Genomic DNA, 54,766 nt, shown 5'->3' with positions numbered 1-54,766 from the left:
CTCGAAGCCGTCTGAACGTGAAATCGCCGACCAGCCCGCCTGCGAGCACCGCAACGCCGTGTGCGATCCAATTGTTCGGCAGGGTTGCGGCGAGCACTCCCCGTGTGACGACAGCCGAAGCCAACGTGATCAGACCGACCACCAGTCCGGCCAGCCTGCGGCGCCAGGGATAGGGGGTTGCGTCTTGGGGCCAGACCACTTGTGCCTCCCAGATGAAGACGAAGCCGATCGGCACCATGAGAAGGGTCAGCAAAGCCAGCCACGGGCTGGCGAGAGATTCGATCGAGCTGCCGACAATGAAGCCGACGAATCCCAGCACGACGAGCCCGACCCCGGTCACCCCTGTGATTCGGCGCATGCCAGAGAGAATGCCAGCCGGACGCTGTCTATGCGGCAACTTCGCGAGGGCCGCTAACGGCAGGCAGCAGGTGCGGATGACCAACATAGCCACTGGGCCAGACTTCTGGCGAACGGTGCTGATTCGTGCCTAATGAGTCTTGCCAAGGTCGTGATTTCGTGGCGGTGCTTGCTGTTTGTAGGTCCTGACGAGCCCTACGCGCGGGGTGCGGTGGGGTGCAAAGGCGCGACATCACCGGAGCGCGGGGTCCCGCGCTCTTTCGCGCCGGAGGCGCGCTTGAGCCAGTACGGAAATTGATCACCAATTGGCCTTGGGCGTGGCCCGGGCACTCTGGCGGCTCGTGCTACTTCGCGGAGTAGCTCAACGCATCCATGCGCCGCAGATGTGCCACAACGGGCCGGTCGGGCTCATGGAAGGGGCCAAGGCTGATGATTGACACCGCCTCTGACCTACGTAAAACGTGTGGTGCCCCCGGCAGGATTCGAACCTGCGACACCCGCTTTAGGAGAGCGGTGCTCTATCCCCTGAGCTACGAGGGCGGGGCATGGCTGAAACCCTCACTGGAAACCTCGCTGCAAGGATCGCTGTAACCCTCGCTGTAACGAGGCCCTGCTGGGCCGACCAACGGGGACAGGCTACTGGACTGCGGCGGGCCTCCCGCGCGTGGCTGCCGACGGCGCGGCGTAGCGCACCATCAGCGGCAGATCCGGTTACTCGACGGCGGATCCCGGCGGCCGGCCGGGAGCCATGCTCGATGCCCGCGTCGGCGTGGGGTTGCGCTGGCCGGTTCGGCTAACCGACGGTGTCGTCAAGGGCAGGGCCGAGCTGGGGCCAGCGGAACTCGAACCCGGCGGATGTGAGCCGTTCCGGCAGTACCCACCGGCTCTTCAGCAGTAGTTCGGATTCGTTGCGAAGGGCCCACATGGCGGGCTCCAGCAGCCACCGCGGCGCGGGCATGCCGATCGGCATGCCTACTGTGCGGCGTAACTCGGTCATCAAGGTGTGGTTGTCACTCGGATTCGGTGATGTGAGGTTCACCGGGCCGTCGAGGTCCTCGCGCTGCTCGAGGAAGCGGATCGAGCCCAGGACGTCGTCGATGTGGATCCACGAGAACTTCTGGCGCCCGTGCGAGTGGTGGATCGGTACTGGCCCGCCAGAGGGGTCCTCGCCGATGCCGCGGTAGCGCCGGTGCTGGAACCACCACCCGTCGTACTGCGCCCCGCCGACGCCCAGGCGGGCCACCCGGGCGAGCATGTCGGAGGCCGGCCCGCCGAGCACGATGGCCATGCGCAACGCTATGCGGCGGGTGCCGCGCAGGTCGCCGGCGAACAGCTCACGCTCCCAGCTGCGCGCCACATCGACCGAGAACCCCGTACCGAGCTCACCGCCGGACTCCGTCTGGGGGCGATCGAGGGCGTAGCGATAGATCGTCGCGGTGCTGGCGTTGAGCCACAGGCGCGGAGGTTGTGCAGCGGCGGCGACCGCCTCGCGCAGCAGTCGTGTGGTGGCCACACGCGAGCGCAGGATTTCCTCCCGATTCCTGTCGGTATAGCGGCAGCCCACGCTCTTGCCGGCCAGGTTCACCACCAGGGCTGAGCCGTCGACGAGGCGGGCGAGCGAGGTGGGATCGCTCCACCGACCATCCGGGCCGGTACGTCCGATGCGTGCGACGTCGTACCCGCGAGCCGCGAGATCGTCGACGAGACGGTGTCCGATGAACCCGTTCCAGCCAGCTACAACGGCCCGTGCGCCCCCGCTCATGGCGGCACGCTATCGGTGGCGCCGGACCATTCTGCTCGCGACACCCATCCGCAAGCCGGAAGACGAGGCGCCCGGGACACCTCGCCTCGCGGTGATCGCGGAGCACAGACGACACAACGTGGCCCCCCGATCAGCGGCAACTTGTTTCCTTGACGGCACGACCGGTGTCTGCGCAGGCGGCTACGGCCCAGCCAGCAGAGTCTCTGGCGCGACCATGATCTCGCGTTCGTCCGGCTTGCCCCTGCCCCGTCTAACAGGCCGAGTCCGTCAGGCGGCCGCTTAACTAACTGCCCGCACGGGAACCGCTCCTTCGAGAGGCGCGGTCAGAGATCACCCGTCTCGGGTGACGTCCGGCGTTGGGTCCGCATGGGAGCGTCGGGCTACGGTCGAGGAGAGGTGCACACCATGGGTTGCCTGTTCGTGCTGCTGGCCGGCGTGTTCCCACGACTGGCCCTCCTTATCGTCTGGATCGCCCGACCTGCCATGGTCAACGCAGCCTTCACCTCGTGGATCTGGCCGTTGCTCGGTCTGCTCTTCCTGCCGTTCGCGACCCTGATGTACGTCATCCTTTGGCGGGCCGGCGGCCTGAGTGGGTGGGACTGGTTCTGGGTGGCCGTCGCCGCACTGCTCGACATCAGCCACTGGGGCGCCGGTGCGGCCCAGCGCCGCGCGTCGTCGACCGCGACCACGTCGCCGACGGCGTAGCCCCGGGGGGTCCGGCTCCGACCTCACCGGGTGGGGTGAGGTCGGGGGAGCGGCTTCGTCCGAGCGTCAGGGGACGATTCCTCTGGGGTTGAACCCTCCCCGCCCCCGACGTTGGTCGTCGTACGACGTGGGCTGCGGGAAGCGGTGCACAGTGAGCGTCTCAAGACGCAGTCGCAGTGGCGGGAGGACCGGCGGGCGGCGCCCTCCTAAGGAGTCGGTGCGGTGTCCCGCGTGTCGCGGGCGGCGTACCAGTCGCGAAGTGCGGTGGCGTCTCGCCCGTTGCGCAGCAGCTCGGCCATGACCCTCATGGGCGCGTCGACGTGGTGGAAGAAGTCCTTGTACCCCGCGCAGAGGTGGTGCAGCCCGGGCTCTCCGTCGGGGGTCGTGTCGAAGCGGTCCTTGGGGCAGCCACCGTTGCACGCGAACCGCACGTCACAGTCCAGGCAGTACTGCGGCAGGTCGGCCTTGGCGTTGCCGAAGGCCTTCTGCTGGTCCGACACGACGAGGTCGAGCATGGGGCGGCCCTCGGCCAGGTTGCCCAGCTTGTAGGCCGGCTCGACGAAGTGGTCGCACGAGTACAGGTCGCCGTTGTGCTCCAGCGCGAGCGCAGTGCCGCAGGTGCGGGCATGCACACACATCCCGGCCTGGTCCATGCCGAGCCAGTGCGCGAGGGCCGTGTCGAACATCTGCACGAAGACATCGCCGACGTCGTTGCGCCCCCACTCGTCGAAGACCTCGATGAGGAAGCGGCCGTACTGCTCGCCGGTCACACTTCGGTGCGTCACCGCGGACCCCTCCTGCTTGTACAGGGGGCGGTCCTTGGCGCGTACGCCCCACCCGGCGTCTGCCATGGGCAGCAGCGCCGGGGTGACACGTTCGACGATCGGGATCAGCTGGATGAAGGTCGCGCCGAGGTCGTCGCGCAGGAACCGGTAGACCTCCAGGCCATGCTCGGCATTGGCCGCGTTGATCGTGGTCAGCGCGTTCCAGCTGACCGCGTTGCGCTTGAGCACGTCGATGCCGCGCAGCACCCGGTCGAAGGTGGGCTTGCCGCCCTTGTCCACCCGGAACGCGTCGTGCATCTCGCGGGGGCCGTCGATCGAGACCCCGACGAGAAAGCCGTGCTCGGCCAGGAACGCTCCCCAGTCGTCGTCGAGGAGCGTGGCGTTGGTCTGGATGGTGTGCTGGACGCGCTGGTGAGGGCCGGCGAACCGGTCGGCGATCTCGACGCTGTCTCTGAAGAACTGCAGTCCCATCAAGGTCGGTTCGCCGCCCTGATAGTTGACGGTGACCTCGCCGCCGGCCGGGTGGGTGGCGAAGAGCTGCCGGAGATAGGTCTCCTGCGTCTCAGGCGTCATCCGGAAGGTGCTGTCCGGATAGAGCTGTTCCTTGGACAGGAAGAAGCAGTACTCGCAATCGAGGTTGCACACCGCCCCGGTCGGCTTGGCCATGATGTGCACGGGCTGTCGCCCGGCGGGCGCGGTGGTCATGATGGTGCCTTTCGCGACGACCAATGGTGACCGACAGTGCCCGAGCCACTGCCTTGGGTTTCAGGATGTGCGCGATGGCGCCGGACGACCGGCGCCTGAGCAGTGTCACCACGGGAGACGTGCCCCAGCGTCCTCACCTGCACGCCAGCGTGGTGGTCGGGTTCGGTTGCATGCCTTTGATCGTGGGAATGCGCCTCTGAAGCCGCAAGGGTCCAAGGTCCTTGAGCTCTCCTCGTTCTGTACGCGCGAGGTCTGTCCGCAACCTGAACGGACCCGGGACTCTGGATCACAGTCGCCACGACGTCTGCTGAACGAGCAGGCCGCATCACGGCCATACGCATCTACCTACGGGGTGACATGGTCGGACCACGCCTGCCGCTGATCGACCGCCGACCGGTCGTCCTGCTGGAAGGTATGGCGGCCTATGGCAAGTCGACACGTGTCGGCGCGGCCGCCCGACGAGGGCAGCAGGGCCAGGGAGCGGTTCTGTGGCTGACTCTCGACGAGTCCGACGCGGACGCCGTGCGCCGGGTGTCCGACCTCCTCACTGCAGCCAGCCTCTCGGATCCGGAGGAGCTCAGCCCTGCCCTCGAACGGTCGCGGGCATCGGCGCTGCGCCCCAGAGCCGCGCGTCCTGGTCGACTCGCTCTGCTGTCGCTCGCGCATCCAGATACCAGGGGCGACACCCTCGCGCCCGGCCGGGTCAGACCAGGAGACAGAAGGGGTGTCCGGCTGGGTCGGCGAGCACGTAGAGCGGAGCGTCCCGCACATGCGTACGGTCGTACAACAGCCGCGCCCCCAGCTTCTCAGCACGTTCGCGGTGGCGCTCCAGATCCTCTAGCGTCGGAACCGCGAAGTCCATGTGCATCTGCATCGGGACCGCCTCCGACGGCCATGTTGGAGCCGTCGTTCCTTCCTTCTTCTGAACGGTCACCACTCGATTGCCGTTGTCGTCTAGCAGGACAATCCAGTCCGCTTCGTCAGGGCTGCCGTCGGTCGGCGGCTTGTCCCGATCCCGGTAATGCAGCCCGAGGAACTCGCGATAGAACTCGGCCAGACCTCGGCAGTCGTGCGCGTCGATTGCGGTATGAACCAAAACGGGATAGTCGGACACTGGCGCCTCCTGACTGGTTGGCCAACTCAACGTAGCCAACACAAAGTAGCGGCGTGGCACGGTCGCTCATTGTTAGGACCGATGCAGCGGCATGACCGGATAGTGCCTGTCGCGCGGTGGGTAGCGACCACGGGGTCAGAACCAGTGCAGGCAGTAGGGGGAAAGTTCGGCGTCTCGTCGACCGTCACGGTTCCGCTGTCGATTCAGTAGCCGGCATACCCGTCGGGACCGCCGTCCCCGTCACGGTGGACGGCCACGTAGCGCGGACTGGGAGTGACCGGAGGGCGCTCCCGCGCCCAAATGTCCACCAGTGGTGTGGGCGACCCAGTGCGCCCGGCGTCGCGCGACGGTACCGGTCGTCGACCTCTTCGAGGATCTGGCCGCACTGTTCGCGCCGCAGCACCTCGACGAGGCCAGTCCGGGACTCTGTCGTCGGAGCTCCGGTCGCCGCGCGGCAGTCACGGATGGATCACCCGGCAGATCGCCCATCTCCCTGTGGGTGGAGCCAGTGATGGCGTACGGCGTCGACTTGCTCTTCCAGCGTCAGGCGAGACACGTCCAGCTCCACGTCCGTGCCGAGCGGTTCGCTCTGTTGACGATGAAGCATCTCGAACTCCTCGGCAGTGAGGTAGACCCGGCGGGTGCTTGCCCGCGCCCGCGCTGTCGGGAGCTCGCAGGCGAGCCGGATCGCCAATAGCTCCGGCACCAGGTCTCGGTAGACGTTGAGAAGGTCTCGCGTCACGACATCGCTGAGGATCACGCTGATGCCGGCATCGGTGAAGTTGGCGACCAGAGCTGCCGCGTTGCGCACCCCCAAGAGGTGCTGGGCCCGGCCCTCCAGGCCTTTCCATGGCGCGATCCCGCCGCTCTTGATCATCTGGCGTACGTCGTCCACGTCGATGTACGCGCACTGATCAGTCACGCGGGCCAGGGCTCGCGCGGTCGTGGTCTTGCCGACCGCCGGACCGCCGGTCAGGAGAAGTGGACGGAGCGCGGTCACGGATCGAGGCTAAGGGAAGAGCAAGCACATGCCTGTGAGCGCCGAGCTGGCTCCTACTCAGCTTCGCGTGGGCTGGGACAGCTCTGCGGCAGGACATGACCTACCTCTCCATCTCCTTTGGCCCCGATGACACTGGCCCCGCGAGGTTGACGAGGCTCTGCGGGCGCCTCACCCTGCCGCTTGACCGGAAAGCCCCTACACATCAGAACCCCCGAGGTCCGGGAGTTGTGCGGTCGCGTCCGAGTCGTTCAGAGCTCCTTGCGCATGTGGACATCATCGCTGCCGGCAGTCGGCACCGACTCCCAGCGAAAGATCTCCCGGTACCCGAGCCGCTGATAGAAGCCGGGTGCCTGGAACGTGAACGATGTGACGAACACGTGCGTGCAACCTCGCAGCTTCGCCTCGGTCTCGAATGCTGCCATGGCACTGGCGCCAACGCCGGTTCCACGGTGGTCCTCATGGACCCACGTCATTCCGATGCCGGCCGCCTTCCCCCAAGTCCACCCGGAGACCCCCGCGACTACGTCTCCGCCTTGCTCCACTCGAACGGTCAGCTCCTCGGCTGGGGCGACGCCGGAGGTTGCGGCCGCATTGAACGCGTCGAGTTCGTCGTTGAGCAACTGGTCAAGTGCCGGATCGGCCTTGCCGACCGTCGTGACAGCGTCCGTCATGGGCGGATCGTGCCACACGCGCCCGTCCCGTGCCTTTCGTCATTCTGAGATGGTGCCCGCGGACGTGCTCCGGCTCGTCGCTACGCGCAGCCGTACCCGAGGCGGCGCGCTCGCCGTCGCAGCCGCACCCGGTTCAGCAGCAGCGACAGCGCGGCCAGCACCAAGCAGGCGATGCCGAGGACCGCCTCGCCTTCCGGCTCGTAGGCGCTGAGCTGGTACTCGTAGTCACGCTGCGTCATCGCGGTCGCGATGACGCCGTTCTCGTCGCGAAGGATGCGGATCGGCAGCGGTGGCCGGTATCCGGTCTGTGAGTCGGGGGTCTGCCAGCCCACCTTCATCGGATCGTAGATGTCCTGGGTGGCGCTCGAGTCTGCACCGACCGATTCCAGCTCGACCGGGTCCGTGGACCCCGGCACGGTGACGCGGACCCCGTCGACCGTGTTGTACCCGCCGCCCCGGCCGCTGACGTGGGACACGTGCACCTCGACCTCGTCGCAGACGAAGGACTTCCCGTGTGCTTGCAGGAGCCGGGCGTCGTCGCGGGCCAGGATGGACCCCGGGATGTTGCCCAGGGCGATGACGGAGAACACCAGCAGCGTGAGGACCCATCCGGCGCTCAGACGCCCGGAGATGCCGAACGCGGCCCACCTGCGCCGCGCCCGGCCAGCCGGGGGAGGTGCCCACGCCCGCCGGAACTCCCGGGTCGCGGCTTCCTCGTCGTGGGACGCTGCCGCGCGTTCGGCGGATTCGGCGGCACTGGCCGCGTCGCGGGTCATACCGGACATCGTGCACCGGGGCGGTCGGGCAGCGGCATGGGGGCGTTGCCGCGGCCTTCGCGCGCTCACCGACGGCCGAACACCTGCCTCGCTCGATCGGGCGGGTCGAGGAGCAGGTCGACCACGAGCGCCGTCCATCCGGTCTGGTGGCTGGCGCCGAGTCCCGCGCCGTTGTCGCCGTGGAAGTACTCGTAGAAGAGCAAGTTGTCCTTCCACGCCGGGTCCTCGGTCATGAGTCGCTGCCCGCCGGAGACAGGACGCCGGCCGGAGCCGTCGGGCAGCCAGATGCCGACGAGGCGGTCGGCGAGGTCGGTCGCCACCTCGCGGACCGTGTGCTGGCTGCCGGAGCCGGTTGGGTGCTCGACGGTGAAGTCGGGGCCGAGCAGCTCGTCGTAGAGCAGCAGCGATCGCACCACGAGGTAGTTCGTCGGCATCCAGACCGGGCCCCGCCAGTTCGAGTTCCCGCCGTACATGGAGGTAGTGGACTCAGCCGGCTCGTAGTCGATGGTGGCGCCCGGCAGCCCCGGGGCGGCATACGGCTCGGCGTGCCTGCGGGACAGGGAACGCAGCCCGTGCGGCGACAGGAAGGCGTCCTCGTCGAGGAGGTGGGTCAGCGTGCGGCGAGCCTGGTCCGGGGTCACCAGCGACACGACGGCACGGTGCACGCCACCGGACTCGCGGATCGGGAAGGGCTGGCCCTGGTCGCTCTCGGAGGCATCGAGGCGGCGAGCCGCCGCCTTGCGCAGACTGGCGAGCCGCTGCACCTGGTCGAGAGGCACGCCGACGGTGGCCAGGATGGGGATGACACCGACCAGGGTCTGCACCTTGACCGGCGTGCGGTTGCCCGCGGCGTCGATGAGCCGGTCGTAGAAGAACCCGTCGTCCGGGTCGTAGAGACCGGAGGCCTCGAGCGCCTCGGAGATCATGACGAACTGCTCCAGGAACTTCACGACCATGTCGTCGTAGACGGGGTTCTCGGCCGCCAGCAGCAGCGCCAGGATCGACATGGCGAGGGAGTAGGCCGCCATCCACGCGGTGCCGTCCGCCTGCTCGATCCGCACACCCTCGGGCAGGTGGGACCGGTCCACCGGGCTGATGTTGTCCAGGCCGAGGAAGCCGCCGCCGAAGAGGTGGTTGCCGTCCGGGTCCTGGCGGTTGAGCCACCAGGTGAAGTTGAGCAGCAGCTTCTGGAAGACCCGCTCCAGGAACGCCGTGTCGGTGGACCCGTCGAGGACGAACACCCGCAGCGCCGCGAGCGCGTGCACGGGAGGGTTGACGTCGTCGAAGTTCCACTCGTATGCCGGCAGGGCACCGTTGGGGTGCTGGAACCACTCGCGCAGCAGCACGGAGAGCTGGTACTTCGCGAACGCCGGGTCGAGATGCGCCCAGGCGATCGCGTGGAAGGCGAGATCCCACGCGGCGAACCACGGGTACTCCCACGGATCGGGCATCGCCAGCACGTCGAAGGCGTCGAGGTGGCGCCAGCCGGCGTTGCGGAGGTGCCGGTGCCTCTCCGGTGGCGGTGGGCCGGCCGGGTCGCCGTCGAGCCACCGGCTCACCCGGTAGGGATACATCTGCTTGCTCCACACCAGACCGGCGGCCGCCTGTCGGAGGACGCGCATCCGCTCGTCGTCGAGGTCGGGCCCGAGGGCGGCGTAGAACTCGTCGGCGTCGCGACGTCGGGCCGCGACCACCCGGTCGCACGCCTGCTCGTCCCAGGGCGACGCGGCCTGCTGCCGGTGGAGGCGCAGGCTGACCCGGCTCGTGGCCCCGGCCGGAACCGTCAGCCGGTACCAGAAGGCCGCCTTCGTACCCTCCTGGCTCGGGTTGACGGTGTCGGCGCCGCCGACGACGTGGTCGTTGATCCCGTCCTTCGGAACGCGGTGACCGGCGAAGCGCCGTACAGGCGCGCGAGATTCGTCTCGTTGTCGCAGAAGAGCGCTCGCGGCGTCGCGCCGTCCGCTGCCGGCGCTGCTTGCAGCCGGTAGCCGCCCAGGCGGGGATGCTCGACCGCGATCGCGTCCCCCTCGAGGGACAGGCTGGGCAAGTCGGTGCGCTGCGACCAGCGCCACGTGTTGCGGAACCAGAGCGTGGGAAGCACGTGCAGGGTCGCCTCCTGCGGCCCGTGGTTCGTGGCCGCGATCGTCATGTAGATGTCGGTGGCCGACGCCTTGGCGTAGGTGACGTCGACGGCCCAGTAGCGTCCCTCGTCGAAGACGCCGGTGTCCATGAGCTCGAACTCGAAGTCGCGCAGGCCGCGGCGCGCGTTCTCCTCGACGAGGCGCTGGTACGGGAACTCGGACTGCGGGTAGTGGTAGCGCCACTGCAGCAGGGCGTGGCTGGGCAGGCCCTCGAGGTACCACCAGTACTCCTTGGCGTCCTCGCCGTGGTTGCCCTGCGGCCCGGTGAGGCCGAACATGCGCTCCTTGAGGATCGGGTCGCGGCCGTTCCACAACGCGAGGCCGAGACACAGCTCGTGCCGGATGTCGGAGATCCCCGCCATGCCGTCCTCGTTCCAGCGGTAGGCCCGCGACCTGGCGTGGTCGTGCGGGAACGACGACCACGCGTCACCGTCCGCGCTGTAGTCCTCGCGCACTGTGCCCCAGGCGCGCTCGGAGAGGTAGGGGCCCCACTCGTACCACGGGTTCGCTGAGAAGAGGTCGTCGTCGGCCCTGCCCGTGGCCTCGGCGAGGCGGCGGTGTTCGGCGGTGTCGTCGTGGGTCATGAGGCTTCTCCTCCGAATGCCACAGTGACGTCGTCGACACGCGACGACTGGCCGAACGCCACAGGTGTCGTGTGACGCACAGCCTAGGAGCGCCGCTGGACCGTCGTCCGACGAACGCCGGTTCGCGAGCCGAGGTGCGTGGCGATCGCCGGCGCCACGCGCGGTGGCGCGGGTTGAGGGCCTCGCGGCCCCTTGGTTGCACACTGCGGGGCATGGCCACGGGGACGGACCACAGGCAGCCGGACCTCCAGTGCGGCCGACCAGCGGGTGATCCCGGCCGATACCTCGCTTATCCGTCAGCATCCTCGGTTCCTGCGACCGGTCGGGTCGCCGGAGCTACGTTCGGGAGACGGGCGCGGGAAGACAGCCGTCCGACCGTCAGCCCCTCCGTGACCGAGGAGTCAGACATGTACGGACGCGTGGTCATCTACACCCACAACGACGACAAGGACGAGCTGGAGGCGAAGGCCCGCGCCGGCGTCATCCCCATCGTGACCAGTGCGCCGGGCTACATCTCCTACGGGGTGATGTTCTTCGGCAACACGGTCGTCTCGGTGAGCGCGTGGGAGTCGGAGGAGGCGGCGAAGGGGGCCGACGCCGCGCTCGGCGAGTGGGTCCGGGCGAACTCGAGCATGCAGAGCGAGCAGCGGTACACCGGCGACTTCTCGTGGCTGGAGCTCGCCCCGAGGTGAACGGCGCCGACGGAGCCCGGAGACGGTCATCGGCGTCGGCCGGTGGCCGTCTCCGCTGCCTGGTTCGTGGTCGGTCCGGGAAGCCATCACCCACCGGTCGTTGTGACCCTACTGACGCGTAACCACGTGGCACCCCCGCTCGTTTCGCCTGATGTCGCTGCTGTGCCCTTCTCTCGAATCGGGTCGCCATGTCTCGTCATCACTCGCAGGTCCGCTCGTCCGTCACGCTGACCGGCTGGGCGGTCGCTCTCGCCGCCGGCATCACCGTCGTCGCGTCGTCCACCGTCTCGGCCCTCGACCTTCCCTCACCGACCACGTCGTCCGCGCCCACCGCGCCGACCCTCGCGAATCTCCCTGCCGTACCGAGCGTTTCGGCACTCGTCGGCCACGTCACCGCCCCCTTGACGTCTGCGGCCGATGGATCGACGACGGGCAGCCCGTCGCTGCCGACCGGCTCAGCCACCGGGCTCCCCGCCCTCCCGGCCGGCCCGTCGGCGCCGTCGCTCGGCGCCGTCGGGTCCGGGGTGAAGTCGGGCCTCGCCACGGTGAAGGGCAAGGCGGCGGGGACGCCTCTCGGGGCAGTCGTGCCCGGTGCAGCGCCCGGAGGCGTGCTCGAGGTCGGCGTCGATGCCGCCCCGCTGGCGAGTGCCTGCCTCCAGGCGACCGGCAGCGGCACCGCCGTCGCCAACACCACCGTGACCGTCGCCGGGCACGACGTGACAGCCCCGCTCGTGCAGGCCCTTCCCGGTCTGCTCGCCGCCTGCCCGCGTGGGTCCGCGCCCTCGAGCCTGGGCATCGACGCCTCGGTGCCGGGGCTCGTCGGCGCCTGCGTGCGGGTGACGCCCCGGGCGCCGCTGCACGCCAGTGTCCTCGTGCTCGACAAGGAGCTGGTCGGCTCCCTCACGCGCTCCGGCGTGCCCCTCCAGCAGGCGGTCGTTCCGTGCCCGGCGGGAACGGCAGGCGCCGTCGGCACCACCCCCCACGGCAGCCCGGACTCCGGCGCCGCCGCCCACCCGACCGGCTCGAAGGGCACGGCCGCCCGGCCCGCCGCGAACCACGGCGCTCGGGCCGGCACCGGCGGCACCTGCGCTGCGGGCGGGTCGGACGGCACCTCGATCGACGCCCGGTCCACGGCCGCGAGCATCCTCCCGCACGACGCCCCTCAAGCGCTGCCGTGGGTGCTGCTCGCCCTCGCCCTCGTGGGTCGTCGGCGGCTGGGGCGCCTGGTCGCCACGCTGCGCGGCGCCCGTCCCGTCGGCTAGCGCGCGGGCGGACTATCCCGGGCTCGGCCGGCTCGGCCCGCTCGGCCGGCCGAGTCCGCGCGGAGGCGAGCGCACGGTATACGTGGGCTGTGCCGGCGGGCGGCCGACCGAGGATCAGTCGCCGGCGGTGGCCAGGTCGGCGACGAGGGCCTCGACGCGTCGACGGATCTCGTCGCGGATGGGCCGTACGGCCTCGAGGGGCTGTCCAGCCGGGTCGTCGAGCTCCCAGTCGAGGTAGCGCTTGCCGGGGTGGAAGGGGCAGGCGTCGCCGCAGCCCATCGTGATGACGACATCGGCCTCGCGGACGGCCTCGTCGGTGAGCAGCTTGGGGCTCGCCGTCGTCAGGTCGATGCCCTCCTCGGCCATGGCCGCGACCGCGACGGGGTTGAGCTGCCCTGCCGGCATGGACCCGGCCGAGAGCACGCGGACCCGGTCGCCGGCGAGCGCCTGGAGGTAGCCGGCGGCCATCTGCGAGCGGCCGGCGTTGTGCACGCAGACGAACAGCACGGTGGGTGCCGTGGGCAGGGGGGTCATCCTTCGTCCTCCGTCGTGGTCGGTGGGCCCGAGGCAGGCCGGGGATGCAGTATGCGTAGGGCGGCGACCGCCAGCAGGCCGCCGATCACCTGGGCGGCGACGAAGGCCGGCGCCGAGGCGGGGGCGATGCCCGCGAAGGAGTCGGTCAGAGTGCGAGCCACGGTGACGGCCGGGTTCGCGAAGCTCGTCGAGCTGGTGGCCCAGTACGCCGCGGCGATCCAGCCGGCGACGACGTAGGCGACCGACCGCTCGCGTCCGGCACGGACCGTTGCGAAGATCAGCACCACGAGCCCGAACGTCGCCACCACCTCCGCCAGGAGGACGCCGCTGCTCGTGGCGCGGGCGTGGGTGGAGACGGTGACCGGCGGCAGGTCGAACATCAGGTTGGCGAGGACGGCCCCCAGGCAGCCACCGATGAGCTGTGCCCCCGCCAGGGCGCACGCCTCGCCTGTCGCCAAAACCCCCGCGAGTCGCTCGACCAGGGTGACGACGGGGTTGAAAGCCGCTGACACGGGCTGCAGCGCGAGGACGAGCGCCACGAGCACGGCCGCGGTGGCGGTGCTGTTCGCCAGCAGCTGCAGCCCCGGCTGGCCCGGCATCAGCCGGGTGGCTGCGATCCCCGAACCGACGACAGTCGCAACCAGCAGGCCGGTTCCCAGGCCTTCGGCAGCGACCCGGCTGGGCAGTGCCGGCGACCGGCCCGACGGGGCCTGGACGTGGGCAGCCGCTCGGGACAAGGCATACGGCACGGGGGAGTCCGCCTGCTCGGGCGCGGGCGTCACGAGGAGACGCCGCCGAGCAGCTGCGCGACATCGGCCAGGGCTGCCGTGCTGACGCGGTAGTAGACCCAGACGCCGCGCTTCTCCCGATGCACCAGACCGGCCTCGTGCAGCAGCTTGAGGTGGTGGCTGATCGTCGGCTGGCTCAGGTCGAAGGCGTCGTTGAGGTCGCAGACGCAGGCCTCACCGTCCTCGTGCGCGGCCACCAGCGACAGCAGCCGCAGCCGGACGGGGTCGGCGAGGGCCTTGAGCACGTGGGCTGCCCGGTCGGCGTCCTCGGCCGACAGCGCTGCCCGGGTGACCGGGGAGCAGCAGGCGACGGGCCGCGACGGCTCGAGCGCTGCGAGAGACTTCGACATGCGTCGATATTGACAGACGTCTATGCCTGGTGCAACGTAAGACATCGATGACAATCGATGTAACCCCACGAAGGAGAACCCATGTCACGCGTCCAGCTCGCCCTCAACGTCTCGGACCTCGAGTCCTCCATCGCCTTCTACTCGGCCCTCTTCGGGGCTGAGCCGGCCAAGGTGCGGCCCGGCTACGCCAACTTCGCCCTCACCACCCCGCCGCTCAAGCTCGTCCTCATCGAGAACGCCGACGCCGGCGGCAGCCTCAACCACCTGGGCGTCGAGGTCGGCGACGTTCAGGCCGTCGACGCCGAGCAGGTCCGCCTCGCCCGGCGCGGGCTGGCCACGACCGACGAGCGCGGCACCACCTGCTGCTACGCCAAGCAGGACAAGTTCTGGGTGCGGGACGCGCCGGACGGTGAACGCTGGGAGGTCTACACCGTCCTCGCCGACAGCACGACCTTCGAGTCGCCGGCCGAGCCCGTCGGAACGGCCGCCTGCTGCACCGCCCCGCAAACCGGGGCAACCGCCGCCGGTTGAGATGCGGTCCGGCGACTGACCGCTTTGCCCGTTGCCCCCTTCGACGCCCGGGGAGGACTCTGGGAGGCGCGGCGGCGCCGCGGGGGCGCCGCCCGGACTCGGAGGAGGTGGGCCGTGTTCGCACGATCCACGACTGTTCTCGGCCAGCCCGCGATGATCGACTCCGGCATCGCGCACGTACGCGACGTGGTGATGCCCCAGGTCAGAGGGATGTCCGGCTGCATCGGCCTGTCCCTGCTGGCAGACCGCTCCAGCGGCCGGTGCATCGTCACCTCGGCATGGGAGTCCGAGGAGGCGATGCGCGCCACGGCCGACGCCGTCACCCCGATCCGCACCCTGGCGGCCGAGCAGTTCGGCGGCGAGGTGACGGTCGACGAGTGGGAAGTCGCGTACGTCCACCGCGCACACCACTCCCACGACGGCGCCTGCGCCCGGGTGACGTGGACCGAGGCCGACCCGACTGCCGTCGACCGCATCGTCGACGCCTTCAAGATGAGCATCATGCCCCGCGTCGAGCAGCTGGACGGCTTCTGCAGCGCAAGCCTGCTCATCGACCGCGAGCGCGGACGCAGCTGCGTCACCGCGACCTACGACTCGCGGGAGGCGATGTCGGCGGCGGCCGACGCGGCCATGGGGCTGCGAGCCGACCTGGTGCAGGAGACGGGTATGCGCGTCGTCGAGGTCGCCGAGTTCGAGCTCGCCCTGGCGCACCTCGACGTGCCCGAGCTGGTCTGAGTGGTCTGAGTGGCCTGAGTGGTCTGAGTGGTCTGAGCCACCTCATGTGAGCCACGAGACGGCGTCGGCTCGCGCTTCGGCCGGCGCCGTCCCGGCGCGCCCGCGGAGGTGTTCTCCCCGTGCAGCATCCCGGCGAGGAGAAATGCGCACACCGCTGGGCCCTTGCCGCGCAGTATTCAATTGTTCATCTGCCCGTGATTCGGAGCCGATGCGTCAGGGTGAATGTCGTCGACCGGAGTCGATTCTCAGGTGTAGAACCTTTCTGCCCGAAACGTCTGGTTCTTTCGGTGTCCGGGCATTTCTTGCGTTCTGGTGGATATGCCAGAACCCTCCCGAGATGGCAGCTGTCTACTTCAGCCGGAAAAGGGTGTCGTCACGAATGGACGACTTTCCTGCGTCACCCGCGTGACCGAGCAGCTGTGTCTGCCCGACCATCTGCTCCATTCCCTTGAGGACCGAGTAGTGGTCGTAGGCGACCGAGGAGACCCCACCGGCAGTGGTGTAGGGCGTGATCACGATCAGGGGCACCGTGAAGGTGGTGTTGTTGCCCTCGTCCCACGTGATGAGGATGGCGGAGCGGCCGGCCTGGTACGTGGGCGAGCTCAACAGGCTCGGCAGGTAGCCCTTGAGCCAGTTGTCACCGTTCTGGATGCGTTGCGAGATCGTGGTGTTCGGGACGAGGTGCATGATGTGCTGCTTGTTGGGGATCACCAGGTTGAACCTGGCGGACAGCACGTCGGCGTTGTTGGCAGGGAAGGGCTTTGCGTACTGCGGGCACAGGGACTTCTGCGTCCGGGTGAAGTACGGGAAGGGCGTGTGCGTCACCGTGAACAGGCCGGCGCCGCCGGTGTAGCAGTTCCCCTGGCTGTCCTCCGCCCACTCCACGGCACTGCCCGGCTGTGGCGTGTCCATCAGCTCGAAGATGCTCTTGGAGGCCTGCGGCCACGAGCTCGGAGGCTTGTTCGCCGTGATCGGCAGCTGATGGGTGCAGACCCCGTTGGTGTCGGCCTTGTCGCAGCCGGTGTAGCCCGACGTGAGCGCGACGTAGTTCGCCAGGCTGGTGGTCGACAGGGACTGGTCGTTGGTGGCGTAGCTGCACGCCTTGGCGATCGAGTTGATGTATGGCGCGTCGGCCGTGTTGCCGATGATCTTCTTCAGCGGCTTGTTCTCGAACATGATCAAGGTGACGTGGTCCCACGTCGTCGGGGCCGTTCCCTGTGCTGTTCCGCCGCAGGGCGCGGTCGACGTCGTGGTGGCCGTCGCCGTTGTCGCAGGCGCGGTGAGAACGGACGCGGCGACCAACGCCGCCGCGGAGAATGGGATCCAGGATCGCATTGGCATCACTTCCGGGTGTCGGCATCAAGCGTGATTTCCGGCGAGGGCCCGCGCATTGTGCGCGGGACACCGTTGTTTGCCAAAGATATGCCGCGCCGTTTCTTTGGGCAGGCGCTTTCGAGAAGTGATCTCCGGAATTCCGCGGAGTGCTGCCTCCAGGGATCAGCCTCTCGGGATCTGTCGCTCGGGAATTACCTATCGGGGTCGACGTCGACCAGCCCCCGGCCGAAGGCGTCGATACGGCCCCACCGGCCCGGGATGTCGAGCAGCTCGATGCGCCCGAACGACTCGGGCACGGCGGGGTCGACGATGAGGTGCTCGCCGACCGCGTCGAGACCGAGCATGGTCCGCAGGAACAGCAGGGGCGCCCCGGTGGACCAGGCCTGCGGGCTGCACGCCGTCGGGTACTGGACCGGGTAGCCGGTGAGCGAGCGCTCGTACCCGCCGAACGCCTCGGGCAGTCGGCCGTCGAAGAACTCGGCAGAGTCGAGGACCCCGGCGGCGACCCGCGCGGCCTCGGCCTTGAAGCCGTAGCGGCGCAGCCCCCACGCGATGAAGGAGTTGTCGAACGGCCAGACGGTGCCCACGTGGTAGCCGATCGGGTTGTAGCGCGCCTGGTCGTCGGCCAGCGTGCGGATGCCCCAGCCGGAGAACAGCCGGGGACCGAGCAGGTGTGCCGCGATGGTCGGGGCCTTGTCCTCGTCGACGATCCCGCTCCACAGCAGGTGGCCGATGTTCGAGGACAGCGCGTCGACGCGCGCACCGTCGGCATCCAGTGCCAGGGCGTAGTAGTCCCCGTCCTCGACCCAGAAGTCGCGGTCGAAGCGGGCCTTGAGGTCGGCGGCCTGCCGCTCGAGCTCGTCGGCGTATGCCGGGTCGTCCCAGAAGCGCCGCGCGAGCCGTGCCGCCCGGACCTTCGCGTCGTACGCGTACCCCTGCAGCTCGCATGTGGCTCGCGGGTACCCGGGGAGCCGGCCGTCCCGGTAGGAGATGGAGTCCCACGAGTCCTTCCAGCACTGGTTCTCCAGGCCGGTCTTCTCGTTGCGTCGCTGGTAGGCGATGTAGCCGTTGCCCTGCAGGTCGGCGTAGGTGTCGATCCAGCGCAGGGCGGCCCGCGCCTCGGGCTCGAACTGGCGCACGAGCTCGCTGTCGCCGGTCCACCGCTCGTACTCGTCCAGCAGCACGAGCCACAGCGGTGTCGAGTCCGCCGAGCCGTAGTACGGCGAGTGCGGGCGCTCCTGGAACGCCGTCAGCTCGCCGTAGCGCATCTCGTGCAGGATGCGGCCGGGGTCCTCGTCGCGGAAGTCGTCGACGCGGCTGCCCTGCCAGTCGCCGAGGACGTGCAGGGTCGTCTGCGCGAGCTCCGGGACGAACGGGAGGGCCTGGAGGCTGGTCAGGATGCTGTCGCGACCGAACATCGTCATGAACCAGGGCAGGCCGGCCGCGGGCAGGCTCTGGGCGCCGGCGATGGCCGGGGAGAAGCGCAGCGCCGCGAGGTCGACGAGGCTGCGCCGGTAGGTCGCGGCGAGCTGTTCGGAGTCCGTGACCAGACGCGGTGCGGCGCCCAGCCATGCCTCGAGCTCGTCGAGGCGCCCGCGCTGCACGCCTGCGCCGCCGGTGTCGGCAGGCAGGATCCGCGGTCCGTCGGGCCGCTCGATCCGCGGCGCCACGAACAGCTCGGTGCTCCAGGACCCGTGGGGGTCCAGGTGCACCGTGAACTCCAGGCCGCCCTCGTCGACCCGCGTGGGAGACGGCGAGGCGGAGATGGTCGTGTCCCGGTGGAAGGTGTCCCGGTCGTAGGAGATGACCAGGCTGCCCTCACCGACGCGCGTGTCGTAGAAGCCCTTCTTGGGGAGGGCGTCCTTGACCTCGAAGAGGTCGGCGAAGTCGGCCGCCACGTCCAGGCGCACCGTGACGTCGGTCGGACCGTTCTGGTGGTTGAGCAGGGTGATGCTCTCCCGGAAGCCGTTCGCGACGGCGCGCTGCCGGATGACGGTGAGGTTCGCGTTGACGTAGACGCTGCCCGTGCCGAGGACGAGGAAGAACCGCGCCTCGAAGTAGTGCAGGTCGTCGGTCGACAGCGCGGTCAACCGTTGGCCGTCCACGGTGAGCACCCAGCGGGAGAGGAAGCGGGTGTCCCAGGCGAAGAGGCCGCCGGGGTCGGTGGCGGACGTCTCGATGTCGCCGGCGCGGTCGCTCACGACGAACGTGTTGCCCTCGAGGATGCGGACCAGACCGTCGGTCATGACGACCGCCCCTCGTCCGCCGGGCCCCCGGGCACGGACGTCGGAGCGACGTTGCCCGAGAACAACCGCTGGGCGAGCACCATCAGCTCGAGGTCTCCCCGGACCGCCAGCGTGCCACGCAGCAGCGAGGCGACCGCGCTCGTCCGGCCCGTGATGAGGTCGTCGAGCTCCGACCCGCTGCACGTGATGGTGGCGTCCGCGTCCGCCTGGTCGGTCGAGACGTGCAGGTCGCCGTGGTCGATGGTCACCAAGCGGGTCACGGACCCGCCGTCGTCCCCGTCGTCGGTGATCTGGAAGCGGAGCTTGGCCGTCACCCGCTCCAGCATCGGTTCGTGGCCGCGGCGGGCCAGCTGGTCGAAGAACTCGGTGCTGTGAGATGCGCTCTGTGACATGGTCGCCGCCTTCCCGCAGCCAGCCTAACCACGGGGTTCGGGCGCCACTCCCGGATTGCGGACGGTCAGTGGTCAGGGCGCTCGCTGAGCTCGTCCCGCCGGCGGGTGAGGTAGGCGATCTCGGCGCGGTTGCCGGCCAGCTCGATGGCCCGGTCGTATGCCGCCCGCGCCTCGTCGCCGCGTCCGAGCCTGCGCAGCAGGTCCGCGCGGGTCGCGTGCAGCGCGTGGTAGCCGGCGAGGGCCTCCTGCAGGCGGCCCACGATCGCGAGCGCGACCTCGGGGCCGTCGAGCTCGGCCACGGCGACCGCGCGGTTGAGGGCGACGATGGGGGAGGGGTCGAGGCGCACGAGCTGGTCGTAGAGGGCGACGACCTGCGACCAGTCGGTGTCGCGCACGTCGGGGGCCGAGGTGTGCACGGCGTTGATGGCGGCGAGGAGCTGGAACCGGCCGGGCGCGACCCCGGACGCCAGCCGTTCGCGTACGAGCTGGTGGCCTTCGGCGATGAGCGTGGCGTCCCAGGCCCTCCGGTCCTGCTCGGCGAGGGTCACGAGCTCGCCGTCGGGCGCGACCCGGGCGTCCCGACGGGCCTCGGTGAGCAGCATCAGCGCCAGGAGGCCGGCGACCTCGCCGTCGTCGGGCAGCAGCGTGCGGGTCAGGCGGGCCAGCCGGATCGCCTCGGCGGTGAGGTCGGGCCGCAGCGGGTCGCTCCCGGGTCCGCTCGCGAGGTAGCCCTCGTTGAAGACGAGGTAGAGGACGGTGAGCACGCCCGAGACGCGTACGGGCAGGTCTGCCGCGGGCGGCACCCGGTAGGGGATGCGGGCGGCCTTGATCTTGGCCTTGGCCCGGGTGATCCGCTGGCCCATCGTCGACTCCTGGACGAGGAAGGCCCGGGCGATCTCCGGGACCGTCAGGCCGCCGACCATCCGGAGCGTCAGGGCCACGCGGGTCTCCATGGCGAGCGCGGGGTGGCAGCAGGTGAAGATCAGCCGCAGCCGGTCGTCGTCGACGGGGCCGACCGGCGCCGGGGCGTCGTTCACGTGCACGGTGAGGGCCTCCTTCTGCTTCTCGTCACGCTTGCTCTCCCGCCGCAGGCGGTCGATGGCCTTCCGGTTGGCGGTGGTCGTCAGCCAGGCCCCGGGGTTGGGCGGTACGCCGTCCGCCGGCCACCGCTCGACGGCCGTCGCGAAGGCCTCGGCCGCCGACTCCTCCGCGACGTCGAGGTCGCCGAAGCGTCGTGCCAGGGAGGCGACGACGCGCGCCCACTCCTCGCGGTGGGCGCGGGCGACCGCCTCGGAGGCCTCGGCCGCCCGGCTGCTGCTCACCGGGGCGGCGGTCCGGCCGGCACGGGCCCGGTCCACGGGACGGTTCACAGGAACGGTCGCACCTCGACCTTGCGGTTGCAGGCCCTCGAGCCCTCGGCGGCGAGGTGCAGCGCCACGTCTCCGTCGGGCGCCTCGACGATCCAGAAACCGGCGAGCCACTCCTTGGCCTCGACGAAGGGGCCGTCGGTGAACACCGGCTCGCCGCCCCGGTTGTCGACGACCGTGGCCGGCGTCGGCGCCCCGAGCCCGCCGGCGAAGACCCACCGGCCCTGCGCCCTCAGCCTGTCGTTGAACGCGTCGGTGTCGGCCTGCTCGGTCGCGGTGGCCGAGCCGGCGCCGTCGTCGATCACGGACAGCAAGTACTGCATGTGCACCATCTCCTTCGCTCTTCACGGCGGCCTCGTGCCGCCGACCCTCACCCTTGCAACGAACGCGCCTGTGCCGATCCGACACCCGTCGTAAGGGTTTGTTCAAGGGAGTACAGGTCTGCTTGCTGGGCGATTTGTCCGGATCTACGGTCGAAGCCCAGTGACGCCGAACTGATAGGCACGCCATGACCCGTTCCCGAAGTCTGTCGATCCTCACCGCCGTCGCCCTCACCTCCGGCGCGGCGCTGGCCGCCCCCGTGGTGGCTCGGGCCAACCCCGTCCCGACGCCTGACCACCCCGTGTCCCACGAGGACAACCCGCGTGTGCCGGAGGGGGCGCTCTGGACCGAGGAGTACTTTCCCTCCTCCGACGGCAGCGGCGTCGAGCTGCACGCCGACGTGCTGCGGCCGGCCGGGCTGCCCGCCGGCGCCAGGACGCCGGTCATCCTCTCGGTCGGCCCGTACTTCGCCCACCGGGGACAGACCGGTGACGACGGCTTCACCGGCACCGGACCGTCCGCGCGGTTCGACGACCTCATCGAGGGCGCGGACCTCATGAAGCGCGGCTACACCGTCGTCATGGTCGACCTGCGCGGCTTCGGTGGCTCGACCGGCTGCCTCGACTGGGTCGGCCCGGGCGAGCAGGCCGACGTCAAGGCGGCCGTCGAGTGGTCGGCCAGCCGGCCCTGGTCCACCGGCAGGGTCGGGCTCTACGGCAAGTCGTACGACGCCTCGACCGGCCTCGTCGGCGCCAACCTGGCCCCTGCCGGGCTCGAGGCCGTCGTGGCGCAGGAGCCGGTGTGGGACATGTACAACTACCTCTTCAGCAACGGCGTCCGCCGGCCGAACTACCTCGGCACGCCCCAGGCGTACAACTCCATCGCCGGCATCCAGGGGATGGCTGACGACTCACCGAAGTACAAGTCCAACGCCGCCTACGAGGTCGCCCACCCGGAGTGCCTCGCGAACAACCTCACCGACACGCAGAACCCCGACCCGAGCTCCGCGTACTGGCGCGCCCGCAACCTCGCGGCGCAGGCCAAGGGCTCGACGGTCCCGCTCTTCGTGACACAGGGCTTCATCGAGCCCAACACCAAGCCGGAGGACATCGAGACCTACCTCCACAACCACGTCGGCGAGGAACGCGGCTGGCTCGGGCAGTGGGAGCACGTGCGCGGCAACGAGACCGGCTCCGACGGCGTGCTGCGCATGGGCCGGGCCGGCTGGTTCGACGAGGTCATGCGCTTCTATGACGAGCACCTCAAGGGGGTGCGTCCCACCGTCCAGGACCCGGCGTTCGCCATCGAGGACAGCACCGGGACGTGGCGCGCCCAGTCGACGTGGCCGGCGGTCCGGCGCGACGTCGAGGTGCGCCTCCAGTCCGGCAGCTACGTCGACGACAAGGGCCGCGCGCCGGCGCCGACGAGCAGCCTCGCACCCGACACCCGGGACACCGGCCGCTGGGACATGGAGCACGCGCCCGACCTGCCGCCCGCCGCCGGCACGGAGCGCGGCTACGGTCCCAGGCCACGCACGACCGACGACGGCAACGCGTACTACACGTGGTCCAAGCCGACCGCCTCCGACGTCCGCGTCACCGGCACCCCGCGGGTCTCGATGAGCACGAGCGGGCAGGGCAACGTCCTCGTCCGCCTGTGGGACGTCGCACCGGACGGCACGGCCGTGATGTTCGACGAGCAGATGTCGCTCGTGCGCGGCGGCCGCCTCGCCTTCGACCTCAAGTCCACCGACTGGGTGCTGAAGCGTGGGCACCAGCTCGTCGTCGGCATCGGCACCGACACGACCCGGTCGTGGGCCGACACGGCCTCCGGGCAGACCATCACGGCACGCGACGCCTCCCTGTGGCTCGACCTGCAGAGCCCGCGCCGCGACGTGCCCACCCAGGGCGACCGGTCGCCCTACCTCGACCGCTACCTCACGGCCTACACCAGTGCGTGGACGGCGCACGCGCCCGGCAGCTTCCCGCTGACCGTGCCGCAGGGCCGCCACTGAGGCGGGCCAGGCTCGGGGCGTCCTGCCACCGCCACCCGGCAGGGCGCCCCGTCGCCGAGCAGCACCACGACGGTCAGCAGGGCACCGCGGAGGCACCCCTCGCGCGAAACGGTGGGCGGGCCGCTGGGTATGCGGCCCACATGGAGCCCATACCCGAGACGCACGAAGCCCTGGAGGAGCTGGAGCGCTACGGCGACCTGGAGCTGCGTGGTGACCTCGCGCGCCTCGTCGAGCGCGCCAAGGAGCAGGTGCCCGGCCTGCGCGGTGTGAGCCTGGGGCTGGTCAGCCAGGGGCTGATGCTCACCTACGTCGCGAGCGACCTGAACGTCGCGGCCCTCGAGGCCGTCAGGTACGCCGACGACGGCCCGATCGCCGATGCCGTGACCCGTGAGGAGCCGGTGCACCTCGACGTCAACACCCTGCTCGACGAGGAGCGGTGGCAGCTCTACGCGCAGGCCACCGCCGTGGCCGGCATCCAGAGCACGCTGTCGCTGCCCTTCCGTCATGGCGGGGTGGTGACGGGGGCGGTCAACCTCTACGGCGAGGCCCCGGACACCTTCACCGGCCGGGTGGACGAGATGGCCCAGCTCTTCGGGGCCTGGGCCCCCGGCGCCGTCGCCAACGCGGACCTGTCGTTCGAGACGCGCCTGGAGGCGGTCAAGAGCCCTGAGCGGCTCAAGGGCCAGGCCTACGTCGACCAGGCGATCGGCCTGCTCGTCAGCGCCCGCGACCTGGACCCCGACGCCGCCGAGAAGAGGCTGGAGTGGGCCGCTGCCAGGGCCGGGGTGTCCGTGTCCGTCCTCGCCAAGGCGATCGTGGACGCGTTCGGCCCCTAGGCGGGCAGCTCGACGCGGCCGGTCACCCGGCCTCGGGAGGCGCTGGTGTCGGCCGGGAGGGCCGGCGGCCGGGCCGCCCGGAAGATGCTCGCGGTGGCCAGAGGATGAGGAGCGCGGCGGCCACGCCGACGTTGACCACGAGGATCCCGATCGCGCCCGACGCGACGAGGCGGTTGAAGCCCACGACGTCGAACGTCGTGACCGCCAGGGTGACCTCTCCCGACCCTGCCGCCGGTGTCGCCGCGACGCGGTAGTCGGTGAGCCCGGCGCCCATCGGCACCTCGAACGAGCCGACCTGCAGCCCCTCGCGGTGGGGGCCCCAGGTGAACGCCTCGCTGCTCGGCGTCACGGCGAGCCGTCCTCCGTCGGGCGCTGTGACCGAGACGTCGCTGACCGCTGCGCCCTCGAGGCTGAAGACGGCATACGTGCCCGGATGCACCGTGGCGCTGAAACCCGATGCCGGCCCCCGCGCCGCCGACTGCAGCGATGCGGTGACCGCCGTGTCCGCCACCCCGAGGAGCAGGAAGGCGACAGCGCCGGCGGCGATGGCGAGCAGGCCGGCGAGGAGGAAGCGCAACCGGGGCCTGCGCGGCGCATCCGCCGACGTGGCGGCGGGCACCACGGGGCGCGTCGTCGTCATGGGTTCACCTCGGTCCCATCCTCGACCCGCCAGACCCGCGAGGGGCAGGGCCGAAAGACCCGGTGGCTCCCGGGTGATTGCCGGGGGCCGCAGGTCTGTCGGTGACAGGGCGGCAGCGGTTCGTTCGTTAGCCTGCAGGAATGACCGACGCCCTCAGGACCGACCCTGCCACCGCGGCGGAGTCGCCCTCGGGCGACCCGCGCGCCGACCGCGTCGCGGCCGCGGTTCGCACGTGGCAGCGCACGCTCGTCGACCTCGGCGGTCGCAACACCCTCCTGTGGTACCGCGACCTGCCCTCGGGCACGCTCGACCTCACCACGGCCCACCCCGGCGGCGTCTCCATGCTGCTCGCGGGCCGGCGCACCCGGCTGTCCGACCTCGTCCGCGAGCCGGCGGCGTTCGCCGAGGCGCGCCGCCGCGCTCGCGCCATCCGCGCCAAGGCGCTCGAGCTGCGGGAGGAGCGCGGCATCGCGGCCGGCTTCGTCGCGATCGGCATGGCGACGTGGTCCGTGCCCCGCGCGGCGCGCCCGCCGGCCGCGCCCGTCCTGCTGAGGTCGTGCGTCCTGCGCCCCACCGGCGCCGCGCAGGAGGACTTCGAGATCGACCTCGGTCCCGACGTCGAGCTCAACCCGGTGCTGCGCGAGTACCTCCGCTCCGAGCAGGGCATCGAGATCGACGCGGACGCCCTGGCCGACCTGTCCACGGCCGGCAACGGGTTCGACCCCTACCCGGTCTATGCGGCGCTGGGGCACGCGTGCGAACGCGTGCCCGAGTTCGAGATCACCCCGCGCCTGGTCCTCGGCACCTTCTCCTACGCCAAGCTCCCCATGGTCGCCGACCTCGGCCTGCAGCGCGACACCCTCGCCGACCACGACGTCGTCGCAGCCCTCGCCGGCGACGAGTCGGCGCTCGCGGCCGTGCGCCTGCGCCTGCCCGACAGCGAGCCGGATCCCGACCCGGAGCACGAGTACCTCGTCCTCGACGCCGACTCCTCCCAGCAGGCGGTCATCGACGCCGTACGCGCGGGCGCCCACCTCGTGGTCAAGGGACCTCCCGGCACGGGCAAGTCGCAGACGATCGTCAACCTCATCGCCGCCCTCGCGGCCGAGGGCAAGTCGACGCTCTTCGTCGCAGAGAAGCGCGCGGCCATCGACGCGGTCCTCAGCCGGCTCGACCGGCTCGGCCTCGGCGATCTCGTGCTCGACGCGTACGACGGCCCGACGAACCGTCGCGCCACAGCGCAGCAGTTCGCCAAGAGCCTGGACGCGGCCGTCGAGAACGACGCCGCCGACCTCGACCGGACCACGTCGACGCTGCGCGAGCGGCGCAGCCGCCTGCAGGACCACGTCCGCGCCCTCCACGAGGTCCGCGAGCCGTGGGGCGTCTCGGCGCACGAGGCGCAGGAGGCGCTCGTCGAGCTGGGCACGCGTACGCCTCCACCCACCTCGCACGTACGCCTGCCCAGCCGCGAGCTCGCGGGGATCAGCCGCGCCCGGGCGGTCGAGCTGGGCCGACGGCTGCGCGACGCCGCGGGGCTCGGCGCGTGGACGCGCGAGGGCGACGACCCGTGGTTCGGCGCCCGCATCCTCAGCACCGACGAGGCGTCGAAGGCCCTCGACATCACGACGCGCCACAGCACGAGCGGACTCGACGACGTCGCACGGCGGCTCAACGGCATCCTCTCCGAATCTCATGTGCCCGAGGCGAACTCGCTCGAGGACTGGAAGTCCGCCTTCGACACGATGCTCAAGGTGCGCGAGACGCTCGAGGTCTTCCGGCCCGAGGTCTTCGACATCCCGCTCAAGGAGCACATCGCAGCCACCGCCACCCGCGACTGGCGGGACGCGCGCGGCGTCGACATGGGGTGGGTCGCGCGGTGGCGCATCCGCCAGCAGACCAAGCGGCTGCTGCGGCCGGGGCGGCCGCCGGCCGACCTCCACGAGGAGCTCGAGTCGGCCAACGAGCAGCGCGAGCACTGGTTCCAGCTCGTCGGCGGTGGCGGCCGTCCCGAGATCTCACCGCGGCTCGACGAGGGGCTCGCGCTCCTCGGTGACCTGACCGCGGACCTCGAGTGGCTCGACGAACGACTTGCCCCCGGCCCGGACGGGCAGACCCTCACCTCCCTGCCGCTGCGCGACCTCCGCGACCGGCTCGCCGAGCTCGCGAGCCGGCCCGACCGCATCGCGGTCCTGCCGCAGGTGACAGCCGCCCTCGACGAGCTACGCGCGGCAGGCCTGGGTGCCGTCGTCGACGACCTCGCCCGGCGTGGTGTCCCCACCGACCAGGTCACGGCCGAGGTCGAGCACGTGTGGTGGGCCTCGCTGGCCCAGGAGATCACGGTGCGCGACCCGGCCTATGGCGCCCACGACGGGGCGGGACTGCGACGCGACGCCGCCGAGTTCGCCGACGCTGACCGGGCTCACCAGGCCGCCACCGTGGACCGGGTGCGCGGCGCGGTCGCGCGCAACGTCCGCGAGGTGCTCGCCGACAACCCGATCCACGAGGCCCTCGTGCGCGCCGAGGCGGGCAAGGCCCGGCGCCACCGGTCACTGCGCGACCTCATGCCCCAAGCGGGGACGACGCTCACGGCGATCAAGCCCTGCTGGGCGATGAGCCCGCTCGTCGTCGCGTCCACGCTGCCGCCGGGCCGCTGGTTCGACGTCGTCATCTTCGACGAGGCCTCGCAGGTCCAGCCGGCCCAGGCGATCTCGGCGATCTCGCGCGCCCGCCAGGTGGTCGTGGCCGGCGACGAGCGGCAGCTGCCGCCGACGAACTTCTTCACCGTGGTGTCCGACGACGAGACCGACACCGTGGCACCCGAGGACGAGGCCCTGACCGAGGGGTTCGAGTCGGTCCTCGACGTGCTCGCGGCGGCGCTGCCCACCCGCAACCTCAGCTGGCACTACCGCAGCCGCGACGAGCGCCTCATCGCCTTCGCCAACCAGGCGATGTACGACGGCCGGCTCACCACCTTCCCGGGCACCTCCATCGACTCGGCCGTCACCTTCGAGCCGGTCGAGGGGGTGGCCGAGGTGCAGCCCGGCGTCGACGCGATCGAGACGACCGACGGTGAGGTCGCCCGCGTGGTGCAGCTCGTCCTCGAGCACGCCCGCACCCGGCCCTCGGAGTCGCTCGGTGTCATCGCCCTCGGGATCAGGCACGCCGACCGGCTCGAGGACGCGATCACCGAGGCGCTGCGCACCAACCCCGACGTCGCCGGCTTCTTCGACGACTCCCGCGACGAGCGCTTCTTCGTCAAGAACCTCGAGCGCGTCCAGGGCGACGAGCGTGACGCCGTCATCCTCTCGATCGGCTACGGCAAGACGCCGCACGGTCGGGTCCTGCACCGCTTCGGCCCGCTCAACACCGAGGGAGGCGAGCGACGGCTCAACGTGGCGATCACCCGAGCCCGCACACGGATGACCGTCGTGTCGGCGCTGCGGGCGACCGACCTCGACCCCGACCGGCTCAAGGCCCGCGGCGCCCTCATGCTGCGCGACTTCCTGGCGTACGCCGAGAGCCGCGGCAACGCCGGCGACGAGGACACCCTCTTCGCCTCGGCGACGCTGACCCACGACCCGCTGCGCCACGACCTCGCCGAGCGGCTGCGCCGCCAGGGGCTCACCGTCCACGAGGACTACGGCACCGCGAACCACCGCATCGACATCGCCGTCGAGGACCCCTACCACCGCGGGCGCGCCCTGATCGCGGTGGAGACCGACGGCGAGCGGTATGCCGCCCTGCGCAGCACGCGTGACCGTGACCGCCTGCGCCCGGAGCAGCTGGCGCGGCTCGGGTGGGTCCACGAGCGGGTCTGGAGCACCGACGTGTTCCGCGACCCGGCCCGCGAGATCGCACGCATCGTGACGCTCGCCCGCGACTTCTCGCCTGCCGCAGCCGCGTCGGAGCCCGCTCCGGACGACGGCAGCGACGCCCCGGCAGGCCAGTCCTCCGGGCCGGAGGGAGCGGACCCGGGCGAGAGCGGGTCGGACGGTGGAGAGGACGGCATCCCCGTCGCCGGGGACGGCGAGCGCCCCGAGAGCCCCGACGACGTCTCGGCTGACGGGGCGGCGGACCCGACGCCGGCCCCGAGGCGCAAGCGTCGACGCGTGTTCCGCAAGGGAACCGGCGCAGCGGCCGCTGCGGGCGGCGAGCCGGACTCCGGTGAACCGGCGACGGCGCTCCGGCGCAGCAGCGACGAGCTCGACCTCGGCTGGGGCGAGCGCCCGTCCGGCTCGGGTGTCGGGGACCAGTGGCTCGAGGAGCAGCGGCCGCCCCACTACGAGTGAGGCCTCCGCCCTCCTGGTGCGCTGGGACGGGGAGATGGGACCCCAATGGTCGAGTGCCCACTTCCCTGCGCGGGAGGCGCGGGCCGTGGGCCCGAGGGCCGGGACGTCGAGGGGGCGGCTCCCTGTGGAATGCCGGCACCGATGACGGCGTTGTGGGGCGCATGAACACGACGACACCGTTCTCGCTGCGCCTCTCCTGGGCCCAGGGCCTGTTCGAGCGAGGTGACCACCTGGGGGCCGCCACCGCCCTGGCCGAGCTCGTCGACGAGGCGGAGTCCGCACGTCTCGCACCGGCCGACAGCGAGGCGGTGCTGCACTCCGTCACGGAGCTGCGGCTGCTGCTGGCCCGCGCCTACTTCCAGTCCGCCCAGCTCGGGCGGGCGGAGGCCACGCTGCGGCGGGTCGTCGAGGACTCGCCGACAGACTCTTACGCCCACCTGCTCCTGGGGCGCACCCTCCAGCGTGCGGGACGGCACGCGGAGGCGGCCCGTCCGCTGGCCCTCGCCGAGGTCCTCGGCGGCTACGCCAAGCCGCAGGCCTACGGATCCGCCCGCGCGGAGACCACGCCGACGGCCTGATCTCTGCCCGCGTCGACCGAGCACTCTGCGGCACCGCGCGTCCGCAGAGTGCGTGCAGCAAACGGCGACTCGACGTACGAAAGTGCCCACACGTTGACGCGAAGTGCCCACTCGACTGGGGAAGTCGAGTGGGCACTTCGCTGCGGGTTACGCAGCACGCACGGTTCGCCGGGTCAGCGGACGCGCAGGGTGTCGCGGATCTCGGTGAGCAGCATGACCTCCTCCGAGGGAGCCTCGGGCTCCGGCTCGACACCCCGCTTGCGCCGGGCGGCGATGGCGTTCATCGGCACCACGACGAAGAAGTACACCGCGGCTGCCACGAGCAGGAAGGTGATCAGCGCAGTGATGAAAGCGCCGACCGCCACGCCGCCGGGCTTGTACGACGAGAAGTCGGTCTGGTCGCCGAATTTGCCGATGAGGTCCATGATCACCTTCACGAACGCGTTGACGACGGCCGTGAACGCAGTGCCGATGACGACGGCGACGGCGAGGTCGACGACGTTGCCTCGCATCAGGAAGTCCTTGAAACCCTTGAGCATGAAGCGTCCCTTTCTGTGCCCCGGAGGGGAGTTCTGTGCCGGGGTGCACGAGCCTTAGTCGACCTGCCCCGTGGATCCAGCGTCATTGCGCTGCAGTGCGGCCTCCGAGTGACTCGGCGCTTCGGCCAGAGACCCGCGCTCGGGACACTCGGGACGTTTCGGAGCCTACTGCGTCTGACCGGTCTCTCGGCGGAGGGCGACGACGAGGCTCTGGCCTGCCTGCAGCGCGCTGAGGGCCCGCGCGACCTCGCCGGCCTGGCCGGGGTCCAGCGCCAGCACCACCTGGGCGGGCGCAGCTGCGCCGAGACCCTCCGAGTCGTGCGCGTCGTGGACTGCGAGCACCACGACATCGGTGGCGGCGCGGGCTCCGGTGCCCGTGGCGTAGAGGTCGACGTGGTGGCCGGGTCGGACGCCGACGGTGGCGGCGTCGAGCACCGGCACGCTCAACGCCACCCGGTCGTCGGGCTGGCCCGCGAGGAGGTCGTCCCCGACGAGCCTGGCCGAAGTCAGCACCTCGTTGGCCGCCAGTGGACCGGCGGCGACGCGCCCCACTGCCGCTCCGGCCGACGACAGGGCGGCAGCCGGGCGCTGCGCTCCAGGACGCGTCGCGAGCACGAGGTCGTCGGCGGCCAGTCGCTCGCCGGCTGCGACGTCGTGGGCCAGGACGAGGGTCGGCACGCCTGCGCCCCCGGCCGGCGCCGGCCGCAGGGCGCTGACCGTCACCACCACGGCGATGGCGGCGAGCGCCGCTGCCGCCCACCGGCGCCACCGGGCGCGTCGCGCCTGCCGGCGGCGCGGCCCGTCGGGCCAGCTGGCGGCGCGACCGCGGGGCCTGAGCCAGCGTGAAGAGGCCGGTGACCCGGCCATCAGGGCAGCGGGAAGGGCAGCTCGATGCCGTCGAGGCTGCGCCGGCACGGACACGTTGCGGTCTCGTCGGGCTCGTGCGCCGGCATCTGCCCGATCGCGTCGTGCAGGATCGCGCTCAGGTGCTCGACGTTGGTCGCGAAGACCCTCAGGACCTCCTCGTGGCTGACCGCGTCGCCGCCCTCCACCCCGGCGTCGTGGTCGGTCACCATCGCGATGGTCGTGAAGCACATCGCCAGCTCGCGGGCCAGGGCCGCCTCGGGCATCGTCGTCATGCCGACGATGCCGAACCCCGCCTGCTGGTGCATGAGCGACTCCGCGCGCGAGGAGAAGCGCGGCCCGTTGACGACCACGAGCGTGCCGTCCGCGACGACGGGAAGCGGAGAGAGCCGGGCGGCGTCGATCGCGACCTGCCGGCCGTTGGGGCAGTAGGGGTCGGCGAACCCGACGTGGACGACCGGACCCTCGTCCTCGTAGATCGTGTGGGCCCGCCCCCACGTGCGGTCCACGACCTGGTCGGGAACGACGATCGTGCCGGGCCCGTGCTCCGGCCTGAGCGAACCGACGGCACCGGGGGAGAGGACCTGACGCACGCCCACGGCCCGCAGCGCCCAGAGGTTGGCGCGGTAGTTCACCCGGTGCGGGGCGAAGCGGTGGCCCTTGCCGTGGCGGGCCACGAACGCGACGGAGCGCCCCTCGACCTCACCGATGACGAGGGGGTCGCTCGGCGGCCCGAAGGGCGTCTGGACCTCGACCGTCTCGTGGTCGTCGAGGAACTCGTAGAGGCCGGAGCCGCCGATCACGCCGATCTCGGCCCGCGGGCCCGTGTCGAGCGGTCGGGTGGGGGTGGAGGCGGACGGGGTCGTCTGCGCAGTCGTCATGGGGCGAGCCTAGGGGCGGGCACCAGGCCGGCCCCACGGCATACGTCGGCGGGTGGGGACAACGTCCCCGGGGCTCAGGAGGCTGTGGACGAGCCGCCGGACGACGAGGCCGTCGAGGACGACGCCGACGAGCCGGACGTCGAGGATCCGGACGTCGACGAGCCCGACGTCGACGAGCCGGAGGAGTCCGACGAGGAGGTCGAGGAGCCGTCCTTCTTCGCCGCGCCGTCGGCCGACGACTCGGTCGCAGGCTTGGACGCCGCCTTGGACGCGGCACGCGAGTCGGTCTTGTAGAAGCCGGAGCCCTTGAACGCGATGCCCACGGGGTGGATCACCTTGCGCAGCCGCGGCTCACCGCACTCCGGGCACACCGTCAGGGCGTCGTCGCTGAACGACTGGCGGATGTCGAAGGCGTGACCGCAGTTCTGGCACGCGTAGGAGTAGGTGGGCACAGGCAGAACCTCTGGTGCTCGATGAGGGAAGAAGGGCCGAGGGTCAGTCTACGGCCAGCCGGCGAGGCGCCCGCCGCGGCTGATGTCGCGGATGCGCCGCTCCGTGCGCTGCTTGACCCGTGAGGTCGTGACCACGAGCAGTTTGTCGCCGTGGCGGATCGTCGTGTGCGGCTCGGGCACGAAGCCCTCGCCGCCTCTGACCACGAGCGTCACGTTGGCGCCCTTGGGCAGGCGCAGCTCGAAGACCGCGACCCCGTGCAGCCGGGACTCGGCCCCCACGGTCACCTGGATGACGTCGGCGCTGATCTCCATCAGCGAGGTCGACTCGAGGTCGACGTCGACGGAGTGGACCTGCTCGGTGAGCCCGAGCCGCTTGGCCACCCACGGCAACGTCGGCGCCTGGACGATGGTGAAGATGACCACGAGCATGAAGACGAGGTCGAAGATCCACTCGGTGTTCGGTGTGCCGACCACGAGGGGCACCGTCGCGAGCACGACCGGGACGGCCCCGCGCAGGCCCGCCCACGACAGGAAGACCTGGTCGCGCCAGGGCACCCGGAACCACGCCATCGAGGCCAGCACGGACAGCGGCCGCGCGACGAGCAGCAGCACGAGGCCGATGACGATGGCCGGCACGAGCTGCTCGTCGAGGCGTCGCGGGTCTGCGAGCAGCCCGAGCAGCACGAACAGCCCGATCTGGGCGATCCAGCCCATCGCCGTGGCGAAGCTCTGGAAGGCCACCCGGTTGGGCAGGCCCATGTTGCCCAGCACGAGGGCGCAGAGGTAGGTGGCGAGGAAGCCGGAGACGTGGACGGCGGCGCCCACGGCATACGCGAGGACGGTGAGGGAGACGACGCCGATCGAGAAGAGGGCCGAGGACGCGCCCGCGACCCGGTGCAGCACCTGGCCGCCGAGCCAGCCGACCCCGACGCCGACGACGGCGCCCCCGACGAGCTCGAGGGCCGCGTGCAGGAGCAGCAGCCACCACGGGTCGGCGCTGCCGCCCGGAACGCCCTGGGCGGCGAAGGCGACGACGAGGATCACCACGGGCGCGTCGTTGAAGCCGGACTCGGCCTCGAGCATCCCCGAGAGCCGCTTGGGCAGCGGCACGTTGCGCAGCACCGCGAACACGGCTGCGGCGTCGGTGGAGGTGACGATGGCGCCCATGAGCAGCGAGATCGTCCACGACAGCGAGAGGAGGGCATGGGCGGCCACGGCGACGACGAGCACCGACACGACGACGCCGAGCGTCGAGAGCACGGCGGCCGGGGCGACCGAGTCCTTGATGTTGGCCCACGACGTCGTCAGGCCGCCCTCGGACAGGATGAGCACGAGCGCGGCGTAGCCGAGCACCCGGGTGATGGAGGCGTCGTCGAACTGGATGCCCGCGCCGGCGTTGCCGAGGGCCAGTCCGATGCCGAGGTAGATGAGCAGCGACGGCAGGCCCGACCGGACCGAGAGGCGCACGGCGGCCACCGCCACGAGCAGGACGAGCGAGCCGATCAGGAGCACACGCGTCAGGTCGTCGAGGTCCATGGTCGACGACGTGATGGCCGGGTGTGCGGTCAAGGGCTGCTCCTCGGGTGTGCGCCAATCCAACCATCCCGGCACACGCCCGCGGCCACCGGTTCAGCCGCGCCCCGGGCGCGTGTCGACGTCCGGCCGGCCTTGCCCACGGTTCGGCAACGATTGCTGCACCACCCCGCGGGGCGTGGTCGGCGCCCTCGGCCCGGGGCCTAGGCTCGTCGCGTGTCACGGTTGAAGCGCGCCCGTCGGATCGTCCTGCTCGTCGCCGTCCTCGTCGTGATGGCGGTGGTCGCCGTCGGGATCCTGGCCATCGGTGTGGTGCGCCAGTCGTTCCCGGACACCACGGGCAAGCTGTCGATCGAGGGCCTGACGAGCTCGGTCTCGGTCAGCCGCGACGCCCGCGGCATTCCGACGATCTACGCCGACAACGCCCGGGACCTCTTCCAGGCGCAGGGCTTCGTCAGCGCCCAGGACCGCTTCTTCGAGATGGACCTGCGCCGCCACGTGACGGCCGGCCGGCTCTCCGAGATGGTCGGCAGCGCGGGCCTCGAGAGCGACAAGGTGATCCGCGCGATGGGCTGGCGCCACGTCGCCGAGCAGGAGCTGCCCAAGCTCGCTCCCGAGACACGGCAGTACCTCCAGGCGTACGCCGACGGTGTCAACGCGTACATCAAGCGGACCGAGTCGCCCGAGAAGATGTCGCTCGAGTACACCGTGCTCGCGCGCCGCAACCCGGGCTACCGCGTCGAGCCGTGGTCGCCGGTCGACTCCCTGGCCTGGCTCAAGGCGATGGCCTGGGACCTGCGCGGCGACTACAACGACGAGCTGGCCCGCGCCCGCCTGTCGCGCACGACGCGCTCGCTCAAGCAGATCAACCTGCTCTACCCGCCGTATCCGGTGGACCGCAACCAGCCGATCCTGTCGGAGCAGGACTGGCAGCCCGTGGCGGGCGCCGCCGACCAGGCGGCGAGCGCCCAGCCCGCGGCCCTGACGGCGATGCGCTCCACCGACGGCAACGCCGCCATCGACTCCGCCCTCGCGGCGGTCAATGCGGTGCCCACGAGCCTCGGCCGCGGCGACGGGGTCGGCTCGAACTCGTGGGTCGTCGCGGGCTCCCACACGACGACGGGCAAGCCGCTGCTGGCCAACGACCCGCACCTGGGGCTGTCGATCCCCGGGATCTGGACCCAGGTCAACCTCCAGTGCCGCACGGTCAGCCCCGCCTGCCCCTTCCGGGTGTCCGGCTTCACCTTCTCGGGCCTGCCCGGCGTCGTCATCGGCCACAACGACAAGATCGCCTGGGGCATGACGAACCTGGGCCCGGACGTCACCGACTTCTACCTCGAGCAGGTCTCGGGTGAGAAGTACCTCCGGGACGGGCGCAACGTCCCGCTCACGACCCGTGCGGAGGTCATCAAGGTGGCCGGCGGGTCCGACGTGCCGCTGAACGTCCGCTCGACGGTGCACGGCCCGATCCTGTCCGACGTCGTGCCCTCGATCGACGAGGCGGGCGACCGCAGCGTCGTGCGAGGGGCCCCGCAGTCCAACCGGTATGCCGTGTCGCTGGCCTGGACGGCGCTGACCCCGGGCACGACGGCCGACGCCGTCTTCGCGCTCAACCGCGCGTCGAACTGGAGCGAGTTCCGCAAGGCGGCCGCCCTCTTCTCCGTCCCCTCGCAGAACCTCGTCTACGCCGACACCGCAGGCCACATCGGCTACCAGTCGCCCGGCCGCATCCCGGTGCGGCGCTCGGCGACCCCGGGCGCGCCTCCCGGTTTCTGGCCCTCGCCGGGCTGGGACTCGCAGTGGGACTGGAAGGGCTACGTCCCCTTCGACGAGCTGCCCAACACCTTCGACCCGCCGGAGGGCTTCCTCGTCACGGCCAACCAGGCGGTCACGGCGAGCCCGACGCCGTTCCTCACCTCCGAGTGGGACTACGGCTTCCGCGCCCAGCGCATCCGCACGCTTCTCGCCGCGACCCCGAAGGTGTCGCCCGAGACGATGGCCCAGATCCAGGGCGACACGCGCAACACGTACGCTCCGGCGCTCGTCGAGCGGCTGCTGGCCGTGCAGGTCGACGACTTCACGGCGCAGGCCCAGCGCCTGCTGCGCGACTGGGACGGCAACCAGCCGGGCGACAAGTCCCGCGAATCGGCGGCCGCGGCGTACTACAACGCCGTGTGGAAGCACCTGCTCGAGTACACCTTCGACGAGCTCCCGCCCGACATCGCCCCCGACGGCGGCTCCCGCTGGATGGTGGTCATGGACCAGCTGCTGAAGGACCCCAAGAACGACTGGTGGGACGACAAGACCACGCCCGGCGTCACGGAGGGCTCGGGCGAGATCCTCAAGCGCGCCCTCGTCGAGGCACGTCTCGACCTCGCGCGCGAGCTCGGCAAGGTTCCGGCGACGTGGCGGTGGGGCCGGCTCCACGAGCTCGAGCTCAAGCACCAGGTGATGGGCGGCGACGGGGTCCCGCGCGTCGTCCAGGGCCTGTTCAACCGCGGCCCGTTCGAGCTCGGCGGCGGCAACGCCATCGTCAACGCCAACTCGTGGAACGCCTCGCAGCCCGGCTACGGCGTCACCACCGGACCGTCGATGCGGATGATCGTCGACCTCGGCAACCTCGACGCCTCCCGGTGGGTCAACGCCACCGGGCAGTCGGGGCACGCCTACGACGACCACTACGCCGACCAGGTGGACGCCTGGGCCGCCAACGAGACGTTCCCGTGGCCCTTCAGCGAGAACGCGGTGCGCGAGGCCGGCAACGACGAGCTGACGCTCGAGCCGCCCTCGCCGGCCGCAGGACCCTGACCCTGACCGTGGCCGTGGCCGTGGCCGTGGCCGTGGCCGTGGCCGTGGCCGTGGCCGTGGCCGTGGCCGTGGGCCCGCCCGACAGCCGGGGGCGTATGCCGTGTGCCTCCGTCGTCAGCGCAGCCTGACCACGCGCCCGGTGGTCGTCACGTAGCCGTCGACGGGGACGTCGTGCGGGTCGGCCGGCAGGTCCTCGGTGCTCTGCTCGCCCTCGTGGAGCAGGGTGACGACGGGCGTGCCGGGCTCGCGGTGGCGCAGGGCCCGGTCGTAGCAGCCGCCGCCCTGGCCGAGACGGGTGCCGTGGGCGTCGACGGACAGGCCGGGTGTGACGACGAGGTCGCAGCCGGCCAGGGCATCGACACCGAGCCAGCCCTCCCGCTCGTCGGGCCGGAAGGTGCGGCCGCCCCGACCCGGTCGGCGCACGGTGGACTCGTCGGCGCCGGCGCCCGGGACGGCATACCTCCACTCGAGCGAGAAGTCGTCGAGGACGACGGGCACGATGACCTCGTGCCCGGCGGCGAGGAGCGCCGCGACGAGGCACCCGGTCGGCGGTTCGTCGGGTAGCGACTCGTAGACGGCGACGCGGCCCGGGTCGGGCACGAAGCGCAGGACCGCCTCGGCGACGGCCCGGGCCGCGGCGTCGCGTGCACCGGCATCCATCCGGGCGGCGATCTCGCGCCGGCGCGCTCGTGCGACGTGACGCAGGTCATGCTTGCGGCCGGCGTTCATGGCTGACCAGGTTTGCAGAGCGGCAGGATGCGCACGCGGCCCATCGTAAGGTGAGGGCCATGAGTGAGCAGGGGCTGCGCGAGTCCGTCGAGCTGATGCGTGAGCGGGGACTCGGCCCCGAGGCGATCCGTGTCTTCGAGCACTACTTCCACCAGCTGGAGGCCGGTGCCCTGGGCACGATCCCGGAGGACTCGATCGAGCCGCTCAGGGACATCCAGGCGCTCGGCGAGGTGCGGGTCTCCGACGAGGAGGCGCGCGACGCCCTCTCCAAGACGGCCGTCATCAAGCTCAACGGAGGCCTCGGCACCGGCATGGGCATGACCGGCGCCAAGTCGGCGCTCCAGGTCAAGGACGGCCTGACCTTCCTCGACATCATCGCCCTGCAGGTCCTCGCGCTGCGCAGGCAGTGGGGCGTCGAGCTGCCGCTCGTGCTCATGAACTCCTTCCGCACCTCCGCCGAGTCGCTGGCGATCCTCGAGAAGTACCCCGATCTCCCCGTCGAGGGGGTCCCGCTGGACTTCATCCAGAACGCCGAGCCGAAGCTGTGCACCGAGGGACTCGTGCCCGTCAAGTGGCCCAAGGACCCCGAGCTCGAGTGGTGCCCGCCGGGGCACGGCGACATCTACGTCTCGCTCGTCACCTCCGGCGTTCTCGACGCCTTGCTGGCCAAGGGGATCCGCTTCGCGTTCCTGTCCAACTCCGACAACCTCGGTGCCACCTGCGACCCCGACGTCGCGGCCTGGATGGTCGAGCACGGCGTGCCCTACGTGGCGGAGGTGTGCGAGCGGACCAAGAGCGACCGCAAGGGCGGCCACCTCGCCGTGCGCAAGTCCGACGGACGGATCGTGCTGCGCGACACCGCGATGGTGGCCGAGGGGGAGGAGCGCTTCTTCCGTGACATCAAGCGGCACAACACCTTCAACGCCAACAACGTGTGGGTCGACCTCGAGGTGCTGCGCGAGCGCATGACGCAGAAGCAGGGCGTGCTGGGCCTGCCGATCATCGTCAACCGCAAGAACGTCGACCCGTCCGACCCCAGCTCGCCCGAGGTCATCCAGATGGAGTCGGCGATGGGCACGGCGATCGAGGTCTTCGAGGGGTCCGAGGCGATCCTCGTGCCGCGCACGCGTTTCCGTCCGGTGAAGACCACCAACGACCTGCTCGTCATCCGGTCGGACTTCTTCTCCCTCGACGAGAGCTACCGCGTCGTCGCGGCGGCCGACGGGCCCGAGCCCTACGTCGACCTCGACTCGGCCTACCGGTTCGTCTCCGGATTCGAGAAGCGCTTCCCCAAGGGGGTGCCGTCGATGCGTGACTGCACGAGCCTGCGCGTCATCGGCGACCCCGTCTTCGGGCGCAACGTCCGCTGCGTCGGTGACGTCCTCATCGACGGCTACCGCCGCGTGCTCGACGACGCCGTGCTCGGCGAGCCGTCCAACGGCGCAGCGGCCCCCGCGGTGGCCCCCGGCGAGGTGCGCACCGTCGACGAGCATCTCAGGGCGATCCTGTCGACGCTCGAGCCCGCACCGACCCAGCGGACCCCGCTCACCGAGGCCCTCGGCCTCGTCGTCGCGCGCGACGTCCGGTCCGAGGTGGACCTCCCACGGTTCGACAACTCCTCGATGGACGGGTATGCCGTGCGCGCCGACTCGCTCGCCGGCGCTGCGGGCGCGCCGGTGCGGCTGCGCATCGTCGGGGAGGTCGCCGCCGGCCAGCAGCCGACGTTCTCGGTGGGACCCGGTGAGGCGGCCCGCATCATGACGGGCGCCCCGATGCCCGAGGGCGCAGACGCCGTCATCGCCCTCGAGGACACCAACGGGTCGGCCTCGGGAGAGGTCGAGTGCCGCACGCCCGTGACGGCCGGCCGCTACGTCAGGCCTCGCGGCGAGGACGTCACGTCGGGCTCCGTCGTCGTGCCGGCGGGCACCGTCGTCGGCGCCCGCACCCTCGCCCTCCTCGCTGCGTGCGGGCACGCCGAGGTCGAGGTGCACCGCCGGCCGCACGTGGTCGTCATCTCGACCGGCGCCGAGCTGGTGCCGCCGGGACAGGCCTTGGGCCCCGGCCAGATCCACGACTCCAACTCCTCGATGCTCTGGGCCGCGGCCGTGAGCGCCGGCGCCTCCGCTGAGGTCCGCGGGGTGGTCGGCGACTCCGAGGACGAGCTCGTCGCCGTCCTCGAAGACGTCGTCGCGTCCGCCGACGTCGTCGTCACCAGCGGCGGTGTCTCCATGGGGGCCTACGATGTCGTCAAGGGCGCCCTGGCCGGCCGGGGCGTGGACTTCGTCAAGGTGGCGATGCAGCCGGGCAAGCCGCAGGGCTACGGGCTGCTCAGCGGTCCCGACGGTCGGGAGGTGCCGCTCTTCGCCCTACCGGGCAACCCGGTGTCGTCGTTCGTGTCCTTCGAGGTCTTCGTCCGGCCCTCGCTGCGGCGCCTGATGCGGCTGACGCCCGAGAAGCGCCGATTGCGCCCTGCCACCCTCATCTCGGGAGTCGAGTCCTTCGGCGGTCGCCGGCAGTTCGGCCGCGCCGTCGTCTCGCGCTCGACCGAGGGCGCGCTGGTGGCCGTCCCGGTCGACGGCCAGGGCTCGCACTTCGTCGCCGACCTGTCGCGGGCCAACGCCCTGTTCGTCGTGCCCGAGGACGTGACCGAGCTCGTGGCCGGCGAGGTGGTCGACGTCCTCCTGCTGGACCCGGAGTCCTGATGGGCGAGCAGACGGCGTCCGCGGAGGCGTCAGGGCAGTCGTCAGGGCAGTCGTCAGGGCAGGCGTCAGGGGAGGCGTCACGGCAGGCAGACGTCCACGAGCCGCCCTCGCTGACGCACGTTCGGGCCGACGGCAGCGCGCACATGGTCGACGTGTCCGCCAAGGCGGTCACGGCCCGCGAGGCCAGCGCGGCCGGTCGGGTGCTGCTAAGCCCGGAGGCCGTGGCGGCCCTGCGGTCAGGCCGCGTGCCCAAGGGAGACGCGCTGGCGGTCGCGCGGATCGCGGGCATCCAGGCGGTCAAGCGCACTCCCGAGCTGATCCCGCTCGCGCACCCCATCGCCGTCCACGGCGTCGAGGTGGACGTCACGGTGGCCGACGACGGCGCCGACATCACGGCCACCGTGCGCACGGCGGACCGCACCGGCATCGAGATGGAGGCCCTCACCGCCGTCTCCGTCGCGGCACTGGCCCTCATCGACATGGTCAAGGCCGTCGACAAGCACGGCCGCATCACCGACGTGCGTGTCACGGCCAAGTCCGGTGGGCGGTCGGGGGACTGGCGTGAGTGAGGACATCGGCGCCGGTCGCCGCGCCGTCGTGGTCACGGTCTCCACCCGGGCCGCGGCCGGCGTCTACGCGGACAGGTCCGGTCCGGTGATCGTCGAGCGGTTGCGCGCGTGGGGTTTCGAGGTCGGCTTTCCGGTCGTCGTGCCCGACGGCGACGAGTTCGGCATGGCGCTGCGCGAGGTCCTCGCCAGCGAGCCCGACCTCGTGCTCACCACCGGTGGGACGGGCCTGACACCCACCGACGTGACCCCCGAGCAGACCGCGCCCCTCATCGACCGCCTCGTTCCCGGAGTGGCCGAGGCCATCCGGGCCGCGGGGGTCTCCAAGGGGGTGCCCACGGCGATGCTCTCCCGCGGCCTGGTCGGGCTCGCCGGCCGGACCCTGGTGGCCAACCTCCCCGGCTCGCGAGGTGGGGTCGCCGACGCGCTGGAGGTGCTCGAGCCGGTCCTCGGGCACGCCCTCGACCAGATCCCCGGCAGCGACCACCCGGCATGAGGATGCCCTGGCGCCCCCATCGCGATGGGTCGGCGCGGTGGCCGCTCGTGCTGCGCGACACCTCGTGGGAGCCGACCATCGTGCTGCGTCCCCTGCAGGTGGCCGACGAGGCCGAGTGGCAGCGGGTGCGTCGGGACAACGCGCACCACGTCAAGCCCTGGGAGCCGACGCTGCCGCCGGGCGCACCATCCCGGGCCCCGGTCAGCTTCCGGCAGTTCGTCCGGGACCTCGACACCGAGGCGCGCGCCGACCGGGCGCTGCCGTGGTGCATCGAGGTGGGCGGTCGCATCGTCGGCCAGGTCCACCTCTTCGGCATCGTCCGCGCGGCCCAGCAGTCGGCCGCTGCCGGGTACTGGCTCGACGAGTCCGTGACCGGCCGCGGCATCGCCACTCGGGCCGTGGCCCTGGCCATCGACCACGCCCTCGGGCCCGGCGGGCTGCACCGCGTCGAGGTGAACATCCGCCTCGACAACGAGCCCTCGCTCCGGGTCGTCGAACGGCTCGGGCTCCGGGACGAGGGGGTGCGTCGCCGCTTCCTGCACATCGACGGGGCCTGGCGCGACCACCGGTCCTTCGCGGTGACGACCGAGGACCTCGAGGGATCGAGCCTCTCGGCACGTCTGTCACACCAGTAACAGCAGCCTCTTGCGCGACACACCCTGAATGTGCCGGGCCCGCGCTTCGCCGCGTCCTACGGTTGGTCCCGTGCCCGTCAGCAGCCTCGTCTTCGTCGTCATCGTGGCGATCTGGGCCGCGTACCTCGTGCAGCACTGGGCTCGCCGCCGTGAGGATGCGGCCGCCACGCGCTCCATGGAGGACTTCTCGGAGGCCATGCGCGTGCTCGAGAAGCGACCGGCCCTGCCCGTCACCGACCTCAGCACGCCGCGCCCCCACTCGTATGCCGTCAAGCCCGCGAGCGCCGCGCGCGCCACGGTCGACGTCAAGCGGGCCATCCCGGCCGGCGCGTCCCGACGCAGCTCGCCGCTCGTCGCCCGCCGCGGCCATGCACGTGTGCACGTGCCCACGACCGTTGGGACCGACACCGGGGCGGCCCCGCATTACACCGACCACGACATCGCCGACTTCGCCGAGGTGGACCGCATGCCCCAGACCGCACGCCCGACCACTGGTCCCGTGAGGTCCGAGCGCCCCTCTCGCTCAAGCGGTTCCGCTCGCGTCACCGCCTCGGTGCCGGTCTCGCGGCGCCGGCTGCGAGCCGCCCTGCTGCTCCTCGCCCTGCTGTGGGTTCCGGTGTCGGTGGTGCTGACCGTGACGGGCGTGCTGATGTGGGTCTCCATTCCCTTCGCCGTGCTGACCGTCGCCGCCGTGCTGGTCTGGCTGCGTGCCGAGGCGCGTGCCGATCGGCTGCGCTCGACCACGGAGCACGAGCTCGACTCCGCCCAGCCGCAGGCACGCACGTACTCGCGCGGCGCGGCCCCCGAGCGTCCTCGACGCGAGGGACGGGGCTGGCGTCACCAGGGCCTCGAGAGCCACGAGGACTACGAGGGACGCGAGCCGCTCTCCCTGCCGGTCCTGTCCATCGAGGACACCCAGGTCATCCGCAGCACGGTGGTCACCCTCGAGCCCGGGGCGGGGGCCCCGGCACAGTCCGAGAAGCCGGTCGCACGAGGCGTGTTCGACCTGCAGGCGGTGGCCACCGGCCCGCTGCCGGTCGCCGCGGCGCCGGCCCAGCAGGCGCCCGAGGGCAGCTGGAGCCCGGTGCCGGTGCCGCCCCCGACCTACGTCCTCAAGGCGAAGGCGGAGCCGCGCTGGACCGACAGCGGCATCCCCGCGGACGTCTTCGACACCCCGGAGTTCGCCGAGGAGGCGGACGAGCTCGACGACCGCGCCCTCTTCGCGCGGCGCGCCGTCTCCCAGTAGAGCCGCCACACCGGGCGGGCCTTCCAGAGCGAGCAGCTCGACCGGAAGGCGCCGCCCGGCAACGGGCCGGTCTCGCAGCGCGTGACGGCATACGGCCGCAGGGTCGTGCCTCAGGCGGGCACGCGGTCGAGGAACCCACGCACGTCGGCGATGCGGTCCTGCTCGTCGAGGACGAGGACGTCGAAGCCCACGACGACAGGCTCAGCGCCCTCGGGACCGAGGCCCCATTGGAAGCGCACCTGACGGTGGTGCGCGTCGGGCTCGCCGACGGGCGTGAACACGAAGCCGGGGAACTGCGCCTGCACGCCGCCGACGAGCGCCTCGACGCCCTCGTGCCCGCAGACCTCGGCCATCGGGTCGACGTAGGTGACGGCGGGCGACCAGTGCGCCTCGAGGAGGGTGCGCCGGGCATCGGTGTCGGTGGCGTTCCAGGTGTCGAGGTAGCTGCGGACGATGTCGCTCATGGGGAGCTCCTTGGGTGTGTCGGTGAGGTCTGACGGCGACAGCCTCACCCTCGCCCCGTCATGGCGTCGATGACCTCAGAGGTCATGCTCGGTGCTGGCCCCACCCGTCGCAGGGTCCTACGCTGCGAGCCGTGACCACCATGCAGACGGCCGGTCCACGGCCTGCCCAGCGGGCGACGGCGCCCTCGGCACCCTCAGTGGGCCAGCTGCTGCGCACGTGGCGTGAGCGACGCCGGCTGAGCCAGCTCGAGCTGTCGTCACGGGCGCAGGTGAGCACCCGCCACCTCAGCTGCGTCGAGACCGGACGGGCGCAGCCCAGCCCCGAGCTCATCGAGCGCCTGGCCGTGCACCTCGAGGTGCCGCTGCGCTCCCGCGACGACCTGCTGCTCGCCGGTGGCTACGCCCCGCGCCACCGGCCGCGCGGACTCGGCGACGCCGAGCTCGCGCCAGTCATGGACGGCCTGCGGCGGCTGCTGGACGCGCACCAGCCGTACCCGGCGCTGCTCCTCGACGGGCACTGGGACGTCGTCGACACCAACCCGGTCGTCGACCTCATGCTCGCCGGGTGCGATCCCGAGCTGCTCGAGCCGCCCGTCAACGTGGTGCGCCTGAGCCTGCACCCCAAGGGCCTGGCGCCACGGATCCGGAACCTCGAGCAGTGGGCGGGGCACCTGCAGCACCAGGTCCGCAGCCGTGCCGAGCACACCCACGACCCGGTGCTCCACGACCTCGCCGAGGAGGTCGCGGGCTACGTCCAGCGGGCCGGCGGCGCGGGCCCGGGCGGGGGTGCGACCCTCGGCACGGACCTCGGTACGGGCCTCGGTGCGGGCCTCCCGCTGGTGGGACCGGTGCTCGCGCTGGAGCTGCTCGTCGGGGGCGATCTCCTGCGCTTCTTCAGCGTCAGCGCCCGCCTCGAGACGGCCACGGACGCGACCCTGGACGACCTGCACCTCGAGACCTTCCTGCCGGCCGACGTCCGCACCCAGCAGGTGCTGGCCCGCTGACGGTGCCGGCGACTCAGGCGTTCGCCGGGGCGCCCCCCTCGTCGGCGGACTCCGTCATCTCGCGGTCGAGCTCCTCCTGCGACTCGTCGCCGAAGAGGTGCTTGCCGACGGCGTTGATCACGGCGGCGAACGGCACGGCCACCAGGGCACCGACGATGCCGGCGATGATCGAGCCGGCCGCGATGGCGAGGATGACCGCGAGCGGATGGACGCTGACAGCCTTGCCGAGCAGGAAGGGCTGGAGGACGTGGGCCTCGAGCTGCTGCACGCCGATGACGACAGCGAGCATGATCAGGGCGATGCCGGGGCCGTGGGCCACGAGGGCGAGCAGCACCGCGACCGCGCCGGAGAGCAGCGCGCCGACGATCGGGATGAACGCGAAGATGAACACGAGGATGCCGATGGCGAAGGCGAAGGGCACCTTGAGGATCGCCGCGCCCACGCCGATGCCGATGGCGTCGACAAGGGCCACGATCAAGGTGGCCCGGACGAAGGCCGACATCTGGTGCCACGCGATGACGCCGGAGGAGTCGATGCGCCGGCGGGTGGCGCGGGGAAAGAGCCCGACGACCCACGACCAGATGCGCGGGCCCTCGTAGAGGAAGAAGAAGAGCGAGAAGAGCGCGATGAACAGGCCCGCGACGAAGTGCGTCGCGGTGAGGCCGACCGACGTGGCCGTGTCGCCGAGGTTGCCCGAGCTGCTGACCTTCTCGCGGATGGTGTCGAAGTAGGAGTTGAACTGCGCGTCGGTGATGTGGAAGGTCGTGCGCACCCAGTCGCGGACCGTCTCGAGGCCGGCGGCGACCTGGCCGGTGAGGTCGGCGAAGCCGCTGCTGAACTGCGAGCCGACCATCGTGAAGAGGGCGCCCACGAGGACGATCGTGCCGACCAGGGTGAGACCGGCGGCGGCGCCGGGCTTCATCCGGTGCTGCAGCCAGGTGGCGACGGGGCGCAGCAGCGCGGTGAGCAGCAGCGCGATGGCGACGGGCACGATGATCTCGGACACCGTGCGCAGGGCCATCGAGAGCAGGTAGACGAAGGCGCCGATGAGCAGCAGGCGCCACGACCAGTCGGCAGCGACCCGGATGCCGGCAGGCACGGCGGCTGCCTCCACGCCCGAGAGCCCGTCGTCGGTGGGGCGGGAGAGGCCGTCGGAGGGGGCTGCGTCGTCGGGGACACGACGAGCGAGGGGCGCCGTCGCGTCGGACAGGGTGCCGGAGCGGTCACCAGGGTTGTGAGTCACCGTCCAACCGTATGTCGCCGGGCGCGCTCGTGCGCGCAGCACCGGCCGACCCCGGCGGGCCGGCTCTCCCACGTGCCGGCCAGGCCCGCTGCTGCCTACCCTCGAGTCATGAGCACACCGGTCGACGGCGCCCCTCCCACTCTGGCCGTCACCGGCTCCACCGGATGGTTGGGGGGCCTGGTGGCCCACGACCTGTCCGCCCGCGGCGTTCGGCAGCGGCTGCTCGTGCGCGACCTGGCCCGGGCTCCGCGTCTTGCCGGATCGGTTGCCGCCCGGTGCAGCTACGGCGACGGCGAGGCGGCGCGTGCGGCGCTCGAGGGTGTCGAGATGCTCTTCATGGTCTCGGCGGCCGAGAGCGCCGACCGCCTGGAGGGGCACCTCGCCTTCGTCGACTCCGCTGCGGCCGCCGGGGTGCGGCACGTCGTCTACGTCTCCTTCTTCGGCGCCGCACCGGACGCGACCTTCACCCTCGCCCGTGACCATGCCGCCACCGAGGAGCACCTCCGCGCCTCCGGCCTGGCCTGGACCTTCCTGCGGGACAACCTCTACCTCGAGTTCGTGGACCAGTTGGTCGGCCAGGACGGCGTCATCCGCGGGCCCGCGGACGGCGGGCGGGCCGCGGTGGTGTCCCACGAGGACGTCGCCCGGGTGGCGACGGCGGTGCTGTTGGACCCTGCGGCGCACGCGGGTGCGACCTACGACCTGACAGGCCCGGAGGCGCTCACCTTCGCCGAGATGGCGCAGGTCGTGAGCGAGGTGACCGGTCGCGACGTGCGCTTCCACGACGAGAGCCTCGAGGAGGCGTACGCGTCCCGCGCCGTCCACGGGGCCCCGGACTGGCAGGTGGACGCGTGGGTCTCGACCTACACAGCAGTGGCCCGCGGGGAGCTCGACGGGGTGAGCGGTGACGTGGAGCGGCTCACCGGCCGCCGGCCGGTGTCCCTCCGCGAGCACCTCGCGGCCCAGCGACGCGCCTGATCAGCCGACGAGGTCGGCCGTCTGACGGGCGATCGCGAGCTCCTCGTTGGTCGGCACGACGGCGACGACCACCATGGCCCCCGTCGGTGAGATGACCCGAGCGATCTTGGAGCGAGCCGCATTTCGCGCACGGTCGACCTCGATGCCCAGTCCCTCCAGGCCGTCGGTCACCGCCGCGCGGACCGAGACGCTGTTCTCGCCGACGCCGGCGGTGAAGACCAGCGCGTCGATGCCGCCGAGGATCGCGAGGTAGGCGCCGACGTAGTGCTTGAGCCGGTGCACGACGACGTCGAAGGCCAGCCGCGCGCCGGCGTCGCCGGCGGCCAGCCGGTGCTCGAGCTCGCGGAAGTCGTTGACGCCGCTGAGCCCCAGCACCCCCGACTTCTTGTTGAGCAGCGTGTCGATCTCGTCGAGGGAGAGGCCGGCCTCGCGTCCGAGGTAGGCGTGCAGCCCGGGGTCGACGTCGCCGGAGCGGGTGCCCATGACCAGGCCCTCCAGCGGCGTGAGCCCCATGGAGGTGTCCACCGCGTGTCCTCCGCGCACCGCCGAGGCGGAGCACCCGTTGCCGAGGTGGAGGATCACCTGGCGCAGGTCCTCGACGGGCCGGCCGAGCAGGTCTGCCGTCGCCTGCGCGACGTACTGGTGGGAGGTGCCGTGGAAGCCGTAGCGGCGGATCGCGTGCTTCTCGGCCAGGTCGCGGGGCACCGCATACGTCGACGCCTCGGGCGGGAGGGACGCGAAGAAGGCGGTGTCGAAGACGGCGACGTGCGGCACGTCGAAGCGCTTCCGGGCCGCCTCGATGCCGATGGCGGCCGCCGGGTTGTGCAGCGGCGCAAGGGCGCTCAGCTCGCGAATGCGGTCGAGCACCTCGTCGTCGATGGCCACCGGCTCGGAGAAGCCGGGACCGCCGTGGACGACGCGGTGGCCCACGGCACGCAACGACAGCCCCTCGAGGTCGATGCCCTCGCCGCGCAGCCGCTCGGCCATGGACTGCAGCGCCGCGGAGTGGTCGGCCACCTCGCTGCCCGACTCGCCGATCCGCTCGACGAGGCCGCGGGCGCGTACCTCGCCGGTCTCGGGCACCACGAGCTGGTACTTCAGCGACGAGGACCCGGCGTTGAGGACGAGGACCGGACGCTCGCTGGGGGACTCGGTCACCGCTGCTCTCCCTGCTGGCTCGAGGTGGCCTGCGCCTGCACCGCGGTGATGGCCACGGTGTTGACGATGTCGTCGACCAGGGCGCCGCGCGAGAGGTCGTTGACCGGCTTGCGCAGGCCCTGGAGCACGGGGCCGACGGCGACGGCGTGCGCGCTGCGCTGGACGGCCTTGTATGTGTTGTTGCCGGTGTTGAGGTCGGGGAAGACGAACACCGTGGCGTGACCGGCGACCTCGGAGCCGGGCATCTTGGCGCGGCCGACGACCGGGTCGATGGCGGCGTCGTACTGGATGGGGCCGGCGAGCGCCAGCTCCGGGGCACGCTGCGCGACGAGCTGCGTTGCGGCACGGACCTTCTCGACCTCGGCGCCGGACCCGCTGGAGCCGGTCGAGTAGGACAGCATGGCGACCCGCGGCTCGATCCCGAACTGCTGGGCCGTCTGCGCCGACGAGATCGCGATGTCTGCGAGCTGCTCCGCGGTCGGGTCGGGGATGACGGCGCAGTCGCCGTAGACGAGCACCCGGTCGGCGAGGCACATGAGGAACACGCTCGACACGGTCTTGACACCCTCGGCCGTCCTGACGAACTCGAGAGCCGGCCGGATGGTGTGGGCCGTGGTGTTGACGGCGCCCGAGACCATGCCGTCGGCGAGGCCGAGGTGGACCATCATCGTGCCGAAGTAGGAGATGTCGGTGACCACCTCGCGGGCGCGCTCGAGGGTCATCCCCTTGTGGGCCCGCACGGCGGCATACGTCTGCGCGAAGCGCTCGACCAGCTCGGGGTCGGTGGGGGAGACGACGGCCGCGGCGTCGAGGTCGAGCCCGAGGGCGGAGCCGCGGGCGCGGACCTTGGTCTCCTCGCCGAGGAGGGTCAGGTCGGCGACGCCGCGACGCAGCAGCACGTCGGCCGCCTGCAGGATCCGGTCGTCCTGGCTCTCGGGCAGCACGATGTGCCGGCGGTCGGAGCGGGCGCGCTCCATCAGCTGGAACTCGAACATCAACGGGGTGCGCACCTCGGACGCCGACACGTCGACGGCCGCCAGCAGCGCCGCCTGGTCGACGCTCTCGGAGAAGAGGCGCCGCGCGGTCTCGATCTTGTTGCGGGAGGTCCGCGTCATCGGGCCGCGGACCTGCATGAGCTGCTCGGCGGTGCGGAACGTCCCGTCGTCGGTCAGGGCGATCGGCAGGTCCTGCTGCACGCCGGCCGACAGGCGCGCGATCGTCTCGGGAATGGCGTAACCGCCGGTGAGGATGATCCCGGCGAGCGTCGGGAACGTGCCGGACTGGTGGGCCAGCATGAGGCCGGGGAGCAGGTCGGTGCGATCGCTCGGTGCGATGACGGTGACGTCGGGGGTCAGGCGGGCGAGCACGTTGGGCAGGCTCATGGCCGCGACGATGAGGCCGAGGCTGTCGCGCTCCATCCACGACTCGCTGCCCAGGACGAGCTCCGCGCCCACAGCGTCGGCGAGCGCCCGGAAGCTCGGTGCAGACAGCAGGGGGTTCTCGGGGATGGCGGCCGTGACCGGGAAGGGGAGGGTCTCGAGCGCCTTGCGCACGTCGTCGAGCGCCGCCGGCTCGACGCGGTTCGCGATGACGGCGACCGTCTGGGCGTGGTTGGCGCGCAGCTCGGCGACGGCGCTGTCGGCGGCGACGCGGATCTGCTCGGGGGTGCGCTCACGGCCGTGGACGACCAGGACGACCGCCGAGCCGAGGTTGGCGGCGATCCTCGCGTTGAACGACAGCTCCGTGCCGGTCGAGACGTCGGTGTAGTCGGAGCCGAGGACGAGCACGACCTCGAAGCGGGCGCTGAGCGCGCCGAACCGCTCGACGATGCGGTGCAGGGCCTCGTCGAGGTCGTCGTGGGCCTCGGCGTAGGTGACGCCGAGCGCCTCGTCGTAGGCCTGGTCGATCCCCGGCTGGCTGACCAGCATCTCGACGATGTGGTCGACCTCGTCGTCGGGCCCGGTGCCGCCCAGGGTGGTCAGGGGCCGGAAGACGCCGACCGACCCGACTTCGCGGATCAGGGCGTCGAGCAGGCCCAGGGCGACGGCTGACTTGCCCGTGAGGCCCTCCGGGGAGGCGACGTAGACGCTTCGGCTCACGACCCGAACCTATCGGGCGTCAGGCGGTGGTCCGCACGCCGAGGCGCTGGAGGAGGCGCACCGCGTCGTAGGGGGCGTGGCCCTTGGCGTCGTTGTCGAAGTAGACGTGCACGTCGTGACCCTGCTCCATCCAGTAGCGGCACGTCCGGGCCCACCGGTCGAGCGACTCGTCCGTGTAGCCGCTCGCGTAGAGCTCGGTCTCGCCGTGCAGCCGGACGTAGCGGAAGTCGCTGGTCGCGTCGTCCATGACCGGCCACTTCCCCGCGCTGTCGGCGATCACCATGGCCACGCCGTGCTCGGCGCACAGCTCTCGCGCCTCGTTGGTGTCGAAGCTGTCGTGCCTGGGCTCGAGAGCATGCCGCACCGGGACGTCGACCTCGCAGGTCGTCAGGACGCGGTCCTCCTTGAGCTTGTCGTCGTGCTTCTCGGCGAGACGTGCGGCCTCGGACGTCGAGCGGGGCAGCAGCTCGAAGAATGGTCGGATCCGTTCGGGGTCGAAGTGCACCCGCTCCGGCAGCTGCCACAGGACCGGCCCGAGCTGCGGTCCCAGCGCCAGGACGCCGCTCGCGAAGAAGTTGGCCAGCGGGGTCTCGACGTCGCGCAGCGCCTTCATGTGGGTGATGAAGCGGCCGCCCTTGACCGCGAAGTCCACGTCGGCGGGCACGGCCGCCCGCCACGCGGCATACGAGCTCGGTCGCTGGAGGGAGTAGAAGGAGCCGTTGATCTCGATCGAGGTCATGCGCTCGGCGGCATACGTCAGCTCGAGCCGCTGCGGCAGGCCCTTGGGGTAGAAGTCGCCGCGCCACGACGCGTAGCGCCACCCGGAGACGCCGATACGTGCGTGAGGCATGCCCGACCCATACCCGGGGTGGGCCCCGCGAGAAAGACAGAAGGACCGGACAACGAGCTCGTCCGGTCCTTCCGCACCTGGTGCAGCTGAGGGGATTCGAGCCCCGGACCTTCTCATTGGGCGGGGACAGGGTGATCGACGCGGAGCGCGCAGCCTTGCCCCCGGCGGCTGCGATCAGGTCGCCGGTCTCCTCGATGGTCTCGGGACGGTCCATGTCCGAAGGTCCGGACGCTCGACCCGATCGTCGTGTTGCGTCGACGAACGCCCCTGCCCCGGCAAGCTCGACGGCAGGAGCTCGCCCCGCGCCACGTGGCACCGGCCATCAGCGCCGTGCGGCCCGAAAGGTCGACGTCCAAGCTCTTGCCTCCGTCCCCTGGTGCACCGAGCGTGCCAAGCCATCCGCCAATCACGCCAGAGCGGCCCGAGACACCGCCCCTCTCCCGCACCATTCCCTCCCAACCGCGGCCCGCGGATGTCTCGTGCTGGCTGATTTCAGTTACGCCACCGCGGCAGGCCGGGTCAGGCATAGGGTCCGGTCCATGGACATGCTGACAGGGGAAAAGATCGCCGAGGCCGAGTTGGCCGACTGGCGCAAGCTGGCCCAGGGACTGCACGCTCGCTACCTCGTCGACGACTTCGCCAGCGCCGCACGGTTCGTCACGGCGGTCGGCGAAGCGGGCGACACGCTGGGCCACTACCCGCGCGTGTCGATCGGCACCGGCCACGTCGACCTCAAACTGGTCAGCGACGACGCCATCTACCGTGACGACGACGGCACCGAATACGTCGTCGAGTGGGTGACCCAGCGGGACGTGGACCTCGCACGCCGGATCACCGAGATCGCTACCGAACACGAGCTCGAGGCCGACCCGGCCTCGGTCAGCCATATCGAGCTCGGCGTCGACACCGCGCGCTCCGCGACCATCGCCCCGGTCTGGGCCTCCCTGCTGACCGGCAGCGCCGAGTCCCAAGGCCGCGGGACCCCAAGCGATGAGATCCGCGACGCCACAGGCCGGGTACCGAACCTGTGGTTCGGTGACGCTGACGGGCACGAGCGACCTCAGCGCTTCCACGTCGAGGTCTATGTGCCGCCCGAGGTCGCCGAGCAACGGATCGCTGCCGCGGTCGCAGCGGGAGGGACCGTCGTCGACGACAGCGACGCACCTTCGCTCACCGTGGTGGCCGACCAGGACGGCAATACCGGAGTGGTCTGCGTCGCTACGTCCGCTGCGAAGACCGTCGATTCAGCCTGAGGCTCAGCGCATCCCGGCACGAGCGGTCGGTGGCATGATCGTGAAACACCCCGGATCGCGGGCGGTCCTTGGTTTGAGGGCGCCGGCACGCGCGTCTTGGCACACTCCGGACATGGGCGCAGCGGGCTTGCCGGTTCCGACTGTGAGGCGATGACCGCGATGACTGCTGCTGACGAGCTTGTCGGACGCGGCACCGTCTTCATCGGCCGGGTCCATAACTCGCGCCGCTGGAGGGCGCACTGGGAAGGGTCCGAGGCCGGCGGGCCCGGCGTCGAGGGCAGCCGGTTCATTGAGGACGGTGGCAAGTTCGACTAAGTGCGGTGCCGGTGCTGACGTCGTGGATGGCGCAGACTGAAGTGGTGCCTCTGGAACACCTGCACGGCGATCAGCGTCGGGCATCGTCGTTCGGGTCGGTCGCTTCGACTTACGACGATTTTCGGCCTGACTATCCGCCTGCACTGTTCGACGACCTGCTAGCCGAGCCGGTCGGCACAGCGCTGGACGTGGGCTGCGGCACGGGCAAAGTGGCCGTCGAATTGCGCCGACGCGGTGTCACGGTGCTCGGCGTCGACCCCGACCCGCGGATGGCAGCCGTCGCCGCCGAACATGGCGTGGACGTGGAGGTGACTCAATTCGAGCGGTGGGACGACGCGGGACGACGTTTCGACCTGATCACTTGCGGCCACGCTTGGCATTGGGTCGATCCGGCGAAAGGGGCCGAGGCGGGCTCGCGCGTGCTAAGGCCCGGTGCTCGCATCGCCCGCTTCTGGAACTACCACGTTGTACCTCCGCGCCTACTGAGGGAGTTCGAGGAGGTCTACGCCGATCTGGCGCCAGCACTCACGGTCATCGGCCGCGATCCCAGCCGGGACAGCGCCCAGGCTGACCCCCTGGGCCGGCACACTGCGTTCGTGACAGCGAGACCGCGCACCTACCGCTGGGTCCGTCGACTGACCAGCGACCAGTGGTCCGGCTTGATCTCGACCTTCAGCGATCACCAGCTGCTGGGCCTCGAAGCTCTGTTCCGACTGACCACCGCGCTGGAGACGGTGATCCAACGCCACGGCGGCATCGTCACGGTCAACGGCGGCACCTACCTGCAGCTGGCCAGGCGCGTCTGATCCCAACAATCCTCCAGGCTGGCCCGAAGCGAGTGCACGCGCTTGCGCCAAGATTGAAGGCGTGAACCCGTTTGTCACCAGCGTCCTCCTGGTCGTGTTGGTCGTTGGGGCTGCGAGCCTGTGGGTGCTGCAGGATGCCAGGTCAAAGGTCGAGCGCCACCGACCCGTCGTCGCGACCATCGGCGACCTCACCACTGACAAGCCCGAGGTGTGGGCGGCCCTGTGTTTGCTGGCAGTGGTGCTGTTCCTGCCGATGTACCTGGTAGCTCGAAGCGCGGAGTAGCCTGACGAGAGCAACGCGGCGTGGACCCGGCTGCGGCACCTCGGCTCGCGCCGCGAGGAGCTGCTCGAGGCGCATGTCGCGGCCGTGCAGACGATCCGGGACCTGCTCGAGTGCGTGTGGCCGGCCGCCCTCGAGGCCGCGAAGCACCCGTTCCGCTCGACCACCTGGGTAGCCGCCGTGACCGTCGTCGTTCGCCGTGACGCCGGTGACCTGGACCGGACCCGGCGGCTCGGGCTGGCCCGGTTCGAGCGCGCTGTCCGCGCGGAAGTCACCCGCCGGGGCAGGGCCCGCCCGTGCCTGCGGATCGTCCGCCATGAGTTTCGCGCGGGCGTCGTCCCAGTCAGGCCCAGACGGCTGTCGCTGCCGCGATCCTGCGCCAACTGTACGCCGTCGTCACCCATCAGCGGGCGTGGGACCCGGTCCTCGCTGCCCACGGCACCACCGCGTGGAAGGAGACCACGGGCATCGCTGCGGCGTAACGACTTCCACCAGCAAACCATCAGCACCCGGTCACTAGCCCGAGGCGTTGAGCACCCAAGAGCTGGGGCGGGGTGAGCCTTCCGCGGCATCGAGAACCCTTCGCGGTATCTCGTCGCTCATCACAGGCCGCCCCGTCCCGTCGTCCACACAACCCGATCACAGACTGCCGAGCACGACCTCGAGCTATGCAGGGACCGACGACGAGACACCGGCACCCGCCCAAACTCTTGACGCTAAACACCTCACGCTGACGAGCGGACGTCGGGAACCGCCCGTAACGCGGAAGCGCAGAGTCAGGTGGTGGCGCCGCTCGAGCGAGGCCATCCGCGCGACGTGGGCATAGGGGCGTGAGGGCACCGGTTCTCGGCGACTGGTGGTGCCAGGTTCCCTGGTTTGCGCGGGCCCACATCGCCGGGCTCCGGGGGACCGCGTGCGCGGGTCGCGGGTCAGGGCATGATCCCTGCACTGACCGGCACGTCACGCTGCTTGCCGCAGTCGAGGCACTCCTGGTAGCGGGCCCCGTAGTCCGCGCTGTTCGGGTAGCGGTGCGTGCGCCAGCGGTGCCAGAGGTGCAGGCGGCACCACCATCGTCCAGGGCGGCGCAGCTCCTGGCCCGGTTCCCGGTGCGTGGTCTCATCCATGGGCGTCTCACCCTCCTTGCTGATCATCACCGCAGCGAGGCAGCCCCCGCTGCATGCTTGAATTCTACCTAGGGGCTAGGTAGAGTTCAAGCATGACTTCCGCGCCACGAATGACGCTGACCACGCAGCTCGTGCTGCGTGCCCTCCTCGCAGAGCCTGGCGCCGAGCTCTACGGGGCACAGATCGGGGACGCGGCAGGGCTGATGAGCGGGACCGTGCACCCGATCCTCG

Annotated in this window: 50 protein-coding genes and 1 tRNA gene; 20 read left to right on the top strand and 31 right to left on the bottom strand. The window is 71.3% G+C overall.

Annotated elements, in window-relative coordinates; translation table 11 throughout:
• The 3 genes from ABD241_RS20160 to ABD241_RS20150 all read right to left on the bottom strand — a co-directional run.
• Positions 1-358 (bottom strand): hypothetical protein (locus tag ABD241_RS20160; protein WP_344067170.1); only part of this gene is annotated, 358 nt, incomplete at its 3' end.
• 463 nt (positions 359-821) lie between these two features.
• Positions 822-897 (bottom strand) — tRNA-Arg (locus ABD241_RS20155).
• A 253-nt stretch (positions 898-1,150) separates the two neighbouring features.
• Entirely contained in the window at positions 1,151-2,119 is a 969-nt protein-coding gene (locus ABD241_RS20150) for an epimerase (protein ID WP_344067167.1), read from the bottom strand.
• Positions 2,120-2,524: 405 nt separating this feature from the next.
• On the opposite strand from ABD241_RS20150, the gene ABD241_RS20145 reads away from it, so the two are divergent.
• Complete coding sequence (locus ABD241_RS20145) at positions 2,525-2,824, top strand: hypothetical protein (RefSeq protein WP_344067164.1); 300 nt, start codon at positions 2,525-2,527, stop codon at positions 2,822-2,824.
• Between the two features lie 206 nt (positions 2,825-3,030).
• On the opposite strand, the gene ABD241_RS20140 is transcribed toward ABD241_RS20145, so the two are convergent.
• The 7 genes from ABD241_RS20140 to ABD241_RS20110 all read right to left on the bottom strand — a co-directional run bounded on the left by ABD241_RS20140 (position 3,031) and on the right by ABD241_RS20110 (position 10,600).
• Positions 3,031-4,314, bottom strand: a complete 1,284-nt coding sequence (locus tag ABD241_RS20140; RefSeq protein WP_344067161.1) for an anaerobic sulfatase maturase — start codon at positions 4,312-4,314, stop codon at positions 3,031-3,033.
• 703 nt (positions 4,315-5,017) lie between these two features.
• Positions 5,018-5,428, bottom strand: a complete 411-nt coding sequence (locus tag ABD241_RS20135; RefSeq protein WP_344067158.1) for a VOC family protein — start codon at positions 5,426-5,428, stop codon at positions 5,018-5,020.
• Between the two features lie 469 nt (positions 5,429-5,897).
• Complete coding sequence (locus tag ABD241_RS20130) at positions 5,898-6,428, bottom strand: phosphotransferase-like protein (protein ID WP_344067154.1); 531 nt, start codon at positions 6,426-6,428, stop codon at positions 5,898-5,900.
• Between the two features lie 248 nt (positions 6,429-6,676).
• Positions 6,677-7,099 carry a GNAT family N-acetyltransferase gene (locus ABD241_RS20125; RefSeq protein WP_344067152.1) on the bottom strand — a complete coding sequence of 141 codons (423 nt, stop codon included), beginning with the start codon at positions 7,097-7,099 and terminating at the stop codon, positions 6,677-6,679.
• 80 nt (positions 7,100-7,179) lie between these two features.
• Complete coding sequence (locus ABD241_RS20120; protein WP_344067149.1) at positions 7,180-7,875, bottom strand: hypothetical protein; 696 nt, start codon at positions 7,873-7,875, stop codon at positions 7,180-7,182.
• 65 nt (positions 7,876-7,940) lie between these two features.
• Complete coding sequence (locus tag ABD241_RS20115; RefSeq protein ID WP_344067147.1) at positions 7,941-9,569, bottom strand: MGH1-like glycoside hydrolase domain-containing protein; 1,629 nt, start codon at positions 9,567-9,569, stop codon at positions 7,941-7,943.
• An 89-nt stretch (positions 9,570-9,658) separates the two neighbouring features.
• Complete coding sequence (locus tag ABD241_RS20110; RefSeq protein ID WP_344067144.1) at positions 9,659-10,600, bottom strand: hypothetical protein; 942 nt, start codon at positions 10,598-10,600, stop codon at positions 9,659-9,661.
• Between the two features lie 407 nt (positions 10,601-11,007).
• On the opposite strand from ABD241_RS20110, the gene ABD241_RS20105 reads away from it, so the two are divergent.
• Positions 11,008-11,292, top strand: a complete 285-nt coding sequence (locus tag ABD241_RS20105) for an antibiotic biosynthesis monooxygenase (protein WP_344067141.1) — start codon at positions 11,008-11,010, stop codon at positions 11,290-11,292.
• Positions 11,293-11,480: 188 nt separating this feature from the next.
• Complete coding sequence (locus tag ABD241_RS20100; RefSeq protein ID WP_344067138.1) at positions 11,481-12,554, top strand: MYXO-CTERM sorting domain-containing protein; 1,074 nt, start codon at positions 11,481-11,483, stop codon at positions 12,552-12,554.
• A gap of 114 nt (positions 12,555-12,668) precedes the next feature.
• Here ABD241_RS20100 and ABD241_RS20095 read toward each other — a convergent pair whose 3' ends face one another.
• From ABD241_RS20095 to ABD241_RS20085, 3 genes are read right to left on the bottom strand one after another with little or no spacing between them, the layout of a single operon-like run.
• Positions 12,669-13,088, bottom strand: coding sequence for an arsenate reductase ArsC (locus ABD241_RS20095; protein WP_344067135.1), 420 nt, complete (start codon positions 13,086-13,088; stop codon positions 12,669-12,671).
• Entirely contained in the window at positions 13,085-13,870 is a 786-nt protein-coding gene (locus ABD241_RS20090) for an aquaporin (protein WP_344067132.1), read from the bottom strand. Before ABD241_RS20090 ends, ABD241_RS20095 begins: the two co-directional genes overlap by 4 nt.
• A complete protein-coding gene (locus ABD241_RS20085; RefSeq protein WP_344067129.1) occupies positions 13,867-14,226 on the bottom strand; it encodes a metalloregulator ArsR/SmtB family transcription factor in 360 nt (119 codons plus the stop codon). The genes ABD241_RS20090 and ABD241_RS20085 overlap by 4 nt, the downstream gene beginning before the upstream one ends.
• Positions 14,227-14,307: 81 nt before the next feature.
• Here ABD241_RS20085 and ABD241_RS20080 point away from each other — a divergent pair, with 81 nt between their 5' ends.
• Complete coding sequence (locus ABD241_RS20080) at positions 14,308-14,757, top strand: ArsI/CadI family heavy metal resistance metalloenzyme (RefSeq protein WP_344067126.1); 450 nt, start codon at positions 14,308-14,310, stop codon at positions 14,755-14,757.
• Positions 14,758-14,871: 114 nt separating this feature from the next.
• Positions 14,872-15,492 (top strand): antibiotic biosynthesis monooxygenase, encoded by a 621-nt coding sequence (locus tag ABD241_RS20075; protein WP_344067123.1) that lies wholly within the window; start codon positions 14,872-14,874, stop codon positions 15,490-15,492.
• A gap of 348 nt (positions 15,493-15,840) precedes the next feature.
• On the opposite strand, the gene ABD241_RS20070 is transcribed toward ABD241_RS20075, so the two are convergent.
• From ABD241_RS20070 to ABD241_RS20050, 5 genes are all read right to left on the bottom strand, one after another.
• The gene (locus tag ABD241_RS20070; RefSeq protein WP_344067120.1) at positions 15,841-16,668 is read right to left on the bottom strand and encodes an alkaline phosphatase family protein; all 828 of its coding nucleotides are present in this window, start codon (positions 16,666-16,668) and stop codon (positions 15,841-15,843) included.
• Positions 16,669-17,018: 350 nt separating this feature from the next.
• Positions 17,019-19,073 carry an amylo-alpha-1,6-glucosidase gene (locus tag ABD241_RS20065; RefSeq protein ID WP_344067117.1) on the bottom strand — a complete coding sequence of 685 codons (2,055 nt, stop codon included), beginning with the start codon at positions 19,071-19,073 and terminating at the stop codon, positions 17,019-17,021.
• Complete coding sequence (locus ABD241_RS20060; RefSeq protein ID WP_344067114.1) at positions 19,070-19,465, bottom strand: SCP2 sterol-binding domain-containing protein; 396 nt, start codon at positions 19,463-19,465, stop codon at positions 19,070-19,072. The genes ABD241_RS20065 and ABD241_RS20060 overlap by 4 nt, the downstream gene beginning before the upstream one ends.
• A gap of 65 nt (positions 19,466-19,530) precedes the next feature.
• Complete coding sequence (locus ABD241_RS20055; RefSeq protein WP_344067375.1) at positions 19,531-20,787, bottom strand: RNA polymerase sigma factor; 1,257 nt, start codon at positions 20,785-20,787, stop codon at positions 19,531-19,533.
• 44 nt (positions 20,788-20,831) lie between these two features.
• Entirely contained in the window at positions 20,832-21,155 is a 324-nt protein-coding gene (locus ABD241_RS20050) for a YciI family protein (RefSeq protein WP_344067111.1), read from the bottom strand.
• Positions 21,156-21,340: 185 nt separating this feature from the next.
• Here ABD241_RS20050 and ABD241_RS20045 point away from each other — a divergent pair, with 185 nt between their 5' ends.
• Complete coding sequence (locus tag ABD241_RS20045) at positions 21,341-23,167, top strand: CocE/NonD family hydrolase (RefSeq protein WP_344067108.1); 1,827 nt, start codon at positions 21,341-21,343, stop codon at positions 23,165-23,167.
• A gap of 140 nt (positions 23,168-23,307) precedes the next feature.
• The gene (locus ABD241_RS20040) at positions 23,308-24,003 is read left to right on the top strand and encodes a GAF and ANTAR domain-containing protein (protein ID WP_344067105.1); all 696 of its coding nucleotides are present in this window, start codon (positions 23,308-23,310) and stop codon (positions 24,001-24,003) included.
• 22 nt (positions 24,004-24,025) lie between these two features.
• Here ABD241_RS20040 and ABD241_RS20035 read toward each other — a convergent pair whose 3' ends face one another.
• Positions 24,026-24,643 (bottom strand): hypothetical protein, encoded by a 618-nt coding sequence (locus ABD241_RS20035; protein ID WP_344067102.1) that lies wholly within the window; start codon positions 24,641-24,643, stop codon positions 24,026-24,028.
• Between the two features lie 140 nt (positions 24,644-24,783).
• On the opposite strand from ABD241_RS20035, the gene ABD241_RS20030 reads away from it, so the two are divergent.
• Positions 24,784-28,932, top strand: a complete 4,149-nt coding sequence (locus ABD241_RS20030; protein ID WP_344067099.1) for an AAA domain-containing protein — start codon at positions 24,784-24,786, stop codon at positions 28,930-28,932.
• Positions 28,933-29,093: 161 nt separating this feature from the next.
• Positions 29,094-29,510: a tetratricopeptide repeat protein gene (locus ABD241_RS20025; RefSeq protein WP_344067096.1), complete on the top strand. Its 417-nt coding sequence runs from the start codon at positions 29,094-29,096 to the stop codon at positions 29,508-29,510.
• Positions 29,511-29,683: 173 nt separating this feature from the next.
• On the opposite strand, the gene mscL is transcribed toward ABD241_RS20025, so the two are convergent.
• From mscL to ABD241_RS20000, 5 genes are all read right to left on the bottom strand, one after another.
• The gene (gene mscL / locus ABD241_RS20020) at positions 29,684-30,049 is read right to left on the bottom strand and encodes a large conductance mechanosensitive channel protein MscL (RefSeq protein ID WP_344067093.1); all 366 of its coding nucleotides are present in this window, start codon (positions 30,047-30,049) and stop codon (positions 29,684-29,686) included.
• A gap of 165 nt (positions 30,050-30,214) precedes the next feature.
• The gene (locus ABD241_RS20015; protein ID WP_344067090.1) at positions 30,215-30,916 is read right to left on the bottom strand and encodes an SAF domain-containing protein; all 702 of its coding nucleotides are present in this window, start codon (positions 30,914-30,916) and stop codon (positions 30,215-30,217) included.
• Entirely contained in the window at positions 30,916-31,794 is an 879-nt protein-coding gene (locus ABD241_RS20010; RefSeq protein WP_344067087.1) for an S-methyl-5'-thioadenosine phosphorylase, read from the bottom strand. The genes ABD241_RS20015 and ABD241_RS20010 overlap by 1 nt, the downstream gene beginning before the upstream one ends.
• A gap of 74 nt (positions 31,795-31,868) precedes the next feature.
• On the bottom strand, positions 31,869-32,246 hold the full coding sequence (locus ABD241_RS20005; RefSeq protein WP_344067084.1) for an FmdB family zinc ribbon protein: 378 nt from the start codon (positions 32,244-32,246) through the stop codon (positions 31,869-31,871).
• A 48-nt stretch (positions 32,247-32,294) separates the two neighbouring features.
• On the bottom strand, positions 32,295-33,815 hold the full coding sequence (locus tag ABD241_RS20000) for a potassium/proton antiporter (RefSeq protein ID WP_344067081.1): 1,521 nt from the start codon (positions 33,813-33,815) through the stop codon (positions 32,295-32,297).
• Positions 33,816-33,995: 180 nt separating this feature from the next.
• On the opposite strand from ABD241_RS20000, the gene ABD241_RS19995 reads away from it, so the two are divergent.
• Positions 33,996-36,587, top strand: a complete 2,592-nt coding sequence (locus ABD241_RS19995; RefSeq protein WP_344067078.1) for a penicillin acylase family protein — start codon at positions 33,996-33,998, stop codon at positions 36,585-36,587.
• Between the two features lie 114 nt (positions 36,588-36,701).
• On the opposite strand, the gene ABD241_RS19990 is transcribed toward ABD241_RS19995, so the two are convergent.
• The gene (locus ABD241_RS19990) at positions 36,702-37,316 is read right to left on the bottom strand and encodes a 5-formyltetrahydrofolate cyclo-ligase (RefSeq protein WP_344067075.1); all 615 of its coding nucleotides are present in this window, start codon (positions 37,314-37,316) and stop codon (positions 36,702-36,704) included.
• A 59-nt stretch (positions 37,317-37,375) separates the two neighbouring features.
• Here ABD241_RS19990 and ABD241_RS19985 point away from each other — a divergent pair, with 59 nt between their 5' ends.
• From ABD241_RS19985 to ABD241_RS19965, 5 genes are all read left to right on the top strand, one after another.
• Positions 37,376-40,018, top strand: a complete 2,643-nt coding sequence (locus tag ABD241_RS19985; protein ID WP_344067072.1) for a UTP--glucose-1-phosphate uridylyltransferase — start codon at positions 37,376-37,378, stop codon at positions 40,016-40,018.
• 143 nt (positions 40,019-40,161) lie between these two features.
• A complete protein-coding gene (gene moaC / locus ABD241_RS19980) occupies positions 40,162-40,587 on the top strand; it encodes a cyclic pyranopterin monophosphate synthase MoaC (RefSeq protein WP_425580857.1) in 426 nt (141 codons plus the stop codon).
• A complete protein-coding gene (locus tag ABD241_RS19975; protein ID WP_344067066.1) occupies positions 40,580-41,080 on the top strand; it encodes a MogA/MoaB family molybdenum cofactor biosynthesis protein in 501 nt (166 codons plus the stop codon). Before moaC ends, ABD241_RS19975 begins: the two co-directional genes overlap by 8 nt.
• 47 nt (positions 41,081-41,127) lie before the next feature.
• Positions 41,128-41,715 (top strand): GNAT family N-acetyltransferase, encoded by a 588-nt coding sequence (locus ABD241_RS19970; protein ID WP_344067064.1) that lies wholly within the window; start codon positions 41,128-41,130, stop codon positions 41,713-41,715.
• A gap of 70 nt (positions 41,716-41,785) precedes the next feature.
• Positions 41,786-42,961 (top strand): hypothetical protein, encoded by a 1,176-nt coding sequence (locus tag ABD241_RS19965; RefSeq protein WP_344067061.1) that lies wholly within the window; start codon positions 41,786-41,788, stop codon positions 42,959-42,961.
• Between the two features lie 110 nt (positions 42,962-43,071).
• Here the strand turns inward: ABD241_RS19965 and ABD241_RS19960 are convergent, their stop codons facing one another.
• A complete protein-coding gene (locus ABD241_RS19960; RefSeq protein WP_344067058.1) occupies positions 43,072-43,425 on the bottom strand; it encodes a nuclear transport factor 2 family protein in 354 nt (117 codons plus the stop codon).
• 140 nt (positions 43,426-43,565) lie between these two features.
• Here ABD241_RS19960 and ABD241_RS19955 point away from each other — a divergent pair, with 140 nt between their 5' ends.
• Positions 43,566-44,429 carry a helix-turn-helix domain-containing protein gene (locus tag ABD241_RS19955; protein ID WP_344067373.1) on the top strand — a complete coding sequence of 288 codons (864 nt, stop codon included), beginning with the start codon at positions 43,566-43,568 and terminating at the stop codon, positions 44,427-44,429.
• Between the two features lie 13 nt (positions 44,430-44,442).
• On the opposite strand, the gene ABD241_RS19950 is transcribed toward ABD241_RS19955, so the two are convergent.
• Positions 44,443-45,672, bottom strand: coding sequence for an AI-2E family transporter (locus tag ABD241_RS19950; RefSeq protein WP_344067055.1), 1,230 nt, complete (start codon positions 45,670-45,672; stop codon positions 44,443-44,445).
• A 108-nt stretch (positions 45,673-45,780) separates the two neighbouring features.
• Between ABD241_RS19950 and ABD241_RS19945 the strand changes: the two genes are divergently transcribed.
• On the top strand, positions 45,781-46,650 hold the full coding sequence (locus tag ABD241_RS19945) for an SDR family oxidoreductase (RefSeq protein WP_344067052.1): 870 nt from the start codon (positions 45,781-45,783) through the stop codon (positions 46,648-46,650).
• On the opposite strand, the gene ABD241_RS19940 is transcribed toward ABD241_RS19945, so the two are convergent.
• From ABD241_RS19940 to ABD241_RS19930, 3 genes are read right to left on the bottom strand one after another with little or no spacing between them, the layout of a single operon-like run.
• Positions 46,651-47,808 carry an acetate/propionate family kinase gene (locus ABD241_RS19940; protein ID WP_344067049.1) on the bottom strand — a complete coding sequence of 386 codons (1,158 nt, stop codon included), beginning with the start codon at positions 47,806-47,808 and terminating at the stop codon, positions 46,651-46,653.
• A complete protein-coding gene (gene pta, locus ABD241_RS19935; RefSeq protein ID WP_344067046.1) occupies positions 47,805-49,907 on the bottom strand; it encodes a phosphate acetyltransferase in 2,103 nt (700 codons plus the stop codon). Before pta ends, ABD241_RS19940 begins: the two co-directional genes overlap by 4 nt.
• 19 nt (positions 49,908-49,926) lie before the next feature.
• On the bottom strand, positions 49,927-50,757 hold the full coding sequence (locus ABD241_RS19930) for a DUF72 domain-containing protein (RefSeq protein WP_344067043.1): 831 nt from the start codon (positions 50,755-50,757) through the stop codon (positions 49,927-49,929).
• Positions 50,758-51,296: 539 nt separating this feature from the next.
• On the opposite strand from ABD241_RS19930, the gene ABD241_RS19925 reads away from it, so the two are divergent.
• From ABD241_RS19925 to ABD241_RS19915, 3 genes are all read left to right on the top strand, one after another.
• Positions 51,297-52,010, top strand: a complete 714-nt coding sequence (locus ABD241_RS19925) for a 4a-hydroxytetrahydrobiopterin dehydratase (RefSeq protein ID WP_344067040.1) — start codon at positions 51,297-51,299, stop codon at positions 52,008-52,010.
• Between the two features lie 320 nt (positions 52,011-52,330).
• The gene (locus ABD241_RS19920) at positions 52,331-53,131 is read left to right on the top strand and encodes a class I SAM-dependent methyltransferase (protein WP_344067037.1); all 801 of its coding nucleotides are present in this window, start codon (positions 52,331-52,333) and stop codon (positions 53,129-53,131) included.
• 61 nt (positions 53,132-53,192) lie between these two features.
• On the top strand, positions 53,193-53,414 hold the full coding sequence (locus tag ABD241_RS19915) for a hypothetical protein (RefSeq protein ID WP_344067034.1): 222 nt from the start codon (positions 53,193-53,195) through the stop codon (positions 53,412-53,414).
• Between the two features lie 926 nt (positions 53,415-54,340).
• Here ABD241_RS19915 and ABD241_RS19910 read toward each other — a convergent pair.
• Entirely contained in the window at positions 54,341-54,535 is a 195-nt protein-coding gene (locus tag ABD241_RS19910) for a hypothetical protein (RefSeq protein ID WP_344067031.1), read from the bottom strand.
• Positions 54,536-54,766 lie beyond the last annotated feature (231 nt).

Origin of the sequence: Terrabacter lapilli, assembly GCF_039531305.1 — a bacterium.
GTDB classification, from domain to species: domain Bacteria; phylum Actinomycetota; class Actinomycetes; order Actinomycetales; family Dermatophilaceae; genus Terrabacter; species Terrabacter lapilli.
Note: the sequence above shows the minus strand (reverse complement) of the source record. Positions and strands in the feature narration are given on the sequence as shown.

Excerpts from the sequence above, each read along its gene's own strand:
- ABD241_RS20150 (WP_344067167.1), bottom strand. The coding sequence starts at position 2,119 with ATGAGCGGGGGCGCACGGGCCGTTGTAGCTGGCTGGAACGGGTTCATC.
- ABD241_RS20145 (WP_344067164.1), top strand. The coding sequence starts at position 2,525 with ATGGGTTGCCTGTTCGTGCTGCTGGCCGGCGTGTTCCCACGACTGGCC.
- ABD241_RS20140 (WP_344067161.1), bottom strand. The coding sequence starts at position 4,314 with ATGACCACCGCGCCCGCCGGGCGACAGCCCGTGCACATCATGGCCAAG.
- ABD241_RS20125 (WP_344067152.1), bottom strand. The coding sequence starts at position 7,099 with ATGACGGACGCTGTCACGACGGTCGGCAAGGCCGATCCGGCACTTGAC.
- ABD241_RS20120 (WP_344067149.1), bottom strand. The coding sequence starts at position 7,875 with ATGACCCGCGACGCGGCCAGTGCCGCCGAATCCGCCGAACGCGCGGCA.
- ABD241_RS20110 (WP_344067144.1), bottom strand. The coding sequence starts at position 10,600 with ATGACCCACGACGACACCGCCGAACACCGCCGCCTCGCCGAGGCCACG.
- ABD241_RS20105 (WP_344067141.1), top strand. The coding sequence starts at position 11,008 with ATGTACGGACGCGTGGTCATCTACACCCACAACGACGACAAGGACGAG.
- ABD241_RS20100 (WP_344067138.1), top strand. The coding sequence starts at position 11,481 with ATGTCTCGTCATCACTCGCAGGTCCGCTCGTCCGTCACGCTGACCGGC.
- ABD241_RS20095 (WP_344067135.1), bottom strand. The coding sequence starts at position 13,088 with ATGACCCCCCTGCCCACGGCACCCACCGTGCTGTTCGTCTGCGTGCAC.
- ABD241_RS20085 (WP_344067129.1), bottom strand. The coding sequence starts at position 14,226 with ATGTCGAAGTCTCTCGCAGCGCTCGAGCCGTCGCGGCCCGTCGCCTGC.
- ABD241_RS20080 (WP_344067126.1), top strand. The coding sequence starts at position 14,308 with ATGTCACGCGTCCAGCTCGCCCTCAACGTCTCGGACCTCGAGTCCTCC.
- ABD241_RS20070 (WP_344067120.1), bottom strand. The coding sequence starts at position 16,668 with ATGTTCGAGAACAAGCCGCTGAAGAAGATCATCGGCAACACGGCCGAC.
- ABD241_RS20065 (WP_344067117.1), bottom strand. The coding sequence starts at position 19,073 with ATGACCGACGGTCTGGTCCGCATCCTCGAGGGCAACACGTTCGTCGTG.
- ABD241_RS20060 (WP_344067114.1), bottom strand. The coding sequence starts at position 19,465 with ATGTCACAGAGCGCATCTCACAGCACCGAGTTCTTCGACCAGCTGGCC.
- ABD241_RS20050 (WP_344067111.1), bottom strand. The coding sequence starts at position 21,155 with ATGCAGTACTTGCTGTCCGTGATCGACGACGGCGCCGGCTCGGCCACC.
- ABD241_RS20045 (WP_344067108.1), top strand. The coding sequence starts at position 21,341 with ATGACCCGTTCCCGAAGTCTGTCGATCCTCACCGCCGTCGCCCTCACC.
- ABD241_RS20040 (WP_344067105.1), top strand. The coding sequence starts at position 23,308 with ATGGAGCCCATACCCGAGACGCACGAAGCCCTGGAGGAGCTGGAGCGC.
- ABD241_RS20035 (WP_344067102.1), bottom strand. The coding sequence starts at position 24,643 with ATGACGACGACGCGCCCCGTGGTGCCCGCCGCCACGTCGGCGGATGCG.
- ABD241_RS20030 (WP_344067099.1), top strand. The coding sequence starts at position 24,784 with ATGACCGACGCCCTCAGGACCGACCCTGCCACCGCGGCGGAGTCGCCC.
- ABD241_RS20025 (WP_344067096.1), top strand. The coding sequence starts at position 29,094 with ATGAACACGACGACACCGTTCTCGCTGCGCCTCTCCTGGGCCCAGGGC.
- mscL (WP_344067093.1), bottom strand. The coding sequence starts at position 30,049 with ATGCTCAAGGGTTTCAAGGACTTCCTGATGCGAGGCAACGTCGTCGAC.
- ABD241_RS20015 (WP_344067090.1), bottom strand. The coding sequence starts at position 30,916 with ATGGCCGGGTCACCGGCCTCTTCACGCTGGCTCAGGCCCCGCGGTCGC.
- ABD241_RS20010 (WP_344067087.1), bottom strand. The coding sequence starts at position 31,794 with ATGACGACTGCGCAGACGACCCCGTCCGCCTCCACCCCCACCCGACCG.
- ABD241_RS19990 (WP_344067075.1), bottom strand. The coding sequence starts at position 37,316 with ATGAACGCCGGCCGCAAGCATGACCTGCGTCACGTCGCACGAGCGCGC.
- ABD241_RS19985 (WP_344067072.1), top strand. The coding sequence starts at position 37,376 with ATGAGTGAGCAGGGGCTGCGCGAGTCCGTCGAGCTGATGCGTGAGCGG.
- moaC (WP_425580857.1), top strand. The coding sequence starts at position 40,162 with ATGGTCGACGTGTCCGCCAAGGCGGTCACGGCCCGCGAGGCCAGCGCG.
- ABD241_RS19960 (WP_344067058.1), bottom strand. The coding sequence starts at position 43,425 with ATGAGCGACATCGTCCGCAGCTACCTCGACACCTGGAACGCCACCGAC.
- ABD241_RS19955 (WP_344067373.1), top strand. The coding sequence starts at position 43,566 with ATGCAGACGGCCGGTCCACGGCCTGCCCAGCGGGCGACGGCGCCCTCG.
- ABD241_RS19945 (WP_344067052.1), top strand. The coding sequence starts at position 45,781 with ATGAGCACACCGGTCGACGGCGCCCCTCCCACTCTGGCCGTCACCGGC.
- ABD241_RS19930 (WP_344067043.1), bottom strand. The coding sequence starts at position 50,757 with ATGCCTCACGCACGTATCGGCGTCTCCGGGTGGCGCTACGCGTCGTGG.
- ABD241_RS19925 (WP_344067040.1), top strand. The coding sequence starts at position 51,297 with ATGGACATGCTGACAGGGGAAAAGATCGCCGAGGCCGAGTTGGCCGAC.
- ABD241_RS19910 (WP_344067031.1), bottom strand. The coding sequence starts at position 54,535 with ATGGATGAGACCACGCACCGGGAACCGGGCCAGGAGCTGCGCCGCCCT.